General features: G+C 37.6%; 41 protein-coding genes and 1 other annotated feature. Of the genes, 7 read left to right on the top strand and 34 right to left on the bottom strand.

Features of this window, described 5'->3' with window-relative positions:
• From SST62_RS0108095 to aroB, 5 genes are all read left to right on the top strand, one after another.
• On the top strand, nt 1-780 hold a 780-nt coding region (locus tag SST62_RS0108095), incomplete at its 5' end, for an IS30 family transposase (RefSeq protein WP_029186938.1).
• Between the two features lie 106 nt (nt 781-886).
• Nucleotides 887-1,924, top strand: a complete 1,038-nt coding sequence (locus tag SST62_RS0108090) for a 3-deoxy-7-phosphoheptulonate synthase (RefSeq protein ID WP_024395871.1) — start codon at nt 887-889, stop codon at nt 1,922-1,924.
• 9 nt (nt 1,925-1,933) lie between these two features.
• Nucleotides 1,934-2,959 (top strand): 3-deoxy-7-phosphoheptulonate synthase, encoded by a 1,026-nt coding sequence (locus SST62_RS0108085; protein ID WP_029186937.1) that lies wholly within the window; start codon nt 1,934-1,936, stop codon nt 2,957-2,959.
• A 42-nt stretch (nt 2,960-3,001) separates the two neighbouring features.
• Entirely contained in the window at nt 3,002-3,871 is an 870-nt protein-coding gene (locus SST62_RS0108080) for a shikimate dehydrogenase (protein WP_029186936.1), read from the top strand.
• Nucleotides 3,872-3,883: 12 nt separating this feature from the next.
• Nucleotides 3,884-4,951, top strand: coding sequence for a 3-dehydroquinate synthase (aroB, locus tag SST62_RS0108075; RefSeq protein ID WP_029186935.1), 1,068 nt, complete (start codon nt 3,884-3,886; stop codon nt 4,949-4,951).
• Nucleotides 4,952-5,362: 411 nt separating this feature from the next.
• Here aroB and SST62_RS0108070 read toward each other — a convergent pair whose 3' ends face one another.
• The 11 genes from SST62_RS0108070 to SST62_RS0108020 all read right to left on the bottom strand — a co-directional run bounded on the left by SST62_RS0108070 (nt 5,363) and on the right by SST62_RS0108020 (nt 16,615).
• Complete coding sequence (locus tag SST62_RS0108070) at nt 5,363-6,163, bottom strand: ABC transporter ATP-binding protein (protein WP_029186934.1); 801 nt, start codon at nt 6,161-6,163, stop codon at nt 5,363-5,365.
• A 9-nt stretch (nt 6,164-6,172) separates the two neighbouring features.
• Nucleotides 6,173-7,066 carry an ABC transporter permease gene (locus tag SST62_RS0108065; RefSeq protein ID WP_002940642.1) on the bottom strand — a complete coding sequence of 298 codons (894 nt, stop codon included), beginning with the start codon at nt 7,064-7,066 and terminating at the stop codon, nt 6,173-6,175.
• Between the two features lie 54 nt (nt 7,067-7,120).
• The gene (locus SST62_RS0108060) at nt 7,121-8,095 is read right to left on the bottom strand and encodes an ABC transporter substrate-binding protein (RefSeq protein ID WP_029186933.1); all 975 of its coding nucleotides are present in this window, start codon (nt 8,093-8,095) and stop codon (nt 7,121-7,123) included.
• 23 nt (nt 8,096-8,118) lie between these two features.
• Nucleotides 8,119-9,078 carry an ABC transporter substrate-binding protein gene (locus SST62_RS0108055; protein ID WP_029186932.1) on the bottom strand — a complete coding sequence of 320 codons (960 nt, stop codon included), beginning with the start codon at nt 9,076-9,078 and terminating at the stop codon, nt 8,119-8,121.
• Between the two features lie 642 nt (nt 9,079-9,720).
• On the bottom strand, nt 9,721-10,722 hold the full coding sequence (lacD, locus tag SST62_RS0108050; protein WP_013730422.1) for a tagatose-bisphosphate aldolase: 1,002 nt from the start codon (nt 10,720-10,722) through the stop codon (nt 9,721-9,723).
• A 23-nt stretch (nt 10,723-10,745) separates the two neighbouring features.
• Complete coding sequence (nagA, locus tag SST62_RS0108045; RefSeq protein WP_029186931.1) at nt 10,746-11,891, bottom strand: N-acetylglucosamine-6-phosphate deacetylase; 1,146 nt, start codon at nt 11,889-11,891, stop codon at nt 10,746-10,748.
• A gap of 261 nt (nt 11,892-12,152) precedes the next feature.
• Nucleotides 12,153-12,491, bottom strand: a complete 339-nt coding sequence (locus tag SST62_RS0108040; RefSeq protein WP_029186930.1) for a YlbF/YmcA family competence regulator — start codon at nt 12,489-12,491, stop codon at nt 12,153-12,155.
• Nucleotides 12,492-12,500: 9 nt separating this feature from the next.
• Nucleotides 12,501-13,604 carry a prephenate dehydrogenase gene (locus SST62_RS0108035; RefSeq protein WP_029186929.1) on the bottom strand — a complete coding sequence of 368 codons (1,104 nt, stop codon included), beginning with the start codon at nt 13,602-13,604 and terminating at the stop codon, nt 12,501-12,503.
• Nucleotides 13,605-13,611: 7 nt separating this feature from the next.
• Nucleotides 13,612-14,778 (bottom strand): chorismate synthase, encoded by a 1,167-nt coding sequence (gene aroC / locus SST62_RS0108030; RefSeq protein WP_002940623.1) that lies wholly within the window; start codon nt 14,776-14,778, stop codon nt 13,612-13,614.
• Between the two features lie 2 nt (nt 14,779-14,780).
• Complete coding sequence (gene aroD, locus SST62_RS0108025; RefSeq protein WP_002940621.1) at nt 14,781-15,455, bottom strand: type I 3-dehydroquinate dehydratase; 675 nt, start codon at nt 15,453-15,455, stop codon at nt 14,781-14,783.
• The gene (locus tag SST62_RS0108020; RefSeq protein WP_029186928.1) at nt 15,452-16,615 is read right to left on the bottom strand and encodes a class I SAM-dependent rRNA methyltransferase; all 1,164 of its coding nucleotides are present in this window, start codon (nt 16,613-16,615) and stop codon (nt 15,452-15,454) included. The genes aroD and SST62_RS0108020 overlap by 4 nt, the downstream gene beginning before the upstream one ends.
• Before the next feature lie 115 nt (nt 16,616-16,730).
• Between SST62_RS0108020 and SST62_RS0108015 the strand changes: the two genes are divergently transcribed.
• Nucleotides 16,731-18,917, top strand: a complete 2,187-nt coding sequence (locus SST62_RS0108015) for an LTA synthase family protein (protein ID WP_029186927.1) — start codon at nt 16,731-16,733, stop codon at nt 18,915-18,917.
• 296 nt (nt 18,918-19,213) lie between these two features.
• On the opposite strand, the gene SST62_RS0108010 is transcribed toward SST62_RS0108015, so the two are convergent.
• From SST62_RS0108010 to SST62_RS0107985, 6 genes are all read right to left on the bottom strand, one after another.
• Nucleotides 19,214-21,709, bottom strand: coding sequence for a pneumococcal-type histidine triad protein (locus SST62_RS0108010; protein ID WP_029186926.1), 2,496 nt, complete (start codon nt 21,707-21,709; stop codon nt 19,214-19,216).
• Nucleotides 21,710-22,253: 544 nt separating this feature from the next.
• Entirely contained in the window at nt 22,254-22,613 is a 360-nt protein-coding gene (rplT, locus tag SST62_RS0108005; RefSeq protein ID WP_012028296.1) for a 50S ribosomal protein L20, read from the bottom strand.
• Between the two features lie 49 nt (nt 22,614-22,662).
• Nucleotides 22,663-22,863 carry a 50S ribosomal protein L35 gene (rpmI, locus tag SST62_RS0108000; RefSeq protein ID WP_024375714.1) on the bottom strand — a complete coding sequence of 67 codons (201 nt, stop codon included), beginning with the start codon at nt 22,861-22,863 and terminating at the stop codon, nt 22,663-22,665.
• A gap of 26 nt (nt 22,864-22,889) precedes the next feature.
• Nucleotides 22,890-23,396: a translation initiation factor IF-3 gene (infC, locus tag SST62_RS0107995; protein ID WP_002940606.1), complete on the bottom strand. Its 507-nt coding sequence runs from the start codon at nt 23,394-23,396 to the stop codon at nt 22,890-22,892.
• A gap of 40 nt (nt 23,397-23,436) precedes the next feature.
• Nucleotides 23,437-23,565: a sequence feature (ribosomal protein L20 leader region), on the bottom strand.
• Nucleotides 23,566-23,591: 26 nt separating this feature from the next.
• Nucleotides 23,592-24,269, bottom strand: coding sequence for a (d)CMP kinase (cmk, locus tag SST62_RS0107990; RefSeq protein ID WP_014637749.1), 678 nt, complete (start codon nt 24,267-24,269; stop codon nt 23,592-23,594).
• A gap of 9 nt (nt 24,270-24,278) precedes the next feature.
• Complete coding sequence (locus tag SST62_RS0107985; RefSeq protein ID WP_029186925.1) at nt 24,279-24,761, bottom strand: SAG1386/EF1546 family surface-associated protein; 483 nt, start codon at nt 24,759-24,761, stop codon at nt 24,279-24,281.
• 50 nt (nt 24,762-24,811) lie between these two features.
• Between SST62_RS0107985 and SST62_RS0107980 the strand changes: the two genes are divergently transcribed.
• On the top strand, nt 24,812-25,006 hold the full coding sequence (locus tag SST62_RS0107980) for a ferredoxin (RefSeq protein ID WP_014637747.1): 195 nt from the start codon (nt 24,812-24,814) through the stop codon (nt 25,004-25,006).
• Here the strand turns inward: SST62_RS0107980 and SST62_RS0107975 are convergent.
• The 17 genes from SST62_RS0107975 to SST62_RS01000000111665 all read right to left on the bottom strand — a co-directional run.
• Complete coding sequence (locus tag SST62_RS0107975) at nt 24,995-25,483, bottom strand: EbsA family protein (protein ID WP_024415750.1); 489 nt, start codon at nt 25,481-25,483, stop codon at nt 24,995-24,997. The two genes, SST62_RS0107980 and SST62_RS0107975, sit on opposite strands and share 12 nt — an antisense overlap.
• A gap of 180 nt (nt 25,484-25,663) precedes the next feature.
• Entirely contained in the window at nt 25,664-26,869 is a 1,206-nt protein-coding gene (locus tag SST62_RS0107970; protein WP_050571902.1) for a glycerophosphodiester phosphodiesterase family protein, read from the bottom strand.
• Nucleotides 26,856-27,644: a glycosyltransferase family 2 protein gene (locus SST62_RS0107965; protein ID WP_029186923.1), complete on the bottom strand. Its 789-nt coding sequence runs from the start codon at nt 27,642-27,644 to the stop codon at nt 26,856-26,858. Before SST62_RS0107965 ends, SST62_RS0107970 begins: the two co-directional genes overlap by 14 nt.
• Nucleotides 27,634-27,990, bottom strand: a complete 357-nt coding sequence (locus tag SST62_RS0107960) for a DUF2304 domain-containing protein (RefSeq protein ID WP_002937073.1) — start codon at nt 27,988-27,990, stop codon at nt 27,634-27,636. The genes SST62_RS0107965 and SST62_RS0107960 overlap by 11 nt, the downstream gene beginning before the upstream one ends.
• Nucleotides 27,990-28,706 carry a glycosyltransferase family 2 protein gene (locus SST62_RS0107955; protein ID WP_024378815.1) on the bottom strand — a complete coding sequence of 239 codons (717 nt, stop codon included), beginning with the start codon at nt 28,704-28,706 and terminating at the stop codon, nt 27,990-27,992. The genes SST62_RS0107960 and SST62_RS0107955 overlap by 1 nt, the downstream gene beginning before the upstream one ends.
• A gap of 8 nt (nt 28,707-28,714) precedes the next feature.
• On the bottom strand, nt 28,715-29,704 hold the full coding sequence (locus SST62_RS0107950) for a glycosyltransferase family 8 protein (protein ID WP_029186922.1): 990 nt from the start codon (nt 29,702-29,704) through the stop codon (nt 28,715-28,717).
• A gap of 61 nt (nt 29,705-29,765) precedes the next feature.
• The gene (locus SST62_RS0107945; protein ID WP_029186921.1) at nt 29,766-31,022 is read right to left on the bottom strand and encodes a hypothetical protein; all 1,257 of its coding nucleotides are present in this window, start codon (nt 31,020-31,022) and stop codon (nt 29,766-29,768) included.
• A 78-nt stretch (nt 31,023-31,100) separates the two neighbouring features.
• On the bottom strand, nt 31,101-33,227 hold the full coding sequence (locus tag SST62_RS0107940) for a hypothetical protein (protein ID WP_029186920.1): 2,127 nt from the start codon (nt 33,225-33,227) through the stop codon (nt 31,101-31,103).
• A 12-nt stretch (nt 33,228-33,239) separates the two neighbouring features.
• On the bottom strand, nt 33,240-35,696 hold the full coding sequence (locus tag SST62_RS0107935) for an LTA synthase family protein (protein WP_029186919.1): 2,457 nt from the start codon (nt 35,694-35,696) through the stop codon (nt 33,240-33,242).
• Nucleotides 35,693-37,438 carry a rhamnan synthesis F family protein gene (locus tag SST62_RS0107930; protein ID WP_029186918.1) on the bottom strand — a complete coding sequence of 582 codons (1,746 nt, stop codon included), beginning with the start codon at nt 37,436-37,438 and terminating at the stop codon, nt 35,693-35,695. The genes SST62_RS0107935 and SST62_RS0107930 overlap by 4 nt, the downstream gene beginning before the upstream one ends.
• On the bottom strand, nt 37,438-38,736 hold the full coding sequence (locus tag SST62_RS1000000111940; RefSeq protein ID WP_029186917.1) for a glycosyltransferase family 2 protein: 1,299 nt from the start codon (nt 38,734-38,736) through the stop codon (nt 37,438-37,440). Before SST62_RS1000000111940 ends, SST62_RS0107930 begins: the two co-directional genes overlap by 1 nt.
• Nucleotides 38,729-39,970: an ABC transporter ATP-binding protein gene (locus tag SST62_RS0107920; protein ID WP_029186916.1), complete on the bottom strand. Its 1,242-nt coding sequence runs from the start codon at nt 39,968-39,970 to the stop codon at nt 38,729-38,731. The genes SST62_RS1000000111940 and SST62_RS0107920 overlap by 8 nt, the downstream gene beginning before the upstream one ends.
• The gene (locus SST62_RS0107915; protein ID WP_029186915.1) at nt 39,970-40,773 is read right to left on the bottom strand and encodes an ABC transporter permease; all 804 of its coding nucleotides are present in this window, start codon (nt 40,771-40,773) and stop codon (nt 39,970-39,972) included. Before SST62_RS0107915 ends, SST62_RS0107920 begins: the two co-directional genes overlap by 1 nt.
• Nucleotides 40,774-40,775: 2 nt before the next feature.
• Nucleotides 40,776-41,708 (bottom strand): glycosyltransferase family 2 protein, encoded by a 933-nt coding sequence (locus tag SST62_RS0107910; protein WP_029186914.1) that lies wholly within the window; start codon nt 41,706-41,708, stop codon nt 40,776-40,778.
• Nucleotides 41,705-42,853: a beta 1-4 rhamnosyltransferase Cps2T gene (cps2T, locus tag SST62_RS0107905; RefSeq protein WP_029186913.1), complete on the bottom strand. Its 1,149-nt coding sequence runs from the start codon at nt 42,851-42,853 to the stop codon at nt 41,705-41,707. The genes SST62_RS0107910 and cps2T overlap by 4 nt, the downstream gene beginning before the upstream one ends.
• A 327-nt stretch (nt 42,854-43,180) precedes the next feature.
• A complete protein-coding gene (locus SST62_RS0107900; RefSeq protein WP_079267464.1) occupies nt 43,181-43,609 on the bottom strand; it encodes a glycoside hydrolase family 73 protein in 429 nt (142 codons plus the stop codon).
• Between the two features lie 77 nt (nt 43,610-43,686).
• The coding region (locus SST62_RS01000000111665; RefSeq protein WP_029186912.1) for a GBS Bsp-like repeat-containing protein at nt 43,687-45,396 on the bottom strand (1,710 nt) is incomplete at its 5' end.

Below are 45,396 nucleotides of genomic sequence, written 5' to 3'. Positions count from 1 at the left end.
AAAGGGCTATACAAAAAGGTCTATTCTGCCGATTACGCACAAACTGTTTACCAATCCAATCGAAAACGGTCGGTTAAAAAGATAATCCTAACGAAAGAAATGAAAGAGAAGATTTTACACTATCATAAGCAAAAATTTTCACCTGAAATGATGGTTATGAAGAAGCAAGTGAAAGTAGGGATTTCAACTATTTACTACTGGTTTCATAATGGTCATTTAGGATTGACGAAGGCCGACATGCTTTATCCCAGAAAAAGAAAAGGTGTCAAGAAGCAAGCCAGTCCGAACTTTAAGCCGGCTGGTAAATCAATCGAAGAGCGACCAGAGGTCATCAATCTTCGATTGGAAAACGGTCATTATGAAATTGATACAGTTCTACTAACCAGAGCGAAAAATCATTGCCTTTTAGTCTTAACCGACCGGCGGAGCAGACACCAAATTATAAGGTTAATTCCAAATAAAACTGCTGAATCTGTCAATCAGGCGCTTACGTTACTTTTAGGGGAGCATCGTATTCTGTCCATTACTGCAGATAATGGTTCGGAGTTCAAACGATTGTCTGAGGTATTTCCTGAGGAACATATCTACTACGCACATGCTTACTCTTCATGGGAGAGAGGTTCAAATGAAAATCATAATCGATTAATTCGGAGATGGTTACCTAAAGGAACCAAGAAAACGACTCCGAAAGAAGTCGCTTTTATAGAAAATTGGATTAACAACTACCCTAAAAAATGCTTGGACTACAAGTCGCCGAGTGAATTTCTTTTGGGTGGCTAACTTCAACTTGAAATTTGGGATTCAGAATTTACTGTAAATTTTACACAAAATCATGAATATTGGTTTTAAATTCTTAAAAATAATGGTATAATTGAAAAATCTATAAATGAAAGAGGAAGACCTATTGTTTACACCAATCAGCGAAAAAATTGACATCAATCAAGTCCGAGAGCATTCTAAACTTTCTCCTGAAACACTTGCTAAAAAACAAGCTCGTGACCGTGAACTTGAAGCCATCTTAAAAGGAGAAGATGATCGTCTTCTCCTAGTAATTGGGCCATGTTCTTCTGACAATGAAGAGGCTGTCTTAGATTATGCTCACCGCTTGGCTAAGCTTCAAGAAGAAGTAAAAGATAAAATCTTCATGGTCATGCGCGTCTATACTGCCAAGCCACGTACCAATGGTGATGGTTATAAAGGACTCATGCACCAACCAGATACAGATGCTGCACCAAGCCTCATCAACGGAATCAAAGCAGTTCGTAACCTCCACTATCGTGTCATTACGGAAACAGGTTTAACTACTGCTGACGAGATGCTCTATCCTGAAAACCTGCCTTTGGTTGATGACTTGGTTTCCTACATCGCTATCGGAGCTCGTTCGGTTGAAAATCAGCAGCACCGCTTTGTAGCGTCAGGCATCGATGTTCCAACAGGCTTGAAAAATCCAACATCTGGTAACCTCAAAGTCATGTTCAACGGTCTTTTTGCTGCTCAGAAGAAGCAATCCTTCCTCTTCAACAATACTGAAGTTGAAACATCTGGCAATCCACTTGCTCACGTTATCCTTCGTGGCGCAGTCAATGAAAATGGTAAATACCTACCAAACTATTACTATGACAATCTTCTAGAAACCATTGAGCTCTATGACCAATTTGGCTTGAAAAATCCATTTATTATTATCGATACCAACCATGACAATTCTGGGAAAAATTATTTGGAACAAATCCGTATCGTTCGTCAGACCTTAATCAACCGCGACTGGAACGAATCCATTCGTAACTACGTTCGCGGATTCATGATTGAATCCTACATTGAAGACGGTCGCCAAGACAATCCAGATGTCTATGGAAAATCCATCACAGACCCTTGCTTAGGCTGGGAAAAAACACAAGAACTCATCCGAGAAATTTACAACAGATAGGAAGATATTATGGGAATTCACAAACGTAGCACCAGTTTAGACATTGATAAAGTAAAGGAACTTTCCAAGTTAGAAGGAGAATTTCTAGCTGCAAAAAATCAGCGCGATGAAGAACTGAAAAGAATTATCCGAGGCGAAGATGACCGTCTACTCTTGGTTATCGGCCCTTGCTCATCAGATAATGAAGAGGCCGTTCTAGAATATGCACGTCGTCTCTCTAAGCTTCAAGATGAAGTCAAAGATAAAATTTTCATGGTCATGCGGGTTTATACCGCCAAACCACGCACCAACGGAGAGGGCTATAAAGGACTGGTCCACCAGCCAGATACTTCTAAATTACCAGACCTCATTAACGGTATCGCTGCTGTTCGTAATTTGCATTACCGTGTCATTACTGAGACCGGACTCACAACTGCTGATGAAATGCTCTACTCTGCCAACTACCCTCTTGTGGAAGACTTGGTATCCTACCACGCTATCGGAGCACGTTCGGTTGAAGACCAAGAACATAGATTTGTTGCATCAGGTGTCGATATGCCAACTGGTATGAAAAACCCAACTTCTGGTAATTTGACCGTTATGTTCAATGGTATCTACGCCGCACAAAACAAACAGAACTTTATTTACCGTGATGCAGAAGTTGATACAGATGGTAACCCTCTAGCTCATGCTATCCTTCGTGGTGCCAATACTGAAAAGGGCGGTTATGAGCCAAACTACTACTATGATATTCTCTTGAAAACCATCAAACAGTATGAACAATTTGGTCTTAAAAATCCATTTATCGTAATTGATACCAACCACGACAATTCTGGTAAAAACTACCTGGAACAAATCCGAATCGTCCGTCAGACCCTCATCAACCGTGATTGGAATGAAGCCATTCGCAAATATGTCCGTGGTTTCATGATTGAATCCTACTTAGAAGACGGCCGTCAAGATAGCCCTGAGGTATTCGGCAAATCCATTACCGACCCTTGCTTGGGCTGGGACAAAACGGAAGCCCTTATCCGTGAAATCCACCAAACTTTATAAACTCAACAATTAAAAAAATCAGATGAAAAATGGAGGAAACCTGTGACTATTGATGGATATACTCGCTTAGCTGCTGTTGTAGCCAAGCCAATCAAACACTCTATTTCCCCCTTTATTCATAATCTGGCTTTTCAAGATACAGGTGTAAATGGAGTATATGTTGCTTGGGAAATTCCAGAGGAAGACTTGGCTGTTACACTTGAAAATATCAAACGATACGATATGTTTGGTATCAACCTGTCCATGCCCTACAAACAAGCTGTCATCCCATATCTCGATAGCCTGACTGACTCTGCTCGCTTGATTGGAGCTGTCAATACTGTTATTCATAAGGATGGAAAGCTAATTGGGCACAATACTGACGGCATTGGATTTTTCAAGAGCTTGGAAAAACTGAGAGGATTTCAAGTAAAAAACAAGCGGCTGACCATTCTTGGAGGTGGTGGTGCTTCTACCGCTATCATTGCTCAGGCCGCTCTGGATGGGGCTAAAGAAATCACTATTTTCTGCCGCCAACAAAGCTTGGAAAGAGCACAGGCGAGTATTGCACCAATTGCTCAAGCAACTGGAGTTCCCATGAAGGTCCTAGCGCTTGAAGATAACCAATTACTACAGGAACATATTACCAACTCCGACTTACTAGTCAACGGAACCAGTGTAGGCATGGATGGGTATTCTCAACCTGTTCCTTCTACCATTCGCTTTCCTGAAAATCTTTTGGTTGCAGATGTGATCTATCAACCATTCGAAACACCTTTAATGAAGCATGCCCAGTCACAAGGCAACCCTACCATTAACGGTTTGGGCATGCTCCTTTTCCAAGCGGCTGAAGCATTCCAAGCCTGGACTGGTAAGGAAATGCCGACTGACTTGATTTGGGACCAATTAGTCCAGAAATATGACATCAAATAGAGAGGAAATCTGATGAAACTGACCGTCAATCTTCCCAACACTCCCTACGACATCCTTATCCAAAGAGGAAGTTTAGCACAGACAGGTGCATGGATCAAAGAACTTTGGAAACCTCAGAAAATCGCCATTATTACAGATGACCACGTTGGCTCACTCTACCGCGAAACAGTTCAGTCAAGCTTAGAACAAGCTGGTTTTGAAACCATTGTCTTTGAATTTCCAGAAGGTGAAGCCTCAAAAAATCTTGATACCGTCAATCAGGCCTACGAATTTCTCGTAAAAAATGGTATGACACGAAGTGATGGAATCATTGCTCTCGGCGGGGGAGTCGTTGGTGATTTGGCAGGTTTTGTCGCTTCTACCTATATGCGTGGTATCCATTTCCTGCAAATTCCAACCAGCCTAACTGCCCAAGTCGATTCTTCTATCGGGGGAAAAACTGGCGTGAACACCCCATTTGCCAAAAATATGGTAGGCACCTTCTGCCAGCCAGACGGCGTTCTCATCGACCCTGATACCCTCAAAACCCTCGGCAAACGAGAATTGATTGAAGGAATGGGCGAGGTTGTCAAATATGGCTTAATAGATGATGTGGAGCTCTGGGAAACCCTAGACCAATTAGACGGCTCTGTCGAGAGCATTCTGGAGCATGCTGACTATATCGTCTACCACTCCTGTGAAGTCAAACGCAAGGTTGTTGTCGAAGATGAATTAGACAACGGTGTCAGACTCTACCTCAACTTCGGTCACACGATTGGACATGCTATTGAAGCGACCGCTGGCTACGGCCAGGTCATGCACGGTGAAGCTGTTGCTATCGGTATGGTACAAATCTCACGCGCAGCTGAGAAAAAAGGACTGATGCCAGCTGGTATGACAGAAAAGATTATCGCCATGTGTGAAAAATTCGGCTTGCCGACTACACACCAACCTTGGAATGTAGACCAACTATATGCTGCCTTGACAAGAGATAAAAAAGCACGAGGCAAGACCATCAAACTCGTCATCGTCCCTCAATTGGGACAAGCTGCCATCCATCAAATTCCAATGGAAGAAATGCTAGAATTTCTACAAGTATAGTCTTTTAGTTTACTTTTAGTACTCGCTCCAACTATCTGGTAGATAGTTGGAGGTTGGAAATAGAGCGAACAAGGTTCGCATCAATAGCTGCAGGCATAACTCAATGCTTTCTTGTTTCTAGGTAACCAGCTGATGTACTTCGCTTTTTTGTTTTCAGGCTCAGATACGAATAGTCCACTGGACTATTCGTATCCCCCAGATTGCTTGCACAGTTAATGGACTGTGCAAGGTGGGAGATAAAACTTGCGGAGCAAGTCGCTTTTGCAAAAGCAGGCAAGGCGAGTTCAAACAATCCAGTAGAGTGTTTGAAGTTGGAAATAAGGAAACGGAGTTTCCTCTTACGTCGAGTCAACTAAATGACGAGATAAGAAAAATGACTACTGATTCAAAATCATCAGTAGTCTTATTTTTTTATAAAATCATCTCATCGTCAGTTAGCTTTTCACCACTGTTTTTGTAGAAAAGGTCCATCAAGTTTTGAACGGTCAAGTTCTTCTTCTCTTCTCCTTCTACATCGACAACAATCTGACCACGGTGCAACATGACCAAACGATTTCCGTATTCGATGGCATTTTCCATATTATGCGTAATCATCAGGGCAGTCAATTGGTGGCCTTCAACGATTTTCTTGGTGAGCTCCATAACCATATCACTGGTTTTTGGATCAAGGGCTGCAGTGTGTTCATCCAAGAGCAGAACTTTTGGTTTCACCAGTGAAGCCATCATCAATGTCAAGGCCTGACGTTGACCACCTGAAAGAAATTGCGTGTCAACCTTCATACGGTTTTCTAGTCCCAGATCAAGCTCTTTCAAGGCTTCCTTGAAAATAGCACGTTCACTATCTTTGACACCCCAGCCAAGACCACGTGACAATCCACGACGATAGGCAATAGCCATGTTTTCTTCAATGGTCAAGCGAGAAGCCGTTCCCATCTTAGGATCTTGGAAGACACGGCTGATGTCCTTAGAACGTTTGGCAGCTGAGACATGCTTAATGGATTTACCTTCAAGCAAAATATCACCCGAATCAACCGTCAAGGCACCTGCAAGTGAGTTCATGAAAGTTGATTTACCAGCACCATTACCACCGATAATGGAGATAAAATCACCCTCTTTTACATCTAAGTTCAACCCACGAAGGACATGGTTCTCATTAACTGTTCCAGCTTCGAAGGTTTTATGAATATTTTGAATTGATAAAATTGTAGACATGACTTCCTCCTAAGCATTTCCATTCAATTTTGGACGACGAATATTCAATTTCTTCTGCAATTCTGGCACATAGAGAACGGTTGCCAGAAGGATAGCTGAGAAGAGTTTAACAAGGTCTGCATCCATACCTGGAATTTCCAAAATCGCTAAGATAATCAAACGGTAAACAACTGCACCGAGAACAACCGATAGGAGTCTCCAACCCAGACGTAAGTTACGCAAGATAACTTCTGCAATAATGACAGATGCTAGACCGATAACAATGGTACCTGTACCAGAGTTGAGATCCGCATAGCCATTATTCTGAGTAAGAAGAGCACCACAAAGGGCAATTAGACCATTCGACAACATATAGCCGTAGATTTTCATATTGTCTACATTGATACCATTGGCCTCACTCATTGGAATGTTATCCCCTGTTGAACGAATAGCTAGACCAATTTGTGTATTGAGCAAGAGCGTCAATAGGCCTACAACTGCTAGTACAAAGACCAGACCAATCACCAAAACGGCATTTGTTTTTGTCAAACCGAAATCCTGCAATTGGGTCACCAGTGTTTCTTGTTTGAGCAGGGCTACGTTGGCTTTGCCTAAGATTTTCAAGTTGATAGAGTAGAGACCTGTCAAGGTTACAATACCGGTCAAAAGGGCTGGAATTTTTAGTTTTGTATGAAGTAAACCAGAAATCAAGCCTGCACCCATACCAGCTACCATAGCCATAAAGGTTGCCAGCAAGGGATTCACTCCGTTCACAATCCCTGTCGCACAAACAGCAGCTCCAAGCGGATAAGACCCCTCAGCTGTCATATCAGCAATATCTAAAATACGAAACGTCAAGTAAACACCAATCGCCATAACTGACCAAAGCAAGCCTTGCGAGATACTTGATAAAATAATATCCACGATTTTCTCCTTTTTCTAAATTCGTAGTCAATACTAGGTTCTATCATACCGATCTTATTCAGACACAGCAAGCTTAGAAGTATCGATACCTAATTTCTGAGCCATTTCTTCATTAACGTGAAGACTGACGGTCTCTGGGTATTCTACCGCTGTTTCTGACACATTGGCTCCTTCGATAATCTTAATAGCCATTTTTGCAGTTTGACGACCAAGAGCTTCGTAGTTAGTACCGTATGTCAAGAGTCCACCTTCATCCACCATGTCTGTTGAACCACCGATGACAGGAACCTTATGCTCCACAGATAATTCACCGATCATGGTCATGGTTGAAGCGACAGTATTGTCTGTTGGAATAAAGAGAGCATCTACATCCTTCATCAAACTTGTTGTCGCATCTTGTACTTCATTAGTCGAAGTGATGCCTTTTACCACTACCTTGTAACCAGCTTTTTCAAGCAATTCTTTGGCTTGTTCAACCTGAACTTCTGAATTACGTTCGCTGGTTGTGTACAAAATACCAACAGTCTTGGCATCTGGAACGGCTTGACCAAGCAATTCAACCTGCTTGTCAATTGGTGCCTGGTCAGATGTACCTGTCAAGAGACCGCCTGGTTTTTCAATCGATTCAACCAAATCAGCTGATAATGGGTCTGTAACTGCTGTAAAGACAATAGGTGTTTCCGTTGACACAGTCGCTAAACTTTGAGCAGATGGTGTCGCGATTGCTAAGACAATGTCATTTCCACCGATTAATTGTTCAGAAATAGTTTGAAGGTTGGCCTGGTCACCTTGGGCATTTTGATAATCCAAAACCAATTTTTCGCCTTCTTTATAGCCATTTGCTTCTAATTCAGCTACAAATCCTTCACGCGCAGCTGTCAATGACTCATGCTCCATATACTGAAGTACACCGACTTTTACCGCTTCAGATGAGGCTTGTTCTGATGATGAGGAACAAGCTGCAAGTGTTAGCAAACCCATACTTGCTACTGAAATAGTTGCCAATTTTTTTACTAGCTTATAATACATAAACGTTTCTTCTCCTAAATATTTTACTCTTCTAATGCTTTTATAGTTGCTGCATCAATACCAACAGCTTTAGCCATTTCTTCATTGACGGTAATAGCCGCTGTATTTGGTTTTTCAACTGCTAAGTCAGCTGGCTTTTCACCCTTCAAAATCTTCACAGCCAATTCACCAGCTTGAACACCGATAGCATGGTAGTCGACACCGTAGGTAAATAGAGCTGCGTCAATAACTGCCGCGTCACTTCCCATAGCTGGAACTTTTGCTTCTTTTAAAATATCACCGATTGTTGAAGCTGTAGAGGCAACTGTATTATCAGTTGGAAGATAGATAGCATCGACTTTTCCTGCAAGTGAAGTAATAGCTTGCTGAACATCGTTTGTAGTCGTAACTGTTGTCACTTCTACCTTTACACCTTTTGCTTCGAGTGCTTTTTTAGCCTGCTCAGCTTGAACTTCTGAGTTTACCTCGCTAGAATTGTAGAAAATACCGACCGTCTTCGCAGTTGGTACAACTTTGAGCAACATCTCAATTTGACCTTCCACATCAGTTGCATCAGTCGATCCTGTCATGGTCCCACCTGGTTTTTCCAATGATTCAACCAAACCTGCTTCAACTGGATCTGTGACAGCTGTGAATACACTTGATGTTTCACTATCTGCATTAAGCATAGCTTGGGCTGCCGGTGTTGCGATGGCAAAGTTAATATCATTTTTCCCTGCCAATTTCTCAACCATTGTCTGTAAGTTTGCTTGATCACCTTGGGCATTTTGCAAATCAATCGTCAGATTTTCACCTTCCTTGTAGCCTGCTTCTTCGAGTGCCTCTACAAAGCCTTCACGAGCTGAGGTCAATGCTTCATGTTCAGCATATTGAATAATACCAACATTGACCGAACTTGAATCTGACGAATTGGAACTGCATGCAGCAAGCGTTACTGCTGACAAAAGTGCTACTGAACTAAGTATAATTTTTTTAAATCCCATGATTATTCTCCTTTTATAAATATAATTGCAAACAAGAAAGGACCGCTTAGACTACACTCTAAACGGTCCTTATATTTCATCTGTATAGGAAAACAGAATGAATTATCCGTGCCATTTAGATGTATCATCTATGGGCACATGTCAAAATAGCTACAGCCACATAGATACAAACTTTACGTTCCCGTGTTTGCATCCATGTTTACCATGTCTACAAACACTATCTAAAATAGCCGTAGAAATAAGTATGATTAGCTGAATGATTTTGACACATTTGTAACATCTCTGTTTCCCTTTCTCATTTATTTGTAACTATCATAACTGTTTTCAAATTATTTGTCAATAGGAAATTGCGTAAATTTTCAGATTTTTCAAGTTTTTTCGAATTTTTCTAAAAATAACCCCCTATATTATTAGCTATAAAACGATCTGTCAACAGCCGTAGCTATAACTTAATTTCTAGCATTGACTTGAAACAGTCCCCTAGATTGCTTGCACAGTAAATGAACTGTTCAAGGTGGGAGATATAAGAGCGGATTGCAAAATCAGGTCAACAACGACTGATCTTGATTTTCGAAGGGTATAAATGACTATATTTGATGTCACAAAAAAGTCTGAACCTAAGCTCAGACCCTACTAAAACAATTATTTTACTTCAACTTTTTCAGTCCAAGGACATGCTGTAGTTGCTAGAACCTCGTTGAGTTCTTCTACGTTGCGGCGGCCTTGATCTGCCAACCAAGCTTTGGCTGCTTCTTCACCCTCGCTTGCAAAGATGGCTACTGCATCCTTCCAAGTCGCCCGACCACAAAGAACACCATTAAAGCTTGAACCGGCTTCTTTGGCAAAGACAAGTGTCTCTTGGAAGAGTTTAGCAGATACACCCGCACTCAAATAAATGAATGGCAAGTGAGTACTGTCTGTTTGTTCCTTGAAGAAGGCCTTAGCTTCTTCAACTGTATAGACTGGCTCTTCATCCGTGTAGCCTTCTACAAAGTTCATATTGACAGGCACTTCAACCTTGAGCACGTCTGCATTATAACGTGACTTGCTAAATTCACGCATGGCGCCGTTGACCTTGTGTGGTTTGAGGGCTGCGTATTCACGAGAAGTCACATCCATATCGCTGGCATCGTAAGTCAAGATTTCGACAAAGTAAGGAATATCTTCTGCGATACACTCACTACCAATACGTTCTACCCAGGCATGCTTAATGTCGTTGATTTCTGGCTTGTCATCTACATCATAGTAAAGCAAGATTTTTACGGCATCCGCCCCCAATTCCTTGATGCGCTTAGCTGACCAATTTGGCAAAAGGTCTGGCAAACGACCTGGTGTGGAAGCATCGTAACCTGTTTTTTCATAAGCTGCAATGAAGCCACAATCTGCATGACGCAATTCTGAAGCTGGAACGCCATACTCAGCATCCAAGAGGATAGAGCTTGCATAAGGGGTCAAATCACTTGAGATGACTTTCTTGAAGTCAATCAAAATGTCATCTCCAAATTCTCCACCACCTGCTGCAGCAGCAAGTAAGCGTTTCAAAGCCCCCCGTTGGTCAATCGCCAAGGCCGCAATCACCTGATCGCTATTTGACAAGCGGGTCATGTGATTGAATTTAGCTTGAGAAAGTTGTAATTTTGTCATTAGTTTCCTCCTAAGGAATTTTATTAACCAAATCGTTTCACGCCATCTAGATAGGTCGCTTGTAAGCATCCTGCATCATCTACGACGATAAAGTCTGCAGCTCGGCCTTCTGCAATCCGACCACAAATATGGTCAATATTGACAGAGCGAGCTGGTGCCAGAGAGGCCATACGAAGGGCATCAGGTAGGGTTACCAAGCCCCATTTCACAACATTTTGCACTGCTTCGATCAATTCTAAGATAGAACCTGCCAAACTACCACTTTCTTTTAAACGAGCAGTTCCATCTTTTACAACAACTTCAAATTCACCGAGGCGGGACTCCCCTTCACCCATACCGCCAGCTCGCATACAGTCCGTAATCAAAACAGTTTCCTCAGCTCCACGTGCTTTGACCACGATTTCTGCCGCAGCTGGATGAACATGGTGTCCATCACAAATCATTTCCGCATAGACATTTTTTAAATTCAAAGCAGCTCCGACCATACCTGGTTCACGGTGATGAAGCCCACTCATCCCATTGTAAACATGGACGAAGATATTGGCACCAGCTTCTACTGCCGCTTCCGCTTGCGCATAGGTCGCATCGCTGTGAGCCAAGGCAGTATGAATTGCCTTGCTGTTAGCAAACTCGATGAATTCTTTGACGCCTTCACGTTCTGGAGCAATAGCAATTTTATTGACTAAACCTTTAGATAAGCTGTGCCAGTTGTCCAACTTTTCAATGGACGGATCGCTCATGTACTTAGGATTTTGTGCTCCCTTGTATTTTTCTGTAAAGAAGGGACCTTCTAAGAAAATACCTTGAATCTTGGCGCCTGTTTCCTGCCCTGCATAGGTCCCAATCGTTTCACAAACTGCATCTAAATTTTCAGTCGTATCTGTTAAGGTCGTTGGAAGCCAAGAGGTCACCCCACAAGACAAGAGACCTTCTGAAATTACCTTGATCCCTTCAAAATCATTGTCCATAACATCGTGAGAAGCGTAGCCGTGGATATGTGTATCAACTAGCCCTGGTGCTAAATGAAAGTCAGAATAATCAACAATCTCCCCTTCAGGCTTTTCAGTCATAATCCGTCCAAACTGACCCTTGTCAGTAATTTCCAAATAGACTGATTCGACCTCACTCTCTGGTAAAATAATAGATTTTGCTTTTATAAATACTGCCATATTATCTCCTTTATTGATATATACACTTGCTAAACTGGTTATAACCATATACCAAATATATTGTAGAACTTCTATTAGAAAATGTCAAGTAATTACCATAACTTTATAAGAAATGGATGCTGGAGAAGGTAGAAAAAAGAGTTCTTACTCCCCAAAGTACCGTTTCTGAATCTGTACTTGGAGATAAGAACTCTACGTAAGCAGCGTATACTAGGCGTCAATTCATGACCTAACACCCTGCTCCTATCAAATATAAATATATTACAACAATTCGTTGAGAGGCTTGAAGATGATACGTTCCAAATCAGCTACATAAGTTCCCAACTGTTGTTGCTTGCTGAAATATTCCGTCAAAAGTGGATTTCCCTGAACTTTCTTGTTGAAATCCAACATTTTCTTTTGGTCAGCTTCAGTAGGAATTTCACCAGCCTGCAATTTAGATTGGATTTCTTTTTGGAAAGAAATATAACTTTCCAATATTTCTTTGGATTCTGAATTCCCCTCAACTGAGACCTTAACGGCTTCCACAGCCTTATATTCAGGCAGGTTACGGATTGCACGTTCCAATTCATTTGCGATATCATAGATATTTGTTGACATAATTTTCTCCTAATCTAAATGGATTTTGTAAGTCGTCTGCTCTCTTAAACGTTTCGCAGCGTCTTCCAAATTTCCTTTGTTTTTAAACGTTATTTGTAAAATACCGTGTATATCTTCACGGTTCTCTTCATTGATACGAATATTGACAATGGAAATACCCCGTAAGACTTCCAAAACCTTCAAAATCGTATCTTCCTCATCAGGAACACTAAGGAATAAATCGTAGAAAGAATCAACACCTGCACGCTTGTGAATTTCCATGGCTTTACGAGTTTGACGTCCCTTATCAAAAAAGTCCCAAATTGCTTTTTGATCGCCAGATCTGAGAACATCTGAAATTTCTGAGAGACGTGCTTGAAATTCCTCGATTCGATTTAGAATAGAATCTGCATTGGTTAGCAAAATGCTAGTCCACATGCTCGGCTCACTTTCTGCAATCCGTGTCATATCTCTAAATCCTCCAGCTGCAAAATTATTCGTAAAGGGATGATCTTGGGCATACTCACCAGCTTGATGCATCAAACTAGAAGCCAATACGTGTGGAAAATGTGAAATTTGACTGGTCACACGGTCATGTTCTGCCGCATCAATCTGAACAAAACGTGCCCCCGTTCCAGATAACAAATCTGTCAATCGGGGAACCGCATCCTGCTTGGTGGCCTGACACGGTGTCATAATGTAGTAAGCATTCTCAAATAGATAGAGATCTGCTGCACTGGCACCAGATTTATGACTACCTGCCATAGGGTGGCCACCGATAAAATTAATTTGTCTTGGCGCCAAATGTTCCTCTGCAGCAGCCACAATTGCAGACTTCGTTGAACCTGCATCTGTAATCAAGACCGTATCCTTCAATTCAAGGGCACTAAATTCTTCAATCAAGCGCAAAGAAACTTGAATTGGAACACAAAGAAGAATCACATCAGCCTGCTTTGCTACACCCTCCAATTCCGTTGATACCTCATCAACCATCCCCTTGCCCAAGGCAAATTGGCATGATTGTTCGTTAAGATCAAAGCCAATGAGGTAATAGTCTGGATGGTCTTTGCGAATACAGAGCGCAAGTGAACTTCCAATCAACCCTAGACCTACAATTAAAATCGTTTTTTTCATTAATTACCTAGAAATTTTTGACATAGTCGCGATGACTGGCTACTGCAGCTTTCAATTCCTCCATATTATCGGAAGAGAACTTCTCTAGAATTTCTGTCGCTAGAGTTGTAGCTACGACTGATTCCATGACCACACCAGCTGCTGGGAGAGCCGTTGGATCTGAACGCTCCACAGTTGCTTTATAAGGTTCATGGGTATCAATGTCAACCGACATCAATGGCTTATAGAGGGTCGGAATTGGTTTCATAACACCGCGAATGATTAGGGCCTCGCCATTGGTCATACCACCTTCGAAACCACCTAGATTATTGGTTCGGCGTGTATATCCTTTTTCTTGGGACCAGAGAATTTCGTCCATGACTTGGCTCCCTTTGAGATAGCCAGCTTGAAAGCCTACTCCAAATTCTACTCCCTTAAAAGCATTGATTGAAACAACAGCCTGCGCTAATTTTGCATCTAACTTTTTATCCCATTGCACATATGACCCCAAGCCAGCTGGAACTCCTCCAACAACAGTCTCAATCACCCCGCCAATAGTATCTCCATCTCGCTTGATTTGATCAATATAGGCTTTGATTTCTTCTTCACGCTCTTGGTTGACAATGGATACTTCTGACTGGGCTGCACGCTCTTTGATTTCTGCTACGCTTAAACCATCTGGGACATCAATTTCCTTCCCTCCGAAAACGACTACATGGTTAGCGATTTCAATATCCAACTCAGCCAAAATCCGTTTGGCAACCGCACCAACAGCTACACGCATAGTTGTCTCACGCGCACTAGAACGCTCCAAGGAATTACGCAAATCATCAAAGCGATATTTCATACCACCAACTAGGTCAGCATGTCCTGGTCGTGGATGTTTGATACGACGCTTACTTTTGAGCTTCTCTTCGATGTCCTCAACTGCCATAATATCCAACCATTTTTGATGGTCTTTATTGGTCACATTCAATGTAATCGGGGCACCGGTTGTCTTACCGTGACGAACACCAGCCGTAATCTCTACGCGATCTGTTTCAATCTGCATCCTACTACCACGACCGTATCCCCCCTGGCGACGTTTTAAATCTTCATTAATATCCTCAGCTGTTAAAGGAAGACCAGCTGGAACTCCCTCAATAATGGCTGTTAGACGTGGTCCATGAGACTCACCAGCTGTTAAATAACGCATACTTAATTCTCCAAAATTTCCAAAAACTTACGAGTATTGCCTAAAGACATCTGTCCAGGTGCAGATGTTTCATCTAAGCTGGCAAAAGTCCAGCAGGATCCTGTAATCACACCTGCAATACGCGTTAACTTCCCTAGTTCACCCATAGCGATTGTCGCAAATGTCTGCTCGGTGTTCAGCGATTTAAAACCACGAGTATAATTCATAACATCTAGGACGTCCTGCTCTGTCTTAGCCATTACAGCCATTTTAACAACAGCTGGTGACAGGCTAGTCAGTTCAGACATGATTTCCATATAATTAGACGGTGTTTCCTCAAAATTATGATAACTCAACACAAGATTAGGAAACTCCAACATCTGCTCAAAAACCGACTTATAAGAATAATATTCAAAATCAATATAATCTGGCTGATAAAGCGCTGCAACTTCTTTGATTAAATTGACATATTCTTGATCGTCCAAATCCAAGTGACCACCTTCACGTGTTGTCCGAATGGTGAAAACCACTTCCTTACCATTACATTTTTCAAATATAGCAGGTGCTACTCTTAAAATATCATCTTTCGGAAGGTAGTCTGCTCGCCATTCAACAATATCTGCCTCTGCTAGACGTTCTACATCAATGGCCTCTACCTCTTCCAGATTTCTAGGCATAATAGGAACTACTATTTTCATTTATCTACCTGTATCGTAAAGACCTTTAGGTAATTACTACTTTCATCATTTTTATTGATTACAAAATCGGCTGGCAAGCGATAACTTGCCTCATAACGGTGTTTTCTAACACCAAAACCTTTTTCAATCTGCCGCTTAAATTTTTCAACAGAAACATTTGCAGCGTTGGTCGAAGCGATAATAGTTCCACCTGTATTTAGTATTTCCAAAGATTGAGAAATCAACTTGTGGTAATCTTTGGCTACTGAAAAGGTTTGTTTCTTATTTCGTGCAAAGCTTGGCGGATCCAAGACAATCACATCATAAGTCAAGCCTTTACGTTTGGCATATTTGAAATATTCAAATACATCCATTACTACAAAGTGATGATTATCTAAGTCTAAACTATTAACCGTAAAGTGAGCTTTAGAAAGTTCTCGCGAGCGTTTGGCTAAGTCAACAGAAGTCGTTTCCCCTGCTCCGCCCATGGCAGCAGCAATAGAAAATGCTGCCGTGTACGAAAACATGTTCAAAAGTGACTTGCCTGCCGCCAGGCCATCCACCAAGGAACCACGTACCTCATGCTGATCCAAAAAGATTCCCGTCATCAGTCCATCATTCATAAAGACCTGATAGTGAACTCCATTTTCTAACACTGTGAAATACTCAGGGGCTTCTTCTCCATAAAGATGAGCAGACTCAAAGACCAAACCTTTAAAACGAATCTTCTCATAAGCTCCTCTTACTTCTGGAAATACCTGTTGAAAGGCAGCAACAATCATCTCTTTGACAGAATAAATAAAGGTATTATACCATGAAAAAACTGCGTATTCATCATACAAGTCAACCGTCATTCCACCAAAATTATCTCCATCTTGATTAAATAAACGAAAAGCATTCGTCATCTCAGATTGATAAAAATGTTGACGTTTCTGTTTCGCATCCACGAATAATTTAACAAAAAAATCCACGGTCAAGTCTTGGTTGCTTCTACTAAACAGCCAGCCTATTCCCTTATTCTGTTTGGACAAATAAGCCTGACCTAAATAGCTTCCAGATTCTGAATACAAAACAGCCAGCCTGTCTTCATCAAACGAAAAACCTGAAAAATCAGCGCTATCCAAGAGTTGAATCCCTCTGTTTATTTTCTGTTCTGCAATACGGTTTACCTTTATTTTCATATAATTATTATAACATGTTTCTTCATATATGCCAAAAAAACTCTAAACTTTGAGGCTTATTTTAAAATTATGGTATAATGAACTAAGCTTTTAGAAAGGACCATGAGGTTTTATTGTGAAAAAACTAATTGACTACGTCAAGAAGAGCGGACAAACTCGACTTGGCTTCGTCTTGATTTTGCTAATCATTTACTGGCTCAAAACACTCTGGGCCTACTATGTTGATTTTAATTTAGATACCCAAGGATTTTTCCAAAATTTTATCGCTATTATAAATCCTCTACCAGTAGGGATTTTATTGCTTGGTCTCTCGCTTTATATAAAGAATACGAAAGTATTCTATAGTGTAGCGATGACCATTTATATTGTTCTTTTCGCCTGGCTCTTTTCAAATGCAGTCTATTATAGAGAATTTTCCGATTATATCTCCATTTCTACCATGATGGCTACCTCTAGCGTATCTGCTGGACTAGGAGAAGCAGCTCTTAAGTTATTTAGGCTATGGGATATTGTCCATTTTCTTGATTTTATAGCTTTTGGTTTCTTAGTCTACCGTAAGGCATTTCACTGGGACAAAACTCCATTTCATAAAAAATCTAGCTTTGCCATCACAGCCTTTTCAGTATTATTGTTCTCTATCAATCTCTTTTTAGCAGAAATTGATAGACCTGAGCTACTTACGAGAGGATTTTCTAATACTTATATCGTCAGAGCCCTTGGGTTACCAGCTTTCCTTGGCTACAATGCTAATCAAACCTACAATGCCCATAAGGATCGCTCTGGGGCCACTGCCTCAGACCTGGAGCCTGTAAAACAATATATTACAGAACATTATGCTCAACCGAATGACAACTACTTCGGTATTGCCAAAGGGCGAAATGTTATCTATCTCCACCTAGAAAGCTTACAACAATTTGTTATTGACTATAAGTTGAACGTCAACGGTGTCGAATACGAAGTCACACCTTTCCTCAATTCTCTGTATCATTCTAGCTCTACTCTCGCCTTTTCTAATTTCTTTAACCAAGTGAAGGCAGGTAAAACCTCTGATGCCGAAACCATGATTGAGACCTCACTTTTTGGACTCAATCAAGGCTCTTTCATGGTCCAATATGGTGGAAGCAATACCCAGCAAGCTGCACCATATATTCTCTCTCAAAATGGTGGCTATACATCTGCTGTATTCCACGGTAACGCAGCCAGTTTCTGGAATAGGAACAATACCTATAAACAGTGGGGTTACAATTACTTCTTTGATCAATCCTACTTCTCTGAAGCCACTGCTGAAAATTCATTCCAATACGGTCTGAATGATAAAATCATGTTCGCCGACTCTATCCAATATCTTGAACATTTACAGCAACCCTTCTATACTAAATTTATCACAGTTTCCAACCATTACCCCTATACAACCAGCTTGATTGGGGATGAGATTGGCTTTCCATTAGCCAATACAGATGATGAAACCATTAATGGTTATTTTGCTACTGCAAACTATCTCGATGCGTCCATAAAGGCATTTTTCGATTACTTAAAAGCGACTGGCTTGTACGAAAACTCCGTCATCGTTCTCTATGGTGATCACTATGGGATTTCTAATTCACGTAATCCTGACTTGGCACCGTTGATTGGAAAAGATTCACAGACTTGGTCAGATTTTGACAATGCCATGATGCAACGTGTTCCATATATGATTGTTGTACCTGGAATGACCAACGGTGGGATTTTTGATACCTATGGTGGTGAGATTGATGCACTTCCTACTCTCGAACATCTTTTAGGAATCAAATCCGATAACTATCTTCAAGTTGGTCAAGATCTACTTTCCAGCCAACACAGCCAAATTGTGGCTCTTCGAACCGCTGGCAGTTTCATCACACCAAAATACACTAGCTACGAAGGTAAAATCTACTATACAGAAACTGGTCTTGAAATTACAAATCCAGATGAGACAACTCAGAAAGAAATTGATGCAATTAAAGAAGCTACCGCAGCACAACTAGCGACTAGCGATGCCATTCAAACTGGTGATCTTATCCGATTCTTCGACAATGGATTGCCAGCCTTGGATTCAAGTCAATATAACTACATTGACTCATTGGCTGCCGAGATTGCACTGGAGAATAAACTTGGTACACAATCGACAAGTTTGTATAGTAAAAACGGCAATAAATCAACAATTGAACTATTTAAAGCACCAAGCTACCTAGAACTTCACGGTAGTACAACTGCTACTAGCACACCAAATACTGGTACAAGTACAAGCACTAGCTCAACAAGTACCAGTTCAAATTCGCAGTAATACACTAAAAGGCTTAGAATCATGTCAGTTACTACATTGATTCTAAGCCTTTTTATACTCAATGAAAATCAAAAACAGGCTAGCTCCAAGGGTTTGGGGAACCTTTGGAGGTTGGAGATAGAGCGAACGTAGTTCGTTTCTACTTAGCAGATAGAACCCTGTTACTATTTTGTTTCAAGGTAACAGGCTGAAAGGCTCCACTGGAGCCTTTCACTCATCAAATCAAGTCAACAACGTCTGATTTTGATTTTCGAAGAGTATTAGACCACTATTTCAAATCACTCATCTCTATTCCATCAAGGAAATATAGAATCCTCACTAGACTCTTCCCCTGTTGATGGATTCTTAGGGGCATCTATGGGTGCAACAGTACTACTTTCAGTTGCTTTTGTATCTTCTGTTGTAGTTTCAATGTCTGTTACAGTTTCTACTTCTGGGCTAGGTGTCAACAAATCATCTAACCAGCCGTCTGCATCCTCTTCTCCATTCGGGACATCTGGAGTATTCGGCAATGGATTTCCAGGCAACCAAGTATCACCTGGCTCAACCGTCCCATCTTTGCTATCACTTTCAACTTTATCGAAATGAATATCGTAGACAGTATCTTCCAAAATAGGTGTGTCCCATGCTACATTTGGAATAACAGGTTTTGTATAATCTCGTTTATAACCTGTATCACTCTTCAAAGATGGCGGAAAAATTCCAGCTTGGTTCAATGTTAACCCTTTTCTAACAAGGTAAACAACTGTTTTACTAGTTCCCAAATGGGTCTGAAGTTGACCGCCGTCACCTGCTCGAAATGCAAGAGCTACATAATTCTTTGGATCATGCCAATAGTAATTTGGATGTCTACTTGGATCATTGATGTCCGTTGGATTATCCGTATTTTCGGCAATATATGGTCCTATACGAGGAGCTGTTGTCCCAAATGCTGCCAAGCTCGTTGTGGCACTAACATAATCTGTATCTTTTTCTCCACCGGTAATAACTGTCCTAAACTCGATGAATTCATAATCTTTACTTGGAACCGGTTCTGGTACAACAAGCCCCTGCTCCTTAGCTTGTTTCCAAGTTAAGTCAGATTTCACAAAGTATATGAACCCTGCTCGAATCTCACCATTTAATTTTAAACGACCATTAGCTATCGCACTATATTTAACAGGTACATAGTCTGATAAATCAATAGTTGAAACATCATCACTTGGAGTGTAAATATTTTTGGTTGGCTTACGATAAACAGTATCAAAATCAGCATAAAAACTTTGATGTTCTCTTGCCATCTTACCAGACTTTGGCAAAGTAGCATTCCAACCATTAAAGACGCGTCCCTTTTGTTGAAGGGTCTGCGGATAGGTGATGTTCAAATCCTCCCAATTTAAATCTTTACGAACCAAATAATAAACTCTCTTCGTTTTTTTACCATTAACGACAAAATCACCAAAATCACTATTTGTACTGAATGTTACTAGAATGAAATTTTTAATATCCTGAAGACCTTCCGGATGATACTTTTGATAGACACCATTACGTGTTAAATTTTCTGTTGAACCTTCTGTATAAAAAGGCCCATATACCGATTGTTGCTCAATTGCAAGATTTACCGTTTCGGTCTTAACATCACGCTCAGGATCATCTGGCAAACTAGGATCAATTTTATAAACGTGCGCATGGTCCCCATGGCGTACACTCATATAGTTCCCGTCAATTGTAATGTCCTCACGCTTGACTTTAAAACGCTCCATGTACTGCTTAATGAGACGTTCTTTTCTCTGTTCAAGAGTTTCTCCATCCTTTTGCTTAAGAATACGATCCTCTGGACTTTCAAACGGCTTCCTTGTATCAATTTCCTTTAATAAAACAATGTGTGTGTGATCTCCATGCGGATACTCTAATCCAATTTGACCGTCAACGATGACTTTCTTAAAACGTGACGGTTCTAAATTCAGTTCTTTTGCTAAGTAGTCCAATTTGGTTTGATACTCAGTATTTTCTACCTCAGGTTGTGACTTCTTATCCGATTCAACATTTGGTTTATACTGATTCACAAGATAAGACCATTTACTCCTTTTCAATGTTTCAAAATGAATAAGATGCAAATGTTTCCCATGCCTTACTAGAATCCCAGTTTCCGTTACACCGCTGATATTTTGCCCATCAAACAAGAAACCATCACTCGTTTGAAAATCAATCCCCGGAATCCCTTCCTGTTGGTGAACGACAGGAAGAGTTGACGATTGACGACTATCAGAGGTCAATTGTCTGTGTGTAGTGCCACCTAAGCTTGATTTTAAAATATAGTGATAATGATCCCCATGCCGAACAGTATAGCCATTTGCATCCTCTGCGACAATATCTTTAGGATCAAAAATGTATTCATCTTCGGTCTGCTTCGAACCAGATGGTCGCTGATTTCTATTAGGTTGAGAAGAATGTGTTTTTTCTTGATAGTTCTCAGGAATTAAATAGGACCATTTTGTATTCTTTAAATCTGAGTAAAAGAAAAAATGCTTATGATCACCATGATTGACAATAATTCCTAAATCAGTTTTTTCCTCAATTTGTGACTCATCAGTGAGTAAAAAACCATCATCTGTCGCCTTATCAATCCCTGGAACTTCCTTTTTCGGATCTGAAGGAATCTCTCTTGATTGCTTTGATTGCGATGTTTCTATGCTTGTTATTTTTTGATGGCTCGATTGCTCTTTATAATTTGACACTTGATAGGTTACCAATGCTACAGCACAAATAAGCGATACTCCTGCTACACAAAGCAAAGTCTTACCTTGTTTCATATCACTGTTTCTCTCCTTGTCTACTATTATATTTATATTATTGACATGATAAATGGGAGTGGGAAAGAACTCGACCATTCATAGAAGAGTTCGTCAACAAGTCTTTATTTCTAGTTGTTGAGCTGAAACAGTCTATCCCCAGACTGTTTCACTCCCACCCCCGCACAGCTCAAACTGTCTGGGAGACAGTTTGAGGTTGGAGATAAGGCGAACTCTGTTCGCATCAGTCGTAGAGGTCAGATTTGGAGTGTAAAACACGAATTGCTGAGATTTGCTTCGCAAATCTTATCTCCAACCTTTAACAGTCCAGTGGACTGTTAAAGCCAATCAACCACTGCGCTGAGATGTTGACACTAACGTTGAGAAGCGGTGCTGGGCTTTGCCCAGATTCATCGCCATATCCATTTACTTTATAAAATAAAATTTGTCGACTTTTTAATTTACTGGTTAATTATATCATTCATATTGAAATTTAGCAAGCTATGAGCGAATTAAAACAAAATAAAGAGCTTGCTACACAGACCAAACTCTTTATTTTATATATTTATTTAGCAAGCTTTGCTTTAGCAGCATCTGCAAGAGCTGTGAAAGCTGCTGCATCGTTTACTGCCAAGTCAGCAAGCATTTTGCGGTTTACTTCGATTTCTGCCAATTTCAAACCGTGCATCAATTGTGAGTATGACAAACCGTTCATGCGAGCAGCCGCGTTGATACGAGTGATCCACAATTTACGGAAATCACGTTTCTTCTGACGGCGGTCACGGTATGCATAGTAGTAAGAGTTCATTACTTGTTCTTTCGCAGTGCGGAACAAGAGATGTTTAGCTCCATAGTAACCTTTAGCTAATTTTAAAATACGTTTACGGCGTTTACGAGAAACAACGCCACCTTTAACACGTGCCATTTAATTTTCCTCCAAATAATTCAAATAATAAGTAGTGCTATATCAGTTCTTAGCGCATTTGAGTAAGCATTGACTTGATACGCTTGAAGTCACCAGCATGTACCATACCTGCTTTACGAAGGTGACGACGTTGTTTTTTAGTTTTACCGTGGAAACGGTGTGAAGTATAAGCGCGGAAGCGTTTCAATCCACCAGAACCTGTACGTTTGAAACGTTTAGCTGATGCGCGGTGAGTTTTTTGTTTTGGCATGTTAATTCTCCTTTTGCTTAAAAAGCTTATTTTTTATCTGAAGCTGGGGCCAATTGCATAAACATTTGACGTCCGTCCATCTTAGCGCGTTGTTCGATAATGGCAATATCTTGGGTTGCTTCAGCGAACTCAGCTAATACTTTCGCTCCAACTTCTTTGTGGGTAATCATGCGACCCTTGAAACGGATCGAAACCTTAACCTTATTTCCTTTTTCAAGGAATTTACGGGCATGACGAAGTTTTGTCTCGAAGTCCCCTTTATCAATAACTGGACTTAGACGCACTTCTTTTACAGTGACAACACTTTGTTTTTTGCGTTGTTCTTTCTGTTTCTTCTGATATTCAAATTTGAACTTACCGTAGTCCATAATTTTCGCTACTGGTGGTTTAGCTTGTGGTTGAATCAATACTAAATCCACGTTGGCGCTATCAGCAATGGCCTGAGCCTCATTGAGCGGTTTGATTCCCAACTGTTCACCCTCAAGACCGATAAGACGAACTTCACGCACTCGAATTTCATCATTGATGAACAAATCTTGCTTTGCTATGGCTTTTCACCTCATTTTATATTTTTCGAGAAAAACGAAACGGACTTGCTAAACAAGTCCGCACTACACCATTATTCTTTCCGAAGAAATCTTAATCCGTAGAGCCAGACAACGTTAGTCGCAAGGCGAGAAGCTCTCACTTCTGCTTTTCTCAATACGACTATTCTAACATGTCTAAAACTACTTGTCAAGAATTTCTTTCGCTTTTTCGGAAATAAATTTCACTACACCTTCGATGGATACTCCTGTTGTATCAAAGGTAATGGCATCATCTGCCGCCTTTAAAGGAGAAACTTCTCGATGAGAATCTTTATAGTCACGAGCTGCAATTTCCTGCTTTAGAGATTCCAAGTCGGTCTCAATGCCACGTTCCGTATTTTCCTTAAATCGACGAAGGGCCCGCTCTTCAACAGAGGCAATAAGGAATATTTTGAGTTCTGCCTGTGGTAAAACAACTGTTCCAATATCGCGACCATCCATGACAATACCGCCAGCCTGGGCAATTTCCTGTTGCAGGCGTACCAATTCTTCCCGTACTAGAGGAAGTGCTGCTACCGCCGACACATTATTTGTTACTTGGTTATCACGAATTGGCAAAGTAACATCTTCATCACCCACAAAAACTAATTGTTGGCCATTTTCATCACGCCCAAATCGAATGGGATACTGAGCAAGCAAGGCCACGATTCTATTTTGATCTGTGACCTCTATGCCGTTTGTCAAGGCTAGATAGGTAGCCGAGCGATACATAGCGCCTGTATCTAAGTAAGTATATCCAAAATTTTTAGCAATAATTTTAGCAACCGTTGACTTCCCACTTGAAGCTGGACCGTCAATTGCAATTTGAATTGATTTCATAACTCCTCTTTATCTAATACGGACTACATCACCTGGATGCGCAAGCCAAGACCCTGTGGTCATTTTCTCTGGATTTAATCGCTCTAGCTCAGCAATTGAAATCCCGCCACGTGCGGCTAATTGTCCAACACCTTCACCTGCTTGAACAGTAAGGGTAGAGCCATCCGTAGCCTCTGCTAGACTGGAACTTGTTTCCGTTGTTTCTGTTTCTGTCGCATCAGTAGAAGTAGACTCCTGTGTTTCTGCAACTGAAGTTGAACTTTCTGCTACAACTGCAACGGAGCTTGGATTATAAAATTCCTTAGTTGAATCTGTTTTACTTCCTCCAACCGACAAATAGATGGCAGTGATACCAATAATCAGTACGATAACAAAGAAAATAATTGCCAAGACTGTAAATACTGTTGTACTTGCTACTCCCTTGTTTAGACGTTCTTTTCGACTAACTGTTTCTGTTTGATAAACTTCTTCATTCCATGGCTCTTGTGACATTATCGAGAAAACTCCTTGTATTTTTATTAAAATATGATTACAATACTAATATGAAAATAAAACTTATTCCTGAACGGTGCATTGCCTGCGGGCTCTGCCAAACTTATTCATCTATATTCGATTATGATGACGACGGTATCGTTGTTTTTTCAGACGACTCACAATTTGAGAAAACGATTGAACCCAATCCAGATATTCTCAAAGCCATCAAATCATGTCCTACAAAAGCCATTTCAGCGGATTGATTTGGCTTTTTTTGTATAATACTCTTCAAAATAATCCTGTTTTATTAAATGGTCTATTAATTCAATCTCACCCTTGAAGCAATTATGAATAGCTAAATGGTTAATAAAGTATTTTTTCGGCCATTTGCGCATGTGATACACCTGCCCATTGGGAAATTCTTGTGAAAATATGCGAATGGCTAGATAAGAAACTTCAATTTTTTCTATGGTAGCAATTTCAATTTTCTGTACTGCAAAAGGATTAGCCGAAGCAATCCGTAAATGCTTTTCTTTTATCTCGAAATAGCGATGTAAGCCAAGCACTACTAATACAACAAAGAGAGAGAGAAGTAAGATAAATAATCTTGAAACTCTCAACTTTTCCAATAAAAGTGTCATACCAATGAAAATAGGCGTGAAGGTAAGTGACCAGTAAATAATGGCCCATGATAAATCCGGTTGCCAATGGTAACGAATTTTACCAAAAATTTTGATCATATCGGACCTCCATCTATTATTCTAGCACAAAAAAAGAGATTTTCCTATGAAAACCTCTATCTTTTGAATTTTTTTATTACATTTACATGACAATATTAGTTGGTTTGTAAAACTTCTGAAACGCTTTTGAAATATTTTTTGATGATATGATTAAAATAGTGTCATTAGTAATAATAACGATTACCTCAAACTCGATAATCTCTCCATATCACTTGGCAATAATAGCCCGGTATAAAAACCATCAATTCCAAGCGCAGAATATTTCGTCAATTCATCATATGTGTGAATGGTATGAGTATAGATTTTTTTATTCACTGCGTGTAGACTATCAATGAAATCAGCTGTGAAGAAATTTGCATGACCTATAGGGGTGGTTACTACACTTACTGCAGGAGTATTTTTAACAAAATCTAAGACAGTATCTGCACTATCTTGTGATGCATAAAGAGTATATATTACTTCAGGAAAATCATAAATATCTCGAATTAGGGAATACATTTCTTCATTATAAATCTGAGGAATGATTCTATTCAGCAACTCTGGATCTCTTGTTTTTGCTTCGTTTACAATTTCAGAAAATTGCAATCTCATTTCATCAGATGCTTCTAATATTTTAGTATCCGTCACTAAGAATATATCCTTATTAATCAGCATTTGATCTAATACATCTCCAATGAGCATAGTTGTAAAGCGTGAATCAGTGACAGGCGATCCAAAAGTTTGAAAATTTTTCCATTCATCTGAGCTCAAAGCTACACCATTCATATAGCCGAATTGGTCCCAATCGTGGACAGCTGCCATCTTCCCATCACTAGTTAAATAGAAATCCATTTCAAATACTCGGTGCCCCATAGAATAGTTTTGTTGCAATGCTTCTAAAGAGTTCGTATAAAAAGTATTGTAGGACTTTTCACGATAAGTACCACCAGCATGAGCAATAAGCTTTGGAAATCTTTCTGTCCACTGATGTTGTGAAAATTCAATATTTTGAACATCCACAAAAATTCCATTAAGAGAAACTTGCACATTGAATATTTCCTCAATCTTATCTGCAGACAGATAGTCCATCCATAAAAAATGTTGAATACTATTACGAATATCAAATTGATAACCCGCTTTTGTCACACTGTTTTTATCTGTATCAATCAGCAAGGAGTATGATAAATCACCGATTTTTTTCTCATACTGCCCATCAGAAATCTTTTGAAATGATTGCTTTTCTAAAACTGTATTTAATGGAATATAGCCATCTCGTAATAAGGAAAAATGTTTGTAGCCAATTAGCAAACACATAAATAATGATAGAACCACTACTATATGCAGATTCGACCACCGATGCGTTCGTTTGCGAGTGCGTGTATTTCCTTCTATCTTATTTCTCCCCATCGTTGCCTCCATTCGTCTCTTGACTCTTAACATAGTAACTCAGGAGAAACTTGGCAATAAACTTTGGCCAGAATAACAAATACATTTCATAATCTTCTTTTGTACGAATATTGTTTTCAATGCTATTTGTCGTCTCCGATTCTTCATGGATACGATGATACATCAAACTCTCATCTACAAAGGTAAATCTACCCTTTTTTTGAGCTATTTGATACCAAGCGAACCAATCAAGAGAAACTTTCATTTCTTCATTAAACTTGAAATCATTCAGTTTCTTCAAATTATAGGTCACAGCTGGACAAGAAATTGGATTACCAAAGGCTAAAAACCTATTCCGCCAAAACTTCCATTTGGGAAACATGGCCATTGTCCGTAACATGAGTTGCTTGATTTTCAAGTTTGAAGTTAAGGGAATAGCCACACCTTCCTTAACTTCCTGATAATCTGAATAAGCTATCAACGTTTCCTCTGTCATCTGAGACATTATTTTTTCACAATAGTCTGGTAAATAAATATCATCTTGATGAGCAATTGTAGCATAAGGGGTTGTTACAAAAGAGAGTGCTAAATTCCAATCTTTTCCAATACCTCCTCCTTGTGCGGTATGCATTACGATTGCATTCTTTTGGCAAATTTGTTCTATATATTCACTCGGAGTACTAGTGTATAGGATGAGTTGTGATTGAAGTGTTTGCTGCCTTAACGAATGGATGCATTCTTCTAGATACTTACTATCTCCATAAGCACAGATAACAAATGTATGGTTATTCTGCATGATGCTCCTCCAACTCAGAGATTCTTTTTTTAGCCATTGATACTTCTTGAATTAAATTTTTAATCTGCTGCTTTTGTTGAGATAAAGCCATACTATGCAAAAATCCAATCACCAAGAGAACAAAAATTGCCACAGATAACAAGAAATTGGAAGTCAGACCAAACCCGAATAAATAAGCCAATTTAATAGGAATAACATCAAAGAGTGCAAAAACAATCAGTCCGAAGCCAATAACAATCCACATAAAGGCATGTTCGAATAAAATCTTATTTTTATTAATATTCCTAAAAATAAAATACAAAAAACCTAGTGAGGCAAGAAACATAGCTAATGCTTGTATAGTCATTATTCCCCCTCCTTCATAAGCGATGCAATCAAAATTGATGAACAAACCTCAACCATGTAGCGAATAGATTTTAGAGGTGTAATGGATGACACCCCTCCCGCTCTTTCAAACATATTTGCCGGTGCTTCTACTACTTGGAAATTTTGCTTTAGTAAATGAACAGTTGATTCTGGTTCCGGATATTTAATCGGGTATCGTTTTGCAAATTGTGCAATCACTTTTCTATTTCCCAAACGATAACCTGATGTTGTATCCCAAATTCGGTTTCCAGTTGTTAATTTAATCATATTTGAAATGACACCTATTCCAAAACGTCTCATAAAGCTAGTTTGAAATTCCGACAAAGTATCACCAACAAAGCGTGAGCCAATCACCATATCAGCTTGACCAACTAAGATTGGCTGAATTAAGCTATTTAAGGAACGAATGTCATGTTGACCATCACCATCAAATTGAACTGCTACGTCATAGTCATTGTCCAAAGCATATTTATATCCCGTCTGAACAGCTCCACCAATACCTAAATTTTGTACTAGGTGAACAGCATTTAATTTATTTTGAATCAAAATTTCTTTCGTGCTATCTGTTGAACCATCATTGATGACAACATAATCCAATTGGAAATTCACACTATTTCTATAATCTATAATTCCCTGAACAGTTTGAAGGATACTTTCTTCCTCATTGTAGGCAGGGATAATCATTAGTACTTTCATAAAAATATTTACCTATTTTTTTGTAATTTCATTTTTCTAAACTTCATAAACGCCGGGATTAGAGAATTGATTATTCTATATCTCAACATCGGAAATGGTTTCATTACAAAATTGAATATTTTAAAACATTGGAAGTAAATGAACCAGCCTTCCTCCATTGGAGTGTTGTCCCAAGGAGTTTTTTCTAAATAAAAGTGATATTCATTCCTATACTTATGTGTGTTCCAACGCCTCCATGGACGTTCTTCACCTAAATAATGAATTACGATGGGATTTTCTTTCGCAAAAATGTATGCTTCTTTGTCAATAAAGTTTGCTGGGCTACTTAATTTCTCCAATGTTTTGTAAGGATAAGTGTCATAGATATTAAAATAGTTATATGCAATTGATAACGTTTTAATGTATTCCTTAACACCACCATTAATGGCATCTTGGTCATTTGCAAACAACTGACCATTCTTCTTTTGGTAATAACTTAATATTTTACTACCAATATTATTATCTCGCCACCCTCTTAAATCAATTAGCATCACTCCTGCATTATGATAAGAACGGCTACCTAAATCTAAATCAGCCCTTCTATTCGAATCAACTGTTGGCTCAGGTGACATACCAATAATTTTCCCTCCAAGTTCTTCTTCCCATAATTGGAACAAATCTCCTAAGACAATGGTGTCACCATCAAGATAAATGATACGTTCAACTTCTTCTGGTAAAAGCTTGTCTATCAGAAGTCTGGCTAAAACAATGGAAGACCAACCATTTGTGTCAAAAGAGAATTCAAAGTAATTTTCTAACTTCTCTAACTCAATAAAAGAAATTGAAGCACCGTATTTTTCAACAAATTCTAAAAGTTTCTTTTGATTAACAGACGATATTCCTTCTGAAAGAAGATAAAAATGTGCTTGTTTGGTCATGGAAGAATTTTCCAAAATCGAACACATGCTCGTAGCAACTTGTGGCACAAATGCATCATTTAGTGTATATACTATATTCATTAATTCCCTTTCTTCACACCATAATACCCTTAATTCTAAAATAACATATCTCTATAGAAAATTAATTATTCACATTTTTTAAATTAATAGTATAGAAAATAATCAGACTACTACATAGATATACAAACATACAAATAGTAAAACTAATTGAAGCACCTAAGATAGCAAAATTTTTAATTAGCGGACTCACAATTAATTTAGAAATAAAGAATGTAAAAAAAGTAGCGAGCAACAAATAATTTTGTTTTCTCTGAATTGTCAATAAATTATCTATCAATACTGCAAATAAATTAAACCCACCACCTAATAGTAAAATTAGGAATGCAACTTTATAACTATTTAAATTTACACCAAATACAATACTGAGAAGTGGTGTTCCTAGGAAAAAACCTAAAACTAATATGATGATAACAGATAAAAATAATTGTTTAGATACTAATCTTATTTTCTTGGAATATTCTAAATGTTCACTATTATGCCAATGAAAAGACAACTCCGTAATTAATGGTCGGAGTAATATAAACAAAAGATTTAATACAAAGGTTGGCATAAACAGAATGTTAAAATCTCTTTGAGTACCAGCAATAAGTTGATTATTCTCTATAAAGTCATCAATTACTAATTTAGGATCATTAAATATTGAATTTATTAAATACGTACTTAGGAATATTACTGTACACATTCTAAGAATTTCTAGTGTTTCTCCCAAATAACTATTCATATTTACATTGACTTTGTGATAGTTCTTAAAGTAATATCTATAATCAAACATAAACAAAAGGATTGCATTCACAACAAATAATATAATGGAAGAAAGGAGTAGATTTTCCGTTAAATAAATAACACAAATAAATGATATTAATGATACTATACTTCTATAAAACAAGACTTTTCCTGCCAAGTCTGACCTTTGATGTTGCTGAAACAACCCTTGATAAACATCAGAGAATGCTTCACAAGAACGATAGAGTGTCATAAATAGAACAATATAGAATTTTTCGCCAGTAATTGAAAATATCTTTGAATAAAGAAACATTACTATAAACATTGCAACAACAGTCAGTATTCTAGCTAACAAATAAGAATAAAAGCTATATGTTTCTTTAGTATCTGTTGATTGAAAGTTTCTAACACCATAGTAAGCAATAACTACAAACTGCTGACTTAAGGTGAATGCTATACTAAATGTGTCTGAGATTTGAGCGTTAGTCAATCTTGACACAATTAACAAAAGAACTATAGAAACAGCGGCCGAACTAAATGTCCCTAGCATATTCCAAATAAAATTTCTTCGCTGATTTATAATAGGGTCATTCATCCAACATCACTCCGTATTCTAAATAAATTTTTGTAAAAATGTCACTTCAGATAGCCATATATTTAAAACTCTGAAAAATCATTGAACTTTCTCAATCTTATAAATTAAATAATTGTCAGCAGTCGATTGTAGTTCAAAGTGTACAGTCTCAGTATTAAATGTCGATAAATCTCGAATTGAAATTATATATTTCACATCCATTTCCTCAAGTTTGGAAACAGGTATAAACACTTTAAATACGTCAGGCTGCAATAACTCAAATACAACTTCCTCTGAATTAGTTATTTCTACCATAACATGAGCATATCTATTGTATATTTCGTTGTACAGACTAAGTGGATCCAATGATTTCCAAAGTTCTAAATTAGGATATGCATTAGTCGAATTGAGAGTTGGTGCACCTGCTACTAAAGGTAAATTCGTCATCGGATAACCAATAACATCAACCAACCACTTACTTTCTTTATCGCTTTCTGTAATAGATTTTATATTTGTTACTAAATTACTTTTGAATATAACATCCGAACCTATTCTAACCGGATTTACCATGACTCCGGAAAGAAAGATTATAGCGAGAGAAACTTTCAAAAGTTTTTGCTTATTTATTGATAATATTGCATTAAAGACATACATCAGCACGAAGTATGAAATTAGAATTACACTCCATCTATACAAAGAGACTCTCAGCTCACTGGTACCATCAACACTTAAAGAGTTTGTTATATAGGATGAAGTAGAATTATATGCAAAAAATATTACCAAACTAGCCATAATAAACGAAACAATTCGACTTGTTCTCTGAGAAATGTCTTTTTTCATTCCAACCAAACTTCTTAACACCAATAATATATTAATAAAACTAAAGATTGGTATAATTCTAGCAGTTGTTGTAAAGGATAATAGTGAAATTTTAGCTAAAAAATTTGGTATTCCTGCTACCATATAACAAATAAAGAATAGATTCAATAAAAGTAAAATAGTTAACAAACTGTCTCTTTTCTTAATCCATGCGTAGGTTGCCAATATCATACCGAGTGGAAAGAAGTCATAAAATACATTCATCCCTCGCTCTTCAGCTAAACCAAATGTTGGATACCATATTGAGAATGGATAACCTGTCACAAATGAAAAGAACTCCTGTCCTCCACCAGCACTGCTTCTAGCACCAGGATAGGCTGTTTGTAATGTTAATTGGATTGCCTCACTGGAGACAAGAAAGATACCGACTAAAGTTGTAATTGTTATAACAAGTGCACTTATGATAATTAGAGTATCTTTTGTCCAAGAGAACATCATTCTCTTCCAGTTTTTTACAATAAAATATATAGAAATAGAAATAAAAACATAAAGATATGGTACTTGCCATGCTGGGTATATTACAAGAGCATATGCAGTAGCTGTCCAAGCTAACAGTAATCCGAGAAGAATACGATTAATATAATTATTGGTTTGTATGTAATGATAAACAATAATAACGGCGAGTGAACCCCACGTCAATACTTCAGCAGGTCCCATAGACCACCATTGAACTGCAGGTCCATAGGAAATTAAGGCAGCTCCTATAAATGCCAATGTTTTATCTCGTTTCAATACTAACATTAGCATTTCAAATAGAGACATAAACATTAAAAAGAATCTCACTAACCAAGCAAAAGATAATCCTTTATTAATTCCTAGGAAAAGGTAGCCCCATTGTGCAGGTTTAAAAATAATAGGCAGTGCCAATACTGGTTGATTTAATAATATGAACATATCTGTCTTTGTACCACGTACAACCTGACTAAAATATGGCAAAAGTGATTCCGAATTTGAAAACTGAGAGAAAGTCCAGATGGTTGATGTTCCAAACTCGTCAGAACGAATTGCTCGATCCACACCAAAAAGTACCTTATCAAGTTCTTCAGAATTTAAATAGTCGCCCCAGATTCCAATAGACGAGCCGGATATTTCAAAAAATACTCCAAAAATAATGATTATAAGAACCAATAGATACCTATATTTATATAATTTATCAAAAATAAATTCTTTATTTTTTTCTAATAATCTATAAGAAACTATAAATAAAATTAAAGCTAAACCTAAAATTAAAAAATAATGAGGATTGGTTTTAAACTGATAAATAGGATAGTCACCTAAAAAAAACCAATGTGTCATTAGAAATATAGCAATAGCAGGTGGAACTACTGTCCTTATTCCTTTATTCATCTAATAATTCTCCTATTCGAAAAAATCTAACGAATTTTGTAAATAATTCTTACCTTCAGTTAAATCATATTCTAACAATTTCAAATCGTTCGATGCTTCGCCGTCCACAATTGAATTGTTAGATTCTTCTACTACCCTTGTAAGTAATGCTTGATACGGCGTTACCTTAGAATTTGTATGTTCTAGCAAAGCTGCAATAAAATCACTTGAATATACTTTTTCAATCTGTATTTTATTGGTTTGGTAATTACTCCAAATAAAGAAATCCGTTAAGTATTGTTTTTCAGTTTCTCCTTGAAAAATAGAATCTGGATATATTCCTGGTAAATGATCACCATAAAAAACAACGGTTATTTTTTTATTAAATTCTGACAACTTTTCTAGAAATTGTTTTGTTTCACTATCAGTAACAGAGATTAAACGAGCATAATTACTAATGGTTGTATTTTCATCTTCTGATAAATTAATCCCCTGTGCTACTATGCTCTCTGGTGTTTCAAGTGTATGAGGTATATGATTTTGCATGGTTATCACGGAGAAGAATTGATTGCTTCCCTCATCAAGACGACTTAATACATTTGAATATGCTGTCCTATCACTTATATTTGCTCCGACAACCTCTACACTATCCATTTGTTCATCCGAGTTAATGTGTGAAATGAACTTCTCAAACTGTAACGTCGAATAAATATTTTTACGATTATAATTTGTAGAACTTGCTGGATGAATGACAAACCTATTCTCACTAGAAAACGTGTTACTTATAGAAGGAATGTAGGAAAGTTTAGGAACAACCTCGGTATAAGCTATGGAAACTGAATCCGAAAAACTCCGATAAGCCAAACCAGTCAAAGCTTGAAATTCCATATTAGCAGTTCCTCCACCATAGCCATCAGAAACCATCAGGCCACCAGTATTTTGTGAGATTATACTACGAATATTTGGAATCACATCTTCACTAACTGTAACATTTGTCAATCTCGAAGGATCTGCAAAACTTTCGCTAAGAATAAAAATTACAGTTTGTTCATCAATTTTTTCAGTTCGTATTTCATTAATTCTATCTGCTTCAAGAGAATATCTTGCAATTAAGTTCTCTATCTCTTCTTTAGAGTAATTATCCGGTTTTTCGATAATTGGCTTTGTCAATTGTTTAATCCATACATATGCTACTGATTTGTATCGTGCATTCTCAGCAAAACTTAACCAACCAAGATCATAATCATTATTTAATTTACTCAGTATAGGTAGACCTGTTTCGATTTTTCTATCTTTTTCAGATTCGAAAACTGAAAAAATAAAACTGAGCATACTTACCGGTAAACAAAATAAAACTAGTCGATTAAAGCGATTCCTCACAATTCTTACATTCTGTATTTTCCGAAGAAATATAAAAAATAAGACGACTGCAAAAATTGTATAACCTATCAACTGTTGGAAATACTCAATATCAACGAAGCTAAAAATTAAGCCAATATCTTTAATCCAAATTAAATCTGAATAAAGCAATGGTTCGTTTCGTAATTCAAATTTTAATTGGTTAGCCACTGATACAATATATACTAGTAATGTCAAACCGATTGTTGTCACCATATATCTATTTACCAACATATATATAGTAAAAAATACAGCTGTCAAAACAATAATTTGAAATAACATCGCTCCAGGAAACACATATTCTCCGAGTAAGATTTCTTCCTTTCTTATCCCAAATTGTAGGAAGAAATTAAGCAAAACTGCCAATAGGAAACTGGTAAACAGAGAAAGTGAAACTGTTGACCTATTATTTAACAAATCATTACAAGCTTTTACAATGATAAATATAAATGTATAGGATACTATCGCCAAGATAAAATTAATAATTAATATTTTGTCCGAAGCGGTTGTAAACTCAAATAATTTCAACCAGTATTGTTCTCTAAACCAAAATAAATAGGAAAAAACTGAAAAAAATACATTGGTTAAAACAATATTAATAAATATGGAGTTGGAGGAAAAGCGTTTTCTTGAAATATTTTTACCTAGGACAGTCATAATCATTAAGAAAATTAACAGCAGGCTAATCATCCAACTTTTAGAAAAAGAAAATAACGATCTAAAACCTTGGTTCCAAATTTCAAATCCTGGAGTATTAATTTGAGACGACTCAGAAATAAAATGTAAAGTTAAAGTCAATACAAGCGCACTGCATATTAAAACAAGTATATTTCTTATTCGTCCTAAAAATATTAATAAAAAATAATTAATTATAGAACCTAGCACAATGAACAATAGTAATATACTAGTAATTATCTTATGATTAAACAAAGAATGTGTGTTATATTTTATCGCAAAATATGAGAAAATAATTGGATAAAATAATACCGTATTTATGAATAAAAAAATTGAAATAAACGTTAGTGACTTAGTATTATTCTCAGAGAGAGTATTGTCCCCTCCAAAAACACCTTTACAAATTTTTCCTATCATCGCTTCAACAACCGTTTTATGACATATTTAGCTATAGATTTATTGATAAAGAAGAAATATTTCAAGGCACCTGTTAAGCCTCCGAAATAAGTAAAATCAACTGGTGCAACAGGGTTAAAGCGAATTCCTTCTCTCTTATTCAATAAAGTGACATCTACAAAAGGTGGCAAGGTAACTGGATTTTTTGAAATGAGGAAATCATAGTCATTGCCCCAAGCAATATACACCAGCATCCTCTCAATAGAATGAAGAATTGTTGCAAGAGGCAGAGGCTCTTCTGGCACTTCTTCGTCTTGAATATCAATATCAAATAATGGTTTTAGGGCATCATACCTAAACCATACATAGGTACCATAACTCATGACATAGGTAGAAAATTCCTGAAAATCCAACTCTTTCTTCATTCCCATTCTTTCCCATAGCACATTCATATCCGTAGATAAGGCACCTTCATAAAATGGATCTAAAGAAATATATCTGAAATAAGTTGGAATATCAGCAATGACCAAGCCTAATTTATCATTCTGTGCAAGTTGGGAAACAATCGCATCCGACGGCTTCACTAACATTTCTAGTAACTCTCTTCTCCAGGATTCCCCAGCCCAAAATTCAGCTTCAAGCGATTTTTTGGTATGAAAATGTCCAATAAAATCATAATTCGATAACTGTTCTTTCAATTTTAGCATTGGAAGAACATCTCTTCCGCGGTTTCCAGTGACATGAACAGACGCAATTGCTTCTCTTTTTGATAAAATCTCTCGAATTTGATCAGCTTTTTCTTCTTTATCTGTCGTCAAATATAAATCATATGAGAAAGTAAAGGTTGAAAAAATATCTAGAAAACTCTCCAAAAGGTCAACATAATAAGTATGTAAGTGAATTGCTACCTTCTTATCTAAAAACTCAGGTTGAATATTCTTATCTAAATACTTGTACTTCAATAAGTTATAGGCCGCCGGAGTGAACATATTTGACATATGTTCGACAATAAGCTCTGTAGGATACTCTGAAATCTGTGCCAACTCATCAATTACAAAAGAAGTTTGTTGAGGATTTCCTTCCAAAGCTTTTACTTTGATAAAAGGTACTCTTTTTTCAATAACCTTTGCAACATTATAGTATGAAAAGTCTGGCAGAGGCATGTGATGAAGCTGTTCAGCAGTTGTGTCAAAGACTGCCTTATATTTAAAGCCAGCATCCACAAAAATATTTGTTGCCGGTGATTCTAAATAATCAATAACATCCTGTACAATCGTATACTCCCGTACATTCGACCAGAATTTTTTAAATTCCGGCGATTGAACAACTTGCTTTTTAAAAGTGACAAAGTAACTCTGGAGATGCTCTTTAAAACGTTCCGTAGCACGATGATTTGTCATGCCCCAAAAATCTGTAGACGAATCACTTTCAAAGCATTCAAAAACTTCCTTGATATCCCAAATTGGACCGTAACAAGTGTCGTTCATAATGGTCACAGAGTCATATTCTGAAACATGCTCAAGACCTAACTTTTGAAAACCATCCTTCCATGCCACAAAGTCAAAGCCACTATTTTTTCTTTGTAAAAAATCAGTAATCATTCCAGATGATTCTAACCGTTCTTGGTCTAGCTTTGATAATTTACTATTTGAAATGAATAGAACTTCTTCAAATAAGGGACGCATTTTCTCCAGTTGGTAAACAACATGGGAACTTAATTTATCATACTTATTGTAATGTACATACAATAGTAATCGTTTCATCATTTTCTCCTAAAAAAATTAATTAATTTTGTTGCAATAATCCACCGTCGAGAACTAACTACTTTATTGTACTCATTTTGTAAATTGAATAGCCTCTTTTCCAGCTCTTGATTTTGCAATAGAGTTTGTTCCTGACTGTTTTTTAAAGATTCCAGTGCTTTAACCTCATCTTCTAACTTTTGGCCAACTCTTCTAATGATATCTATTGTTTCGGTTTCTAATTCATATTTTACTTCAACTTGCAAATCTTCTTCGAAATCAGAAACATCATAAAGAAGTTGTGGGTCATTCTTTCCAAATATGTATCCTGATAGATGTGCAAAACCATTCACAAATTCTGGCTGTAATTGAATATTTTTACCTATTACATTTACAGAAACACATTTTAAAATGACCGGTAGTTCTGAGAAATCTAAACGAAACTTCTTACAACTCCTTGGAATATGAATAAGCTCTAGTCCAGATTTATTCAGCGGTATTTCTTGTACGGTGAAGTTTTTAAATGCACCATCCTCAGATAGATATGTCAAGAGGGTCCCTTGTTGTAACCAAAGCGGAATGGATAAATTATCTATATAGGTAGTTAACCCATTTTTTGAAAATTCAGGTTGAATTGCAGAATATTTCAACATTATATATGAGTATGCATCTGAATACTTTCTAACATTCCCATGCTCACTAATCGAATCTACCAATTTTCTGTAGTTAAGAAATGTAGAATCACATGGGGCTGGCTTCGCATTTTGGTACAATATCAAACCTAGAAAAAAATCATAGTCAACTAACTTCTTTCTATTTAGGATTAGATCATAACGTTGATTTTCAATTTTAGAAACTCTAATCAAAGAACAATTATCTATATGGTTTCCAATGAAGTATTTTTCTAAATTAAATTCTTGAATAGGGATAATCACATCTCCAGAGTCAATATCTTTCAAACTTGTATAGATAATATCAGCATTTTCTGTAAATGCTGTTTTCAACATTTCTTCAATGAAATTAGATTCTAAATAGTTGTCGCTATCAACAAAAAGTACAAAATCGCCTTTTATAAGTTCTAAACCACGGTTTCTAGTTGCACATATTCCTTGATTCTCTTGATAAAAATAAGTTGTTTTTTCAAAAGGACTCTCTTTTATTGCATCTTCAATGATATCTCCAGACCGATCTGATGAGCCATCATTAATAATAATAAGTTCTATATTCCGATACGACTGATTAAATACACTCTCTATACATTGTCTAATGTATTCTTCGTGATTATAACAAGTGATTACAATAGTTACCAAATTATTCATCCAACCTTACCCATTTCCCATTTCTTCTAATCAGTCCAGAGGAGGCTATTTTCTCAGATTGCATTTCATCAGTAATATCATTCCTTGTCACCATAATAATAGGTGTTTCCTCAGAAGTAGCAAATGCAACTATTTCATGTTGAGGATTTCTCACTGCTACTTGTAATTTCAATGTGACATTGTTAACACTTTCTAAACTACAACTATATTCTATAGACTTTTCCCCAACTCCATTTGTCAAACCATCTAGCGAATTATCATTGTATATCCAAATATTTTTATCAATTTCTGTCAATGAAAATGCAACATAGGTAGGAATATCTTCCAACACTTCATATGTAATTCTAAAACGTATTCTTTCCGTTGGTGTAATCTGAGGTGAGCTTAATAATTTAACTTTTAAATTGTTAACCAAAGAAATATTTTCTGCTTTATCCGGAATTTTTTCCTTGGTATTAGGTTCCGGATTTGATACTTTTTTTATAGTTGTTGTTGCATTGTCCAGGCTATATTGATTAGCAATATCATCTGGATTTCCTATTGCTTTTACCAAACCATCCTCAATTAATACAGCTTTATTGCAGTATTTTTTAACTGCACTCATATCATGAGTTACGAGAATAGTTGTCTTACCACTTTTTTTGCGTTCCAAGAAATAGTCATTACATTTCCGTTGAAAAGCTTCGTCTCCAACTGCTAAAACTTCATCTAGGACTAGGATATCACCTTGTGCCTTGATTGCAACGGAAAAAGCTAAACGTACCTGCATACCACTTGAGTAATTTTTCAGTTTCTGATGCATGAAATCACGTAATTCTGCAAAGTCTACAATGTCATCATACATAGCATCAATTTCTTCGTGTGAGAAACCTAGGAGTGCCCCATTTAGATAGACATTTTCACGACCAGTCAACTCTGGATTAAAACCAACTCCCAATTCGATGAAAGAGACCAACTTCCCATCAACCGTTACAGAACCTTTTTCCGGTACATAAATTTGAGAAATAATTTTCAAAAGTGTTGATTTACCCGAGCCATTTCGACCAAGAATACCAAAAAAATCACCTTTTTCAACGTTGAAGGAAATATCCTTCAATACATGCTGTTCTTTATATCCTTTAATTCCTTTAAAACGATTGACAATAGAAGTTCGTAAACTCTGTGTAGCCTCTGTTGGCAATTTAAAAAACTTGCTGACATGGTCTACTTTTACCGCAATATTATTTTCTGTCATTAGAGAATCTCCGCAAATTTCTTAGAATGCTTGTTAAAAACATTGACACCAATCACAAAAACGATAATCGGAATCAAATAAGGAATCAAAACAATTGCCTTATTACTAATGACCTGCCATACAGGAAGATTAGCCTTATCAATAACAAAATACCGCATATCTTGAATAATCTGTGCCATAGGGTTTAGCATAATTATTTTTGCAGCCAACTCACTTTGATTCATTACAAATGATAAAGAGTAAATAATTGGTGTTGCATACATACCTGCCTGCATGATAACTTCCCAAATTTGTGACAGATCACGGAACCTCACAAAAAACGTCGACAATAGAAAAGCAATGCCCGTCGCAAGAAGAAATAGTTCAAAAAACAACGGTAGAGCTAAGAGAATTGTCCAAGTAAACTCAACTCCATTGAAAATTGAAAAAATCAATACAACAACTAAATTAATAGAGAAATTTATCGCCGCCCCAAAAATGGCAGAAAGAACAATAATTTCCTTTGGAAAATTCAATTTTCTTAACAAATCACCACGATTAACAATCGAAACCATTCCCATATTTGTTGCTTCTGAAAAGAAAGACCATATCACATTTCCAAGTAACAGTGCCACAGGGAAATGAGGAACATCTCCTCCTAAACGTAGAAAATGGATGAAGACGACATACATAATCGCGAACAACATAAGAGGTTTCAAAATGGACCAAAGATAACCAATAACTGAACCTTGGTACCTCAATTTAAAATCAGTTTTAATTAATTCTTTTAACAGAATTCTGTTTTTTGTGGAAAACAATTCCATATTTACTCCTTAATATAAGCAAACTTTGTCACAATCAGTGTTGTAAACACGAAGGTGTGAAAAGCCTTATTTTTCCTCAATCCATATTTTCTCAAAATCCTGAATCGTTCTAGCATTGGTTTATCCATAATGGTTACAAATGCTTCAATTAATTCTCTATTTGACTGAGATAGAGGCATTTGTAGTAAGTGTCGGGCTTGTTTTTGACTATTTTTTATCAAATCCCAATAGACAGCAAATAAAATATGAGGGCGAATCCATTTTTTAAAGCGTTTTGAGAGTGTTCGAGCCCCTAAAATATTATCAGAATGCTGGCGGTACAGTTCCCCTGGTTGATCAATAAATACCAAATTTCCAAAGGCTGACGCAAGCAGGGCCAGATACCAATCATGCATCAAAATATCCTCAGTTACTTGCCACATTTCAGCAAGATGATGATTAATCATGGCGACACCGCCAGTTACAGTATTCTCAGTCAACTCTTGCACCAATTCCGTATTGGCATGATGAGATTGAGATTTTACCATGCTTTCTGCCATAACCTCTAGATTTTGATTGACAACTTTGAGGTCCATATAAACCATCAATGGCAAATTTGTTGGATAGGCTTGTGCTTTTTTCAGGCTAACTTCCAGTTTATTTGGCAGCCAAACATCATCTTGGTCACTGAAAAAATAGAAATCAGCAGTATCATAATGAACTAGCCTATGAAAACTTTTGATGACACCGAGATTTTCGTCTGTCTCAACATCTATGAAGTGAATTCGCTGATCTTGTTCAGCAAAATCTTTAATAATCTCTCTAGTTCGATCACTGGAACCATCATCACGAATGAACAGTGTCCAGTCTGTGTAAGTCTGTTCTTGAATAGAACGAATTTGCTCAGCTAAGAACTGTTGACCATTGTAGGTCGACATGAGTATGTTTACTTTCATTGTAAAAATAATTCCTCGTACTCTTGGACGATTTTTTCCCAGGTGTATTCATCCTTCATGTGTTTTTTCGCAATTTCTCCTAATTCCACCGCTTCAGCATTCTCATCAATTTGGTTAATTAATTGACTCAGGCTACCTGACTCCTTACTCCAATACCGAGCACCTTCTAGGGCAACTTTGCGGTTAAAATCAACGCCTAAAACCAAATTTTCATTGGTTTGCGCCAGCGCTTCTAGGAGACTAGGATTGGTTCCTCCAACTTCATGTCCATGAATATAAGCTCGACATTCTTGGCGCAGATACTTAAGTAGTTCTTGGTCATATACTGTTCCTACAAACTTAATCCTCTTATCGGATATAAAGCCTGTCTCATCTTTCAATTTTTGAAAATAGGCAGAGCCTTCATGGTTTGCAACGATGACTAAATCACGTCTCGTGTTGCTTGCCATAAACTCCTTAATTGCTGTCACATAGTTATTCTCGGGTACAAAACGACCGATAATCAGATAAAATTCTTTCTCTTTAATGTTCCAATTTGTAAAATATTGGCGAACTTGCTCAGATTCTTTTGTTAACTTAGTCGGACTTAAATCTGTACCATAGGCAATAAAGCGTGTATTGGTAGCCGAGTATTCAGATTGAATATAATCCTCAATTCCCTCATTATCCGCAATAATCAAATCAGCATATTTGACCATCATTTTTTCAGAAAATTTTAGATAGCGTTGAACTGGTTTAGCCCACTTGGCCCGTTTCCATTCCAAACCGTCTGGATTGACAAACAAGGTACCTCCAACAGAGTGAATCTTTTTCGCAAAAGGTACTATGAAACCACCTATGGTATTTCCCAAGATATAGAAAATTGGTCGCTCTATCTGCTGTTCCTTAATGATTTTAAAGGCATAAGTGATTGCCATCATATCATAAGCAATCACACGAGCTGGTCCAAGTTTTGGTGGATTAATGGTGAAGCAATCTGCGCCTAGGTAGGTCGAATGTTGGTGATGACTTGTATCCGATAAACAAGCCACATGATAGCAAATCTTCTCAGATTGCTGGTAACTGACCAATTGTTGGACAAAGGTCTCAAAGCCACCATATTTTGCTGGCAGTCCACGACTACCGATAATAAAAACGTGTTTCATGAATTCTCTCCATCAAATTGCAGTTCTTTTCATTATACCATTTTTTAGTTTTTTTTCCTAATTCTATCCTAGTTTGCTGACAAAAAACAGAATGTTCTATTCATTTTATATTGCTTTGATATATACTTCAATTACTTATATTTTACATTCAAGTTAAATACCATTTAAACTTATTTTATTATTTTAGCAATAAAAAGACCACTTAATATGACAGTCCACTACAATTTAACTGCATACCATAAGTAGTCTTTTCAAATTTTATTTTAAATAGAAAAAAATTATCATAATTTTATCCCGATAGGCGAATAGTCAAGACAATTTGTTGTGTTAGCTATCAAGATAGTATAATTTATAATTTTCAATAATTGATCGTAATTTTTCACCATATTTCGGATCAGTAGCATATCCTGATTGTCTTAACGCAAGAATTGCTTGTTGATAATCAGTTGCCTCCCTAAAACTCTGGTAATTTTTTATTCTCCACGGAGTAGAGGTAAAGAACTTAGCATAGTCTGCTACACTTTCATTCCATGAATTATATTTTCTAAACAAGTGCTTTTCTTGCTTCTTCTCACCATCACGGTATTCATTGGTAATGATTTCAATTGTAGCACCCGTCCACGCAGCATCCGCTTTGATGCCAAAAAGATTATTCCCATGAGTCGCCAAGTATGACGTTCCCCATGCACTTTCGAGGATGGCTTGAGATAACATGACGCTCGAAAGGATAGAATTAGCTTTTGAACTTTGCTCAATTGCAGGTACTAGATTAGCTATGAAACTTTTTTGATCATTAGAAAGTTTTCCTGTTTCAATACCTGTACCTGCAATTTCTACTTTCCCTCAACAGCACCATACCAGTTCATCACACCTTGTGCCAATGCTTTCGCAAGGCGAGTGTGATAAGAATCTTGTTTGATAACTTGTAATTCCGAAGGATTATCCATAAATCCTAGCTCCACTAGAATAGCAGGAATTGCTGTCTCGCGAAGGACTGCAAAAGTTTCTCTTCTTACGCCACGGTTAACTGCACCTGTTTCTTTAATTAAACTCTCCTGAACCTTGTTAGCTAAAATCTCACTTTCAGCTAAACGAGTAGGGTTATTATGCATTTCTTTATTAATTTTAGGTTGGTATTCCGGATCGTATTGATACCAGTATGTTTCGATACCAGTCGCATTCGAAACCCCTGCTCCCGTCGCATTAAAATGGATACTAATAAATAAGTCTGCGTTGCTTGCATTCGTCATTCGTGACCTCTCAGTTTTGAAGTCTACATCATAATCACCTGTACGGGTCATCAAAACATTGATTCCATATTTCAAGAGATTTTCACGCAACTTATTTGAAACAGACAATGCAAGATTTTTTTCATGTACACCTCCATAAGAAGCTCCTGAGTCTCGCCCTCCATGTCCTGGGTCAATATAGACTGTGTAGGAGCGTGTTGATGGCAATTCAACACTAGTACCGCCAACTGCTGTCATACTTCCATCTGTTCCGCGGTAGTAAACGTGCGAAATGTACTTCCCTGAACTATATTTATGTTGGTTTTTGTTAATTCTTGCAAGGTAGCTACCGTCTGACTGGCGTGATGCTTCATGCCAAACAATATCATCCTGACCTCCTGATTCTGTCCAGGTCGGAACATAGACTTTGTCTAAACCACGCGGTGATGAAATATTAGTGATGCGAACATTGAAACTGCCTGCTTGAACATTTACATCTGAAACTGTAATGGTGCCAGAAAGTTTTAATTCTGGTAATTCAACACTAGCTCCGCCAATTGCGGTCATACTTCCATCGTGACCTCGGTAATAAACATGGGAGATATATTTACCGGATTCATATTTATGTTGAGTTTTGTTAATTCTTGCAAGAAAGCTACCGTCTGACTGGCGTGATGCTTCATGCCAAACAATATCATCCTGACCTCCTGATTCTGCCCAGGTCGGAACATAGACTTTGTCTAAACCACGCGGTGATGAAATATTAGTGATGTGAACATTGAAACTACCTGCTTGAACATTTACATCTGAAACTGTAATGGTGCCAGAAAGTTTTAATTCTGGTAATTCAACACTAGCTCCGCCAATTGCGGTCATACTTCCATCGTGACCTCGGTAATAAACATGGGAGATATATTTACCGGATTCATATTTATGTTGAGTTTTGTTAATTCTTGCAAGAAAGCTACCGTCTGACTGGCGTGATGCTTCATGCCAAACAATATCATCCTGACCTCCTGATTCTGTCCAGGTCGGAACAAGAACCTTAGCTATCCCTTTAGGCGCAACTATATCGCTAATTTTTACTTCAAAGCTACCTGCACCTTGATTGATATTCACTGCAGAAACTTTCCCACTGGCTTTAAGTTCTGGCAATACCGCTGAGGTTGCACCGATACCTGATAAGCTACCATCTTGCTTTAGCAAATATACATGGGAAATATATTTGCCTAATTCATTCTTATGTTGAGTTTTGTTAATTCTTGCAAGAAAGCTACCGTCTGACTGGCGTGATGCTTCATGCCAAACAATATC

This window comes from Streptococcus suis YS56 (assembly GCF_000440115.1).
Taxonomy (GTDB): Bacteria; Bacillota; Bacilli; order Lactobacillales; family Streptococcaceae; genus Streptococcus; species Streptococcus suis_L.
Note: the sequence above shows the minus strand (reverse complement) of the source record. Positions and strands in the feature narration are given on the sequence as shown.

Excerpts from the sequence above, each read along its gene's own strand:
- rpmI (WP_024375714.1), bottom strand. The coding sequence starts at position 22,863 with ATGCCAAAACAAAAAACTCACCGCGCATCAGCTAAACGTTTCAAACGT.
- SST62_RS0108040 (WP_029186930.1), bottom strand. The coding sequence starts at position 12,491 with ATGTCAACAAATATCTATGATATCGCAAATGAATTGGAACGTGCAATC.
- SST62_RS0107920 (WP_029186916.1), bottom strand. The coding sequence starts at position 39,970 with ATGACAGAAAATAATATTGCGGTAAAAGTAGACCATGTCAGCAAGTTT.
- SST62_RS0107970 (WP_050571902.1), bottom strand. The coding sequence starts at position 26,869 with ATGGGGAGAAATAAGATAGAAGGAAATACACGCACTCGCAAACGAACG.
- cmk (WP_014637749.1), bottom strand. The coding sequence starts at position 24,269 with ATGAAATCAATTCAAATTGCAATTGACGGTCCAGCTTCAAGTGGGAAG.
- SST62_RS0107910 (WP_029186914.1), bottom strand. The coding sequence starts at position 41,708 with ATGAAAGTAAACATACTCATGTCGACCTACAATGGTCAACAGTTCTTA.
- cps2T (WP_029186913.1), bottom strand. The coding sequence starts at position 42,853 with ATGAAACACGTTTTTATTATCGGTAGTCGTGGACTGCCAGCAAAATAT.
- rplT (WP_012028296.1), bottom strand. The coding sequence starts at position 22,613 with ATGGCACGTGTTAAAGGTGGCGTTGTTTCTCGTAAACGCCGTAAACGT.
- SST62_RS1000000111940 (WP_029186917.1), bottom strand. The coding sequence starts at position 38,736 with ATGAATAATTTGGTAACTATTGTAATCACTTGTTATAATCACGAAGAA.
- SST62_RS0108010 (WP_029186926.1), bottom strand. The coding sequence starts at position 21,709 with ATGAAACAAGGTAAGACTTTGCTTTGTGTAGCAGGAGTATCGCTTATT.
- SST62_RS0107965 (WP_029186923.1), bottom strand. The coding sequence starts at position 27,644 with ATGCAGAATAACCATACATTTGTTATCTGTGCTTATGGAGATAGTAAG.
- aroD (WP_002940621.1), bottom strand. The coding sequence starts at position 15,455 with ATGAAAATAGTAGTTCCTATTATGCCTAGAAATCTGGAAGAGGTAGAG.
- SST62_RS0107945 (WP_029186921.1), bottom strand. The coding sequence starts at position 31,022 with ATGAATGACCCTATTATAAATCAGCGAAGAAATTTTATTTGGAATATG.
- SST62_RS0107930 (WP_029186918.1), bottom strand. The coding sequence starts at position 37,438 with ATGAAACGATTACTATTGTATGTACATTACAATAAGTATGATAAATTA.
- nagA (WP_029186931.1), bottom strand. The coding sequence starts at position 11,891 with ATGGCAGTATTTATAAAAGCAAAATCTATTATTTTACCAGAGAGTGAG.
- SST62_RS0107940 (WP_029186920.1), bottom strand. The coding sequence starts at position 33,227 with ATGAATAAAGGAATAAGGACAGTAGTTCCACCTGCTATTGCTATATTT.
- SST62_RS0107985 (WP_029186925.1), bottom strand. The coding sequence starts at position 24,761 with ATGTCACAAGAGCCATGGAATGAAGAAGTTTATCAAACAGAAACAGTT.
- SST62_RS0108020 (WP_029186928.1), bottom strand. The coding sequence starts at position 16,615 with ATGAAAATAAAGGTAAACCGTATTGCAGAACAGAAAATAAACAGAGGG.
- lacD (WP_013730422.1), bottom strand. The coding sequence starts at position 10,722 with ATGACAAAATTACAACTTTCTCAAGCTAAATTCAATCACATGACCCGC.
- SST62_RS0108070 (WP_029186934.1), bottom strand. The coding sequence starts at position 6,163 with ATGTCTACAATTTTATCAATTCAAAATATTCATAAAACCTTCGAAGCT.
- SST62_RS0107915 (WP_029186915.1), bottom strand. The coding sequence starts at position 40,773 with ATGGAATTGTTTTCCACAAAAAACAGAATTCTGTTAAAAGAATTAATT.
- SST62_RS0107980 (WP_014637747.1), top strand. The coding sequence starts at position 24,812 with ATGAAAATAAAACTTATTCCTGAACGGTGCATTGCCTGCGGGCTCTGC.
- SST62_RS0108055 (WP_029186932.1), bottom strand. The coding sequence starts at position 9,078 with ATGGGATTTAAAAAAATTATACTTAGTTCAGTAGCACTTTTGTCAGCA.
- SST62_RS0108060 (WP_029186933.1), bottom strand. The coding sequence starts at position 8,095 with ATGTATTATAAGCTAGTAAAAAAATTGGCAACTATTTCAGTAGCAAGT.
- SST62_RS0107960 (WP_002937073.1), bottom strand. The coding sequence starts at position 27,990 with ATGACTATACAAGCATTAGCTATGTTTCTTGCCTCACTAGGTTTTTTG.
- SST62_RS0107935 (WP_029186919.1), bottom strand. The coding sequence starts at position 35,696 with ATGATAGGAAAAATTTGTAAAGGTGTTTTTGGAGGGGACAATACTCTC.
- SST62_RS0107950 (WP_029186922.1), bottom strand. The coding sequence starts at position 29,704 with ATGAATATAGTATATACACTAAATGATGCATTTGTGCCACAAGTTGCT.
- SST62_RS0107975 (WP_024415750.1), bottom strand. The coding sequence starts at position 25,483 with ATGATCAAAATTTTTGGTAAAATTCGTTACCATTGGCAACCGGATTTA.
- aroC (WP_002940623.1), bottom strand. The coding sequence starts at position 14,778 with ATGCGTTATTTAACAGCTGGTGAGTCTCATGGACCACGTCTAACAGCC.
- aroB (WP_029186935.1), top strand. The coding sequence starts at position 3,884 with ATGAAACTGACCGTCAATCTTCCCAACACTCCCTACGACATCCTTATC.
- SST62_RS0108085 (WP_029186937.1), top strand. The coding sequence starts at position 1,934 with ATGGGAATTCACAAACGTAGCACCAGTTTAGACATTGATAAAGTAAAG.
- SST62_RS0108090 (WP_024395871.1), top strand. The coding sequence starts at position 887 with ATGAAAGAGGAAGACCTATTGTTTACACCAATCAGCGAAAAAATTGAC.
- SST62_RS0107955 (WP_024378815.1), bottom strand. The coding sequence starts at position 28,706 with ATGAAAGTACTAATGATTATCCCTGCCTACAATGAGGAAGAAAGTATC.
- SST62_RS0108035 (WP_029186929.1), bottom strand. The coding sequence starts at position 13,604 with ATGAAAAAAACGATTTTAATTGTAGGTCTAGGGTTGATTGGAAGTTCA.